General features: G+C 66.5%; 38 protein-coding genes and 3 pseudogenes. 14 read left to right on the top strand and 27 right to left on the bottom strand.

Annotation, left to right across the window (positions count from 1 at the left end; all coding sequences use genetic code 11):
- On the top strand, window positions 1-679 hold a 679-nt coding region (locus ACKAE7_RS10135; protein WP_408979082.1), incomplete at its 5' end, for a DUF808 family protein.
- A gap of 4 nt (window positions 680-683) precedes the next feature.
- Here the strand turns inward: ACKAE7_RS10135 and ACKAE7_RS10130 are convergent.
- The 6 genes from ACKAE7_RS10130 to ACKAE7_RS10105 form a co-directional block, all read right to left on the bottom strand.
- The gene (locus tag ACKAE7_RS10130; protein WP_408979081.1) at window positions 684-1391 is read right to left on the bottom strand and encodes a DUF1961 family protein; all 708 of its coding nucleotides are present in this window, start codon (window positions 1389-1391) and stop codon (window positions 684-686) included.
- A complete protein-coding gene (locus ACKAE7_RS10125; RefSeq protein ID WP_408979080.1) occupies window positions 1392-2096 on the bottom strand; it encodes a rhamnogalacturonan acetylesterase in 705 nt (234 codons plus the stop codon).
- Between the two features lie 26 nt (window positions 2097-2122).
- A complete protein-coding gene (locus ACKAE7_RS10120; RefSeq protein WP_190614682.1) occupies window positions 2123-2995 on the bottom strand; it encodes a carbohydrate ABC transporter permease in 873 nt (290 codons plus the stop codon).
- Entirely contained in the window at window positions 2995-4005 is a 1011-nt protein-coding gene (locus tag ACKAE7_RS10115; RefSeq protein ID WP_229666499.1) for a sugar ABC transporter permease, read from the bottom strand. Before ACKAE7_RS10115 ends, ACKAE7_RS10120 begins: the two co-directional genes overlap by 1 nt.
- 89 nt (window positions 4006-4094) lie before the next feature.
- Entirely contained in the window at window positions 4095-5624 is a 1530-nt protein-coding gene (locus ACKAE7_RS10110) for an extracellular solute-binding protein (protein ID WP_408979079.1), read from the bottom strand.
- Window positions 5625-5762: 138 nt separating this feature from the next.
- Window positions 5763-6446: a YesL family protein gene (locus ACKAE7_RS10105; RefSeq protein ID WP_408979078.1), complete on the bottom strand. Its 684-nt coding sequence runs from the start codon at window positions 6444-6446 to the stop codon at window positions 5763-5765.
- Window positions 6447-6686: 240 nt separating this feature from the next.
- On the opposite strand from ACKAE7_RS10105, the gene ACKAE7_RS10100 reads away from it, so the two are divergent.
- Both ACKAE7_RS10100 and ACKAE7_RS10095 read left to right on the top strand, forming a co-directional pair.
- Window positions 6687-7937, top strand: a complete 1251-nt coding sequence (locus ACKAE7_RS10100; RefSeq protein WP_408979077.1) for a Gfo/Idh/MocA family protein — start codon at window positions 6687-6689, stop codon at window positions 7935-7937.
- A complete protein-coding gene (locus ACKAE7_RS10095) occupies window positions 7937-11314 on the top strand; it encodes a family 78 glycoside hydrolase catalytic domain (RefSeq protein WP_408979084.1) in 3378 nt (1125 codons plus the stop codon). The genes ACKAE7_RS10100 and ACKAE7_RS10095 overlap by 1 nt, the downstream gene beginning before the upstream one ends.
- A gap of 10 nt (window positions 11315-11324) precedes the next feature.
- Here the strand turns inward: ACKAE7_RS10095 and ACKAE7_RS10090 are convergent, their stop codons facing one another.
- From ACKAE7_RS10090 to ACKAE7_RS10060, 7 genes and pseudogenes are all read right to left on the bottom strand, one after another.
- Complete coding sequence (locus ACKAE7_RS10090; protein WP_188812567.1) at window positions 11325-12614, bottom strand: ABC transporter substrate-binding protein; 1290 nt, start codon at window positions 12612-12614, stop codon at window positions 11325-11327.
- Between the two features lie 137 nt (window positions 12615-12751).
- The gene (locus ACKAE7_RS10085; protein WP_408979076.1) at window positions 12752-14020 is read right to left on the bottom strand and encodes an MFS transporter; all 1269 of its coding nucleotides are present in this window, start codon (window positions 14018-14020) and stop codon (window positions 12752-12754) included.
- Between the two features lie 5 nt (window positions 14021-14025).
- Window positions 14026-14655: a Poxvirus protein I5 gene (locus tag ACKAE7_RS10080; RefSeq protein ID WP_408979075.1), complete on the bottom strand. Its 630-nt coding sequence runs from the start codon at window positions 14653-14655 to the stop codon at window positions 14026-14028.
- A gap of 19 nt (window positions 14656-14674) precedes the next feature.
- On the bottom strand, window positions 14675-15592 hold the full coding sequence (locus ACKAE7_RS10075) for a carbohydrate ABC transporter permease (RefSeq protein WP_408979074.1): 918 nt from the start codon (window positions 15590-15592) through the stop codon (window positions 14675-14677).
- On the bottom strand, window positions 15589-16542 hold the full coding sequence (locus ACKAE7_RS10070) for an ABC transporter permease subunit (RefSeq protein WP_190614671.1): 954 nt from the start codon (window positions 16540-16542) through the stop codon (window positions 15589-15591). Before ACKAE7_RS10070 ends, ACKAE7_RS10075 begins: the two co-directional genes overlap by 4 nt.
- A gap of 47 nt (window positions 16543-16589) precedes the next feature.
- Window positions 16590-17258 (bottom strand): annotated as a pseudogene (locus ACKAE7_RS10065) (carbohydrate ABC transporter substrate-binding protein); the annotation flags it as partial.
- Window positions 17248-17724, bottom strand: a pseudogene (locus ACKAE7_RS10060) (carbohydrate ABC transporter permease); the annotation flags it as partial. The pseudogenes ACKAE7_RS10060 and ACKAE7_RS10065, both read right to left, overlap by 11 nt.
- A 369-nt stretch (window positions 17725-18093) precedes the next feature.
- Here ACKAE7_RS10060 and ACKAE7_RS10055 point away from each other — a divergent pair.
- The 4 genes from ACKAE7_RS10055 (at window position 18094) to ACKAE7_RS10040 (ending at window position 23758) form a co-directional block, all read left to right on the top strand.
- Window positions 18094-19362 carry an ABC transporter substrate-binding protein gene (locus tag ACKAE7_RS10055; RefSeq protein ID WP_188812551.1) on the top strand — a complete coding sequence of 423 codons (1269 nt, stop codon included), beginning with the start codon at window positions 18094-18096 and terminating at the stop codon, window positions 19360-19362.
- 87 nt (window positions 19363-19449) lie between these two features.
- Window positions 19450-20583 carry an acetylxylan esterase gene (locus ACKAE7_RS10050; protein WP_408979083.1) on the top strand — a complete coding sequence of 378 codons (1134 nt, stop codon included), beginning with the start codon at window positions 19450-19452 and terminating at the stop codon, window positions 20581-20583.
- Window positions 20583-22643 (top strand): DUF6807 family protein, encoded by a 2061-nt coding sequence (locus ACKAE7_RS10045; protein WP_408979073.1) that lies wholly within the window; start codon window positions 20583-20585, stop codon window positions 22641-22643. Before ACKAE7_RS10050 ends, ACKAE7_RS10045 begins: the two co-directional genes overlap by 1 nt.
- A complete protein-coding gene (locus tag ACKAE7_RS10040) occupies window positions 22640-23758 on the top strand; it encodes a M24 family metallopeptidase (RefSeq protein WP_408979072.1) in 1119 nt (372 codons plus the stop codon). The genes ACKAE7_RS10045 and ACKAE7_RS10040 overlap by 4 nt, the downstream gene beginning before the upstream one ends.
- Window positions 23759-23965: 207 nt before the next feature.
- Here ACKAE7_RS10040 and ACKAE7_RS10035 read toward each other — a convergent pair whose 3' ends face one another.
- From ACKAE7_RS10035 to ACKAE7_RS10010, 6 genes are all read right to left on the bottom strand, one after another.
- Entirely contained in the window at window positions 23966-24292 is a 327-nt protein-coding gene (locus tag ACKAE7_RS10035) for a helix-turn-helix domain-containing protein (RefSeq protein ID WP_408979071.1), read from the bottom strand.
- 366 nt (window positions 24293-24658) lie between these two features.
- The gene (locus tag ACKAE7_RS10030; RefSeq protein ID WP_408979070.1) at window positions 24659-26110 is read right to left on the bottom strand and encodes an aldehyde dehydrogenase (NADP(+)); all 1452 of its coding nucleotides are present in this window, start codon (window positions 26108-26110) and stop codon (window positions 24659-24661) included.
- Window positions 26111-26177: 67 nt separating this feature from the next.
- Window positions 26178-27281 carry a mandelate racemase/muconate lactonizing enzyme family protein gene (locus tag ACKAE7_RS10025; protein WP_408979069.1) on the bottom strand — a complete coding sequence of 368 codons (1104 nt, stop codon included), beginning with the start codon at window positions 27279-27281 and terminating at the stop codon, window positions 26178-26180.
- Entirely contained in the window at window positions 27281-28186 is a 906-nt protein-coding gene (locus ACKAE7_RS10020; RefSeq protein WP_408979068.1) for a 5-dehydro-4-deoxyglucarate dehydratase, read from the bottom strand. Before ACKAE7_RS10020 ends, ACKAE7_RS10025 begins: the two co-directional genes overlap by 1 nt.
- Window positions 28183-29148, bottom strand: a complete 966-nt coding sequence (locus ACKAE7_RS10015; RefSeq protein WP_408979067.1) for an NAD-dependent epimerase/dehydratase family protein — start codon at window positions 29146-29148, stop codon at window positions 28183-28185. The genes ACKAE7_RS10020 and ACKAE7_RS10015 overlap by 4 nt, the downstream gene beginning before the upstream one ends.
- A gap of 32 nt (window positions 29149-29180) precedes the next feature.
- Window positions 29181-30638 (bottom strand): Gfo/Idh/MocA family oxidoreductase, encoded by a 1458-nt coding sequence (locus tag ACKAE7_RS10010; protein ID WP_408979066.1) that lies wholly within the window; start codon window positions 30636-30638, stop codon window positions 29181-29183.
- Between the two features lie 376 nt (window positions 30639-31014).
- Between ACKAE7_RS10010 and ACKAE7_RS10005 the strand changes: the two genes are divergently transcribed.
- Window positions 31015-32049, top strand: a complete 1035-nt coding sequence (locus tag ACKAE7_RS10005) for a LacI family DNA-binding transcriptional regulator (protein WP_190614301.1) — start codon at window positions 31015-31017, stop codon at window positions 32047-32049.
- Window positions 32050-32062: 13 nt separating this feature from the next.
- Here ACKAE7_RS10005 and ACKAE7_RS10000 read toward each other — a convergent pair whose 3' ends face one another.
- Window positions 32063-32761, bottom strand: coding sequence for a FadR/GntR family transcriptional regulator (locus ACKAE7_RS10000; RefSeq protein WP_408979065.1), 699 nt, complete (start codon window positions 32759-32761; stop codon window positions 32063-32065).
- Between the two features lie 99 nt (window positions 32762-32860).
- Between ACKAE7_RS10000 and ACKAE7_RS09995 the strand changes: the two genes are divergently transcribed.
- A complete protein-coding gene (locus ACKAE7_RS09995) occupies window positions 32861-34204 on the top strand; it encodes an alpha-hydroxy acid oxidase (protein WP_308422250.1) in 1344 nt (447 codons plus the stop codon).
- Between the two features lie 56 nt (window positions 34205-34260).
- Here ACKAE7_RS09995 and ACKAE7_RS09990 read toward each other — a convergent pair whose 3' ends face one another.
- The gene (locus ACKAE7_RS09990; protein WP_190614305.1) at window positions 34261-34866 is read right to left on the bottom strand and encodes a metalloregulator ArsR/SmtB family transcription factor; all 606 of its coding nucleotides are present in this window, start codon (window positions 34864-34866) and stop codon (window positions 34261-34263) included.
- A gap of 153 nt (window positions 34867-35019) precedes the next feature.
- Here ACKAE7_RS09990 and ACKAE7_RS09985 point away from each other — a divergent pair, with 153 nt between their 5' ends.
- Window positions 35020-35523 carry a hypothetical protein gene (locus tag ACKAE7_RS09985; RefSeq protein ID WP_188812526.1) on the top strand — a complete coding sequence of 168 codons (504 nt, stop codon included), beginning with the start codon at window positions 35020-35022 and terminating at the stop codon, window positions 35521-35523.
- Window positions 35524-35533: 10 nt separating this feature from the next.
- On the opposite strand, the gene ACKAE7_RS09980 is transcribed toward ACKAE7_RS09985, so the two are convergent.
- The gene (locus ACKAE7_RS09980; protein ID WP_188726799.1) at window positions 35534-36745 is read right to left on the bottom strand and encodes an acetoin utilization protein AcuC; all 1212 of its coding nucleotides are present in this window, start codon (window positions 36743-36745) and stop codon (window positions 35534-35536) included.
- A gap of 104 nt (window positions 36746-36849) precedes the next feature.
- Here ACKAE7_RS09980 and ACKAE7_RS09975 point away from each other — a divergent pair, with 104 nt between their 5' ends.
- On the top strand, window positions 36850-38283 hold the full coding sequence (locus ACKAE7_RS09975) for a TrkH family potassium uptake protein (RefSeq protein WP_188812524.1): 1434 nt from the start codon (window positions 36850-36852) through the stop codon (window positions 38281-38283).
- Window positions 38276-38962, top strand: a complete 687-nt coding sequence (locus ACKAE7_RS09970) for a TrkA family potassium uptake protein (protein WP_188812522.1) — start codon at window positions 38276-38278, stop codon at window positions 38960-38962. Before ACKAE7_RS09975 ends, ACKAE7_RS09970 begins: the two co-directional genes overlap by 8 nt.
- A gap of 74 nt (window positions 38963-39036) precedes the next feature.
- On the opposite strand, the gene proC is transcribed toward ACKAE7_RS09970, so the two are convergent.
- The 5 genes from proC to ACKAE7_RS09945 form a co-directional block, all read right to left on the bottom strand.
- Window positions 39037-39870: a pyrroline-5-carboxylate reductase gene (proC, locus tag ACKAE7_RS09965; RefSeq protein WP_191036180.1), complete on the bottom strand. Its 834-nt coding sequence runs from the start codon at window positions 39868-39870 to the stop codon at window positions 39037-39039.
- 273 nt (window positions 39871-40143) lie between these two features.
- Complete coding sequence (locus ACKAE7_RS09960) at window positions 40144-41133, bottom strand: Ppx/GppA phosphatase family protein (protein WP_188726793.1); 990 nt, start codon at window positions 41131-41133, stop codon at window positions 40144-40146.
- Between the two features lie 7 nt (window positions 41134-41140).
- Window positions 41141-41560 (bottom strand): SseB family protein, encoded by a 420-nt coding sequence (locus ACKAE7_RS09955; protein WP_174177147.1) that lies wholly within the window; start codon window positions 41558-41560, stop codon window positions 41141-41143.
- Window positions 41561-41610: 50 nt separating this feature from the next.
- Entirely contained in the window at window positions 41611-44337 is a 2727-nt protein-coding gene (gene topA, locus ACKAE7_RS09950) for a type I DNA topoisomerase (protein WP_190614312.1), read from the bottom strand.
- Window positions 44338-44473: 136 nt separating this feature from the next.
- Entirely contained in the window at window positions 44474-46135 is a 1662-nt protein-coding gene (locus ACKAE7_RS09945) for a methyltransferase (RefSeq protein WP_408979064.1), read from the bottom strand.
- 63 nt (window positions 46136-46198) lie between these two features.
- On the opposite strand from ACKAE7_RS09945, the gene ACKAE7_RS09940 reads away from it, so the two are divergent.
- Both ACKAE7_RS09940 and ACKAE7_RS09935 read left to right on the top strand, forming a co-directional pair.
- Entirely contained in the window at window positions 46199-46675 is a 477-nt protein-coding gene (locus ACKAE7_RS09940) for a hypothetical protein (protein WP_408979063.1), read from the top strand.
- Window positions 46676-46725: 50 nt separating this feature from the next.
- Window positions 46726-47037 (top strand): annotated as a pseudogene (locus ACKAE7_RS09935) (hypothetical protein); the annotation flags it as partial.

The raw sequence follows: 47037 nt of genomic DNA, 5'->3' as shown, positions 1-47037 counted from the left end.
GCTCCGCCGGGACCACTCGGACGAAAAGGCGCCGGCAGTCGAGCGCGGTCCGGAGGCGGAAGCGAAGGTGGTCAAGGGCGCCATCACCACCGACTTCATCCTGTCCTGCGAGATCATGGTCATCTCGATGAACGAGGTTGCCGCGGAATCCATCTGGGCGCGGGCCGCCATCCTGGTGGTCGTGGCCCTCGCCATCACGGTGCTTGTGTACGGCGCCGTGGCACTGATCGTCAAGATGGACGACATTGGCCTGCACCTTGCCGCCAAGGAATCTGCGGGCTCGCAGCGCTTTGGTGAGATGCTCGTCAAGGGGATGCCCGGCGTGCTGGCCGCAATCACCCTGATCGGGACAGTCGCCATGCTGTGGGTTGGCGGACACATCATGCTCCAGGGGGCCTACGACCTCGGCTGGCACCTGCCGTATGACCTGGTCCACGCCCTCGAGGCCCCGGTTGCCGGAATCGCGGGGATTGGCGGCCTCCTGGCCTGGCTCGTGAACACCCTCTGCTCAGCCATCCTGGGACTCGCCTGGGGCCTCGCAGTGATGGCTGTCCTGCACCCGCTGCTGAAGGCCCTGCCGTTCGGCAAGGAGAAGGGCCAGCACGAGGAAGGTGACGTTCGCGCCGAACTCGCCGGCTACCGGCCGACGAAGAAGCACACGTCGGATCCCGCTCCCTAGCGGACTAAAGCTCCTCCACCACCAGGTTCCGGTACGCCGCCCGGAGCGGGGCCATCTGCCGGAAGCCCAGGTATCCGCCGCCCAGCACGGCCGCGGCAGGGGCAGGGGACGGGGACGGGGACGGGGACGGGGAAGAATCGTGCCACTCAAAAAGCGGCAGCCCGTTGATGGCGAAAGCCACCCGCGGCCCGTCCTTCACCACCTCCATCCGGTAGAAGTCCACCGCGTCCCCGGCCGGCGGCAGCGGATCGGCACCCTGCGCCACCAGGTCAAACCCGGCGCTCTTCCGGAGGTTGCAGGTCCGGAAAGCCCGCTCCGACTCGTATTTGTGCCGGAAATAGGAGACGTGGAGGGCATCGATGTCCCCGGAATGATACTGCGGGTAGTACCCAGTCCGCGGCGTTAGCGCACTGGAAAACAGGTCATGCCCGCCGTGCCCCCGGGCGGCGAAGAACAGCATGGCCAGGCCCGGTTCCTCCAGCGGCAGGAATTCCCAGCTGATCCGGATGCCGTCCGGGAGCTCCACCGGGCACCAGAACGTCCAGTGCGCATGGTCCCCGAATTCTGCGTCGTCCAGCGAACCTGACAGTTCCAGGGCGCCCTGGTGGGTCCCCAGGCTCAGCGGCCCTTCCGCCACCCAGTCCGCCACGTCCGCCGGGGACGTGAGGGCGTTGCTGTACAGCACCTTCGCCTCGGTGCCGGGCGTGCCCACCTAGCCGCGTCCCGCCGCAGTACGCACCAGGCTGCCGGGCACCAGGCCCAGCTTACCGAGCCGGGCGGCAACGTGCCCCGCCACCACTGCTGCTCCCTGCTGGGAGAAGTGGGTGTTGTCCGCCAGGCCGTCCGGCCAGTAGGCATGCGACCCCGGCTCGAAGTGGCAGAAGAGCGGCGCCGATTCCTCCCGCCCCAGCTGCAGGTACAGCCGGCGGGTCCACGCGTTCAGGTCAAGCACCGGAAGTCCCAGCTCGAGGGCGATCTCCCGCACCACCTCCGGATAGTCCTCCAGGCTCTGTTCCAGCCTTTGTTCCGCAGCAGCAGCGCCCGACGACGGCCGGTCCAGGAAGTGCCTGCGCTCCACCGGGGTGCACAGTACGGGGAGCGCCCCCAGGTTCTGCACCTCCCCCGCCATGGTGCGCAGGTTGGCGGCGTAGCCGGTCCGGGCCGCGAGGTGCTGCTTTTTCTGGTCGTTGTGGCCGAACTGGATCAGGACCAGGTCCCCCTCCCCGGCCTCCGCCAGCAGGCGGCCCCACAGCCCTTCCTCGCGGAAGGACTCCGTGCTGGCCCCGCCCTTGGCGAAGTTGTGCACCGCCGCCCAGGTATAGGAATGCGGGGCAAGCTGCGCTCCCCAGCCGCTCATGGGGTACTCGTGCGTGGGGCAGTTTGCCACCGTGGAATCTCCGGCGAGCAGGATTTTCATGCTGTGCTTTCTCTCGTGGTGCAGGCTCAGCCCTTGACGGAGCCGATGAGCATGCCTTTGGCGAAGTGCTTCTGCAGGAACGGGTAGAAGATGAGGATGGGCAGGGTGGCCACCACAATGACCGCGAACTTGATGCCCTGTTCGGGCGGGATGTAGTTCGGATCCACGTTGCCCGTGCCGAGCAGGTCCGACGACGCCGTGACCTGGCGGAGGTACATCTGCAGGGTCCACTTGGAGTTGTCAGAGAGGTAGAGCAGGGGCGACATGAAGTCGTTCCAGATGCCCACGGCGTAGAACAGGGCGAAGGTGGCCAGGACGGGTTTGGACAGGGGCAGCAGGATCCGCCACAGGATACCGATTTCGGTGGCGCCGTCCATCTTGGCCGATTCCTCAAGCTCCTGCGGGAGTTCCTGGAAGAAATTCTTGATGATGATCAGGCTGAACGGGTTGATGGCCGCCGGCAGGATCAGCGCCCAGTAGGAGTTGAGCAGGCCCAGGTCCTTGACCAGCAGGAAGGTGGGGATCATGCCGCCGGAGAACACCATGGCAAAGACCACCAGGGACAGGATGACCTGCCGTCCGCGGAGGGTCTTCTTGGCCAGCGGGTAGGCCATGGTCACGGTGAACGCGAGCTGGACCAGGGTGCCGACGGCGGTGACCAGGATGGTGGTCACCAGCGCCCTGGTGAATGCTGGGGTGGAGAAGATGTACTCGTAGGAGCCCAGCGTGAACTGTTCGGGCCAGACGAAGAACGCCCGCCGCGTGATTTCGGCCTCGTTGGCGAAGGACCCTGCGATCACGTAGATGAACGGCAGCAGGGTGATGATGCCGATCAGGGCCAGGAAGATGTAGTTCGCGGCGTCGAAAATCCGCCCGCCGGTGGTGTTGTGAATCTTCATTAGAACAGTCCGCTCTGGTTGAAGCGCTTGGCCAGGGCGTTGGTGCCGAAGATCAGCACGATGCCCACCAGGGATTTGAAGAGCCCGACCGCGGTGGAGTAGCTGTAGGCGCCCTGGGTGATGCCCACAAAGTACACGTAGGTGTCGAACACGTCAGCCACGGACCGGTTCAGGGCGTTGGTCATCAGGTAGATCTGTTCGAACCCGGTGTTGAGCATCTGCCCGATGGCCAGGATCAGCATCACGATGATGGTGGAGCGGATGCCCGGCAGGGTGATGTGCCAGACCCTGCGGAACCGGCCGGCGCCGTCGATGATGGCGGCCTCGTACTGGTCCTGGTCCACGGTGGCCAGCGCGGCAAGGAAGATGATGGTACCCCAGCCGGTGTTCTTCCAGATCTCCTGCAGCACGATCAGCGGCCGGAACCAGTTCGGATCGGACAGGAAATCGATGTTCGTGCCCATCACGTTGTTCAGGAACAGGAACAGCGGGCCGAAGTCCAGGGCGAACAGCAGGAAGCTCAGCGACGCCACGATGGTCCAGGACAGGAAGTGCGGAATATAGACGAGCGTCTGGACGGTGCGCTTGAGGATGGAGAGGCGGACCTCGTTCAGCAGCAGTGCCAGGACGATGGTCAGCGGAAAAGCGATGCCCAGGTTCAGGAACGCCAGGATCAGCGTGTTTCCGAGCAGCCGCGGGAAGTCCGGGTTGGAGAAGAAGTCCTGGAAGTGCTGGGTCCCCACCCAGGGGCTGCCGTTCACGCCCAGGAACGGGACATAGTCCTTGAACGCGATGGACACCCCGTACATCGGGGCATAGCGGAACACCGCGAAGTACACCACCCCCGGCACCAGCAGCAGGTAGAGCCACTTGTAGTGCGCAAAATGGACGGAGAATTTACCGCGGGGGACTTTTGGTGGCTTGCGCGGCTTGGAGCTCTTGCCCGCATCCGTCCCGGGGCCCTGGCCATGGCCGATGTTCGAGGCCAGCGCGTCTGTCAGCTGTGACATTCAGGGCCTCCTTTCTGGAAGTGGTGGTGGGTCCTGGACCGGCGGGCTCCATAGCGAAGGTGCGGAGCCCGCCGGTGCGGGCGGGACTGTTACTTGTTGTCCTGCCAGAGCTGGTTGATCTCTTCCGTGACCTTGTCGCCGCCGCTGGTGTTCCACAGCTTGATGGCGTCCTTCAGCCCCTGCTCGTCAATCTGGCCGGCAAGGTACTTGATCCTGGCGTCCGCCACGATGTTGTCCAGCTGGGCACCCTTGGAGACGTAGGTCGCGGACACGTACGGGGCGGCCGGGTTGTAGACGGCGCTCTTGAGGTCCTCTGCCATCACTTCCGTGCGCTTGTCGAAGACCTGCTGCTCGTATTCCGTGGGCTGCTTGACCGGGTAGAAAGTGTTGCCGCCAACGTTCATTCCAAGTTGGGCGTAGCTCTTGATGTCCGTAGTGACGGCCTTTGACTCCTCAGTCTCAGGCTTGATGCTGGCGGCCTTGCCGTCCTCCACGGTGAAGTTCACGCCCTCGATCCCGTTGTTGAGCAGGATGGCCACGTCCTTGCCGTTCATCGTGTTCAGGACTTCCAGCACCTTGGCCAGCTCGGCTTCGGTGCGGACGCTCGATTTGGGCACTGCCAGGAAGCCGGAGTAGCCGTCGGTGGGGTGGGCGTGCAGTTCGCCGTCGGGGCCTTCGAGGTTGCCCACGAAGCCCACCTTGTTCTCGTAGTTGTTGGGATCTGCCTGCTTGAACAGGTTGACCAGGACGCTGACGCGGGAGTCGACGTCCACGATGATGCCGCCCTTGCCGTTGAAGAACGGCTCATTCCACTTGGTGCCGTCAAAGGTGGCGAAGTCCGGGTTGATGAGCTTTTCGTCCACCATCTTCTTGACGAACCGGTTGGCCTCGAGGAACTCTTCTGTTTCGAAGCTGGGGATCAGTTTCCCGTCCTTCTCGGTCCAGCGGTTTCCGGCGCCATACCATTCCTCGATGAGGTCGTAGGGGCTGTTGCTGCCCAGCGCGCCCCACTTGGGGATGGTGATGCCCCAGGTGTCGTCCTGGCCGTTGCCGTCGGGGTCCTGCTCGGTGAAGGCCTTGGCCACCGTGTACAGGTCCTCGGTGGTCTTGGGCGCCTCGAGGCCCAGCTTGTCCAGCCAGTCCTGGCGGAACATCACGGCGGCGCGCATCGGGGCGCGGCCGCGGAACACGCCGTACACCTTGCCGTTGATGCTGGCGTTCTGCTGGATGTCCGGGAAGGTGGTCTTCAGGTTCGGGTAGTCATCAAGTTTGTCCGTCAGGTCCCAGAACGCTCCGGCTTCCGCGTTCTTGACGAAGCCCGGGGTCTTGCCCTGGATCACCATGATGTGCGGGATCTCGGAGGAGGCAAGCGTGATGTTGGTCTTGTCCTCGTAGGACGCGTTGGGGGTCCACGTGATGTTGATGTCCTTGCCGGTGAGCTCTTCCAGCTTCTTCTGGACGGCACCGTCCGCACTGGGCGGCTGGGCCTCAAGGAACGGCGCCATGATGGACACCGTGCTGAGGTCCGCCGCCGGGGCTTCGCCGCCGCTGCAGGCGGTGAGGGAGATGGCCGTGGCCGTTACCACCGCGGCCGCCAGGGAGATTTTTCTGCGCATCATGGGTTTCCTTTTCCACTTCTTCGGGGTTTTGTTTGGTCAAAAGTTTTTGATGGGGGTTTCGTTGATACGTTTCAAGCAAGGGAAGCAAGCACAGGGGGCCCGACGGCTCCTCCCGGGTGCCGCGCAGCCTTCCGGGCGTCAGGCCACGGAGGCCGACGGGATGGAGCCCTTCCCTGCAGGTATGTCCGCTCCGGCCGCCGGATTCCCGGCCACGGATTCATCATTGGCGGTGAAGAACCGGTCGCACAGCCAGCCCGTCACATACAGCCAGGCCCCGATACTGAAGAACGGGATCAGCCCCGGGACGGTGGTGCTGGCATAGAACGCGGCAGCGGAAAGAAACAGCAGGATGACCGTTCCGGCGAGGTGCCGGAACGCGAAGCGGGAAGACGTCAGCAGGTACTGCCCCAGGGGAAGCTCGTACCTCGCATACAGGGGGAAGAGGTAACAGGTTGCGCCGGCCAGGAAGATGGCCGCCACAAAAATGCCCGCCGCCATCAGCTGCGAGAACAGGTCCCCCGACGCTGAAAAGTAGTTCCAGTTCATGGACAGCGCACCTGCCGCCGCCATCACCGGCAGGGCGAGCACGTTGGCCCGGCCGAAGTTCCGGAAGTAATTCGCGCCGAAGCTGCGGAGCAGCGGCGCCGCGTCACCCCGTGCGCGCTTGCGCACGGCGATCTGGGCGGCCGCAGTGGCAGGGCCTGCGCCGAGGACGCCCAGGCCAAGCAGCGTAAAGAGGATCCACAGCAGGTTCAGGCAGGCGATCCACAGGAGGGTGTCAAAGACCGAGTAGGCCCGGGCACTGAACGATCCAGACAGCATGGCGCAGCTCCCTTCATTTCTCCATCGTTGCAGAGGCGAAGGCGGAAGTGTTCCGCGTCACGCCGGTAATCGGTTTCTCGAAAATCTAGACGCACGCAGGCAGCAAGGTCAAGCGAAATTTTGAATCGTTACATAGCTGGACTCCGGAGAGGCCCATGACGCACACTAAGGGTGGAAAGCGCTTGCTGGAGTTCGCGTGCGCCCACGCAACAGTGCCCTGCTGGGCGGAAATGGAGAATCATGGCAACGCCAACCGGCACCGACAGCCCGGACGCGCCCGCCCGGGCAGCGGCAGCAACGGCTGGCCGCGGCGCTGCCTCCGGAACCTCAGGCCCCAGGGCCGCCCGCGTGGCTTTGGTCGGCGTGCACGGCTTCGGCACCCACCACCTCCGCAACCTTGAACACCTTCAGGCGGCAGGCGCCGTCGAGCTCGTTGCCGTGGCTGATCCGCAACCGCCGGCAGCCGGCTCCGTTCCGGCCTCCGCCCGGGTCTTCCCGGGACTCGACGAACTGCTGTCCGCAACCACATCCCTGGACCTGGTCATCGTGGCAACCCCCATCCAGACCCACGCCCCGCTGGCGCTCGCTGCTTTGCGCACCGACGCGGACCTGTACCTGGAGAAGCCCCCGGTGGCTTCCCTGGCCGATTTCAACCGGCTCTGCGATGCCGCGGCGGCGTCCGGCAGGAGCGTGCAGATCGGCTTCCAGAGCCTCGGCTCGCACGCACTGCAGGAAATCGAAAACCTGGTGGCAGCCGGCACCCTCGGCACGCTCCAGGGCATCTCCGCCACGGGCCGCTGGGTCCGGGACCGGGCCTACTACAAGCGCTCCCGGTGGGCTGGAAAGCGCAGCATCAACGGCGTGGACGTGGTGGATGGCGTGGCCACCAATCCGCTGGCCCATGCAGTGGCAACAGCACTGAGGATTGCCGGGGCACGGACCACGGCCGACGTTGCATCGGTGGAGACCGAACTGTACCGCGCCAACGACATCGAGTCGGATGACACCTCGGTGATCCGCATCCGGACAGCCTCGGGCCTGCCCATCACCTGTGCCCTGACCATCTGCGCTTCCGAATCCGTGGAACCCTATGTCACGCTGCAGGGCTCCGCCGGGACTGCCGTGTTCCACTACACGGAGGACCGCCTCACCGTCACCACGGCGTCGGGCACCACCGAGGAGACGTACGGACGCGAGGACCTCACCGAGAACCTGCTGTCCCACCGCAATTCCGGATCCCCGCTGATCAGCCCCCTCCTGGACAGCGGTGCCTTCATGCTGGTCCTGGAAGCGGTCCGGACCGCTCCGCTGCCCGCGCTCATCGGCGATGCCCACGTCAGGTGGGAGGGCGACGGGGAAGCAGCGCACGCCGTCGTGATTGATATTGAGGCGGCCCTGGAACGTGCTGGCCGCGATCACGCCACGTTCAGCGAGCTGGGCCTGCCGTGGGCAACATCGGCCCCTTGCGCCTTCAGCGTGCCGGCTTCCTGATGCGCCCGCAGCCTGCAACGACCCCGGTACAGGCCACGGCGCAGGCCACGGCGCGGGGCCAGCTGCACGCCGCCAACCTGCTGACGGAGGGCATCGCCGAGTGCCTGACCGCATCACCCCGGCCCACCTTCAGCTGGCAGCTGGCCCAGCCGGACGGCTCCGATCCGGCGCGGGCCCTGCAGACCGGCTACGAGGTCACGGTGGAGGACTCGCAGGGGCTCAGGTTCTGGAGCTCCGGTCCGGTCCCCTCCCCCGCGCAGCACGGGGTCCAATATGACGGGCCTGCGCTCGACGGCGACACGGACTACGCGTGGCGGGTGCGGGTCCGCGATGCCGCAGGAATTCCCGGGGAATGGTCTACTCCGAAGATGTTCAGCACCGGCCTCCCGGACGCTTCCTGGCAGGCCGACTGGATCCGGCGCGCCCCCGGCGGCCGCGCCCCCCTGGAAATCCTGAACAACGCCCTACGCGTGGCGGGCTCACCCCACCTGCCGGTTCCCTGCCCGCCTGCCCGCACCATCCGCATCGAAGCCCGCGTCCGCCCGGTCATGGGGTGGGCCGGACTCATCCTTCGCAGCAGCGGCCCCGGCACCGGCCTGCTGCTGGAACTCAACACGGCCGGCGAGGTGGTCCTCCGCCATGCCCCGGTGTGGGAAATTCCAGCCCCGGCCGTCCCCGAAACCGCGGAGCTGGCCAGGGCCCGGGCGGACCGGAACCTGGAGGTCCGCCAGGAGCGGCTGCCCGGCAAGGACCTGGTGCCCGGCTCCTGGCGGGACCTCGTGGTCACCGACGACGGCCACACCATCACCGTTGCGCTGGATGGCGTGGACCTGCTGGAGGTGCAGGAGCCCGCCAATCACGGGTTCACAGGGAAGCTCGCCCTACACCAGGGTCCCCGCAGCCAGGCCGAGTATGCATCGCTGCGCATCACCAGCGGCGGCCAGGACGGTGCCGGCGCCGTCCTGCTGGAGCACCGCTTCGACGCCAGCGGGGACCACGCCCGCGCCTGCCTGGCGCAGTGGGCCGCCACCACGGCGCACCGCCAGCCGGACGAATGGACAGTATTCCGCAGCACCCTGCAGCTCACGGGCCCGGTGCGTCGGGCACGGCTCTTCGTGGCGGCCCACCACCACGCGCAGATCTCCCTGGCCGGTGTCCCCTGCCTGGCAACAACCTCTTTCGGCTATCCGGGCGAAGGCTATTACGACGCCGCGGACGTCACCGGACTGCTCGCAGCCCAGCCTCCGGGCGCAGCCGTTCCCCTGACGGCAGTGCTGCACTGGTACGGCCCGGGCCAGGGACGTGCCGCCGGACTCCCCGGCCTGCTGGTGCGCATCAGCGTGCAGTACACGGACGGCCGCCGCGAAGCCTTCTGTTCCGGGCCGGAGTGGTCAGCCGGGGAGGCGCCGTACCGGCAGTCCGGCTACCGCAATGACGAGGGCGACCCCGTGGAACACCTGGACGGGCAGGCCGCACGGGCCCTGGCCGCCGCGCCGTCCTCCCCGTCCCCATCTTCCCCGGACCTGCCGCCAGCCATCAGCTGCGGCCGCCACCCTTCAGCGGAGTCCCCCGGGCTGCACCCGCGCCGGACCTTCCTGGCCGGCGGGTTTGTTGCTCCCGCGGCTTTCCTGACGGCCGACGACGGCACCATGGTGGCGGACTTCGGCCAGGTTCTTCCCGGGCGCCCGGAAGTGGACTTCCTGGACGGAGTTCCCGGCCGCACCGTGATGATGCGGGCCGGCTACGCCCTCCGGCCCGACGGACGGGTGGACGCGGGAAAGACCGCAAGCCAGAACACAGACATGTCCTTCCCGTATACGCAGGCGGCCGGGCCCCAGCAGTTCAGCGCCACGGTGCACCTGGGTTTCCGCTACCTTGAGCTTCCCGGCGTGGAGGCCGCCGAGGTGTCCCGCGTCGGGGCCGTGCTGGTCCACGGGCACCACCCGGCTGAGGGAAGTTTCAGCAGCTCGGATCCCATGCTGGACCGCGTTTTCACGCTGCTGCGCGACTCGGCCCTGCACGGCGTCCAGGAACAGTTCGTGGACACACCCACCCGGGAGAAGGGCCAGTTCCTGGCGGACGCGGTGAACATTTCGTATGCCACCATGGCCCTCTTCGGGGAGCATGCCTATACGGCGCAGGCGCTGCGGGAGTTCGCCTGGTCCGCCGCCCGCTACTGGTCCGAGGGGCAGGACCGCGGCCGCTACAACGCCGTGTACCCCAACGGCGACGGCAAGCGGGACATTCCTGATTTTTCCCTCATGGTCCCTGAGTGGGCCGAGGAGTACCACCTGCGCACCGGGGACCTTGGCCTGGTCCGGGAACTGCTGCCGCACCTGCGCAACACCGCAGACTACGCGTTGCGGTACGTTCCGGCGGAAGGGCCGACGGCGGGACTGGTCACCCGGCTGGGCGGCGGCTCCGGCCCCTACCTTCACGGCATCGTGGACTGGCCTGAACCCGGGCGGTTCGGTTACGACATGGAGTGCGCCGCGAAGACCACCGTCAACGCCCAGGCCTACTCTGCGCTGGTGTCCACGGCCCGGCTCTGCAGCGTGGCAGGCGAGCATGATGCCGCCGTCCGTTACGCATCCTCCGCCCGCCGGCTGGCCGACGCAATCCGCACCCGCCTGCGGGTGGACGGGGTGATGGTGGACGGCCTGCACGCCGATGGCACACCCAGCCCGCATGCCTCCCAGCATGCCGCGTCCTTCCCGCTCTCCCTGGGCATCACCGCTGCGGAGTTCGCCACCGCCGATGCGGTGCGGATCGCTTCGATGGGGATGAAGCAGGGGCCGCTGACGGTCCACCGGCTGGTCCGCGCGCTGCTCTCCCAGGGCATGACGGACGCCGTGCTGGATCTCCTGACGGACAGGGACCAGCCCGGCTGGGCCAACCTGCTGGAGCGCGGCGCCACCTTCACGTGGGAGGCCTGGGACCTGGTGGAGGGAACGGACTACAGCCAGTCCCACGCCTGGTCCGCGTCAGTGGTCAAGGAGATCCTGGACCACCTGCTCGGCGTCCGGTTCAGCTCCCCCGGAGGCGCGGAGCTGCTGATCGAGCCTCCGCTGTGCCGGCTGGACCACGCCCGCGGCGCGGTGCCCGTCAGCAATGGCTACGTGGAAGCGAGCTGGACCCGGGAGGGTGGACAGATACGGCTGGAATGCACGGTCCCTGCCGGGACGGCGGCAGTTGTCCGGCTGCCCGCGGGCAAGTACACGGTCGCGTCCGGAGATAAAGGAACGACGGCGGAGGCCGCCGTCGGGCCTTCCTCTGCGGAAGGCGGGGCTGCTGCTGCCGCGAACGTCCCGGCCGCGCACGCGACGCGGGATTTCAGGGTGCACGCCGGGACGTGGAGCTTCACGCCCCGGGCGTAGCCACCACCGGTCAGAGAAGGGCGCTCTTTGCCTCCTCCATTGCCTTCTTTGCCGCGTCCTGCGGCGACAGGCGGCTGAAGTGGACCTCCAGCGAGTAGCGGCCCAGGACCTCCACCACTGCGGCGGACCCGGCGGGCGGCACCGGCACGGCCTCTCCGAGTTCGTCCGAGATTTCATCGATGAACTCTGCAGTCTTTGCGTCAGCAGGGCTCAGCTTGGCGGCTATGGCCTCCCGGATGTCCGAGTTGGCCGGGATGCCGCGGTCCGCAAGTCCGATCTCGCCGGCTACGGGGTTGTTGGTGACGAAGTCGATGAACTTTTGCGCTTCCACCGGGTGCTTTGTCCGGGAGCTGGCGGACCAGAACATGGACGATTTGTAGAACTGCCGGGCTTCGGATGCCTTGCCCTCCAGGCTCGGCGGGCGCCGGATCTCCAGGTCCTGCCCGGAGGCTTTGCTCAGGGCGCCCAGCTGGTTGGACCAGTACATGTTCATGGCAAACCTGTTGGTGGACAAGCCCTGCTGGTCGATGGACGCGCTGGCGTCCTCGGTGATCACCGACGCCGGAGGCACTGCCTTGGAGTCGCGCATCTTCGCCTGGTACCCGTACCACTCGGCCAGGGCTGCCTCATCAAATCCCAGCTCCCCGTCCGGGGTGAACAGCGACTTCCCGTGCTGCCGGAACCACAGGTTGGCCGCGGCATCGCTGTTCACCTGGCCCGTCCCGTACACGCCGTCCGGGCTGGCTGCCGTGATGGCCGCGGCGGTGTCATTGAGGTCCTCCCAGGTCCACGCCTCATCGTCCGGGAGGGTCACTCCGCTGGCCGAAACCAGCGAGGGGTTGGCCAGGACAACCATGGCGTTCACGCCACTGGTCACGGCATATTGCTTGCCGTCCACTTTCCCGGAGTCCGCCACGGGCTGGTCGAACTTTGACAGGTCAACATCCTTCAGCTCGAGCAGGGCGCCGCGCTCGGAATACTCACCCAGGTAAGCCGCGTCCATCTGGATGATGTCCGGGGCATCCTGCGAGGCCACCTGGGTGGCCAGCTTGTCCCAGTAACCGGACCAGTCGCCGTACTCCCCTTCGACGTTGATGTTGGGATTCTCGGCCTCGAAGGCTTCAATCAGCTTCTCCGTCATCTTGTGCCGCACGTCGGAGCCCCACCAGCTGAACCGCAGGGTCACCGGTCCTTCCGACGCGGCTTCCGGCGAGCTGCCGCACCCGGTGAGGACCAGGGAGAGGGCGGCCGCTGCGGCGGCAGCTTTGGGCAACAGGGATTTCTGGGCGCGAAACATCATTGTTTGTCCTTTGGCGCGGGTTGCTGGGACCTGAAAGAAACCGGTTTCCCACAGCCTAGGTGTGAGCTGGCGCACGCGTCAAGGCTTCGGAGGACCCCAGTGGCGGGAGGCAGATATGGGTCTGGGAAGGCCAACGCTCAGGCCTGCCTGGCACCCGCCCTGCGCCCTTGCCGCCACAGCAACAGCCCAATTACAAGGGCGGAAAGCATGCCCAGCCCGCCGGTGGCCACCAGTCCGGTACGCACTCCGAACTGCTCCGTGAGCCAGCCCGCCAGGAGGCCTCCCAGCGCGTGCCCGCCCAGCAGGAGGGGAAGGTAGAGGGCCATCACGCGGCCGCGGATCTCCGGCCCGGCCTCGAGCTGGACGGCGGTGGCCGCGCCGGTCAGGAACAGGAGGGTCATGAGCCCCACCACCACCAGCATCACCATGAACAGGGTAAGGGTGGGCATCAGGGCCGCCACCAGCTGGGACAGGCCGAATAGCCCTGCAGCGGCGACGATCCCTCTCCGGCCCAGGCTCCGCAGCCGGGCGGCCAGCAGCGCACCGGCCAGGGCGCCGACGGCGCTGACGGTGTTGAACAGGCCGAAGCCTTCAACGCCGTTGTGCCACACCCGTTCGGCAAAGGCGGCCAGCACCACAGGTCCGTTCATGCCGAACATTCCCAGGAGTCCGGCCAGGGCGATGACCAACAGCAGGGACGGCCGTTCCCGGACGTACCGGAACCCGGCCAGGAGCTGCCCGCGCCCCCGCGCCGCCCGGGTGCTGGGATGCAGCTCGGCGGGGCGGATGGCGGCGATGAGGCAGAGCACCAGCAGGCACAGCACGGAGTTCGCCGCGAACGCAGCAGCCGATCCTGCCTGGGCGATGACCACACCGCCCACGGCCGGACCCGCCATCGCTCCCAGCTGGCCGATGGCGTTGTTGAGGCCGATGGCCGGCCGGAGGTTGGCGTCGCCCACCACTTCGTTGACGAAGACCTGGACCGCCGGCTGGTTGATGGCCGACGTGACGCCCAGCGCCACACAGCTGGCGTATACGGCCCAAACGGTAATGGTTCCGCTCGCGGCCCACGCCGCGAGGCCAAGGGCCAGGATGGCGATCACCGACTGGCAGCACAGCATGATCCGGCGCTTGGGAAACATGTCCACCAGCAGGCCGCTCAGGGGTCCCACCACCAGCATCGGGAGGAACTGCAGGGCAACGGCCACCCCCACCGCGGCGGGGCTGCCGGTCAACTGCAGCACGAGCCAGTCCTGCGCGAGCCGCTGCATCCACACGCCCACGCTGCCGGTGAACACCAGTGCCAGGAAGAGGCGGTAGTTGCGCTGCGTCAGGGGCTGGTACCAGGCCGGCTGGTTTGTGCCGGCGCGGAGGGACTGCTTGGAGCGCTGGCGGTTGAAAGGCACGTGCTTCAGGCGCGGGTGGAACGCAGTTTGACGGCCGCAGCCGCCAGGATCAGGGTGCCGGGAACCACCACGAAGAGGGCGGCCAGCATCCAGACGAACACTACGGTTCCGAAGAGCGCGGCAGCGAGCAGGAGGGACCCGCTCCAGTCCTTGAGGGACAGCGCCTGGCCGGCCTCGAGCGCTGAGCGCCAGGCGGTGCGGGCATCCGTGTGGGCGCCGGCGGCATCAGACCACGCTGCGGTGGTGCGCAGGAGCAGGATTGCCCCGGCGGCCGCGAGGAGCAGGGTGGCGGGCAGGACCACTTCCCGGCCCGGGAGCTGCCCCACCCAAGCGAGCAAAAGGTTAAGGATAATCACGACGGCGGCTGCCGCCGTCGTGATTCCAAGCTTCCAGCTGCCTGGCAGGGCAGCCTGGAAGGTGCCCCAGAGGCCGCGGACGGAATCGTCCCTGCCCGAGAGGTGGCGCTCCAGATGGGCGATCCCAGCCGCATAGGCGGCGGGGATCGTCACCAGCGGAAGGGACAGCACCAGCACCAGCACCCCTGCCAGCAGGGTCTCGGAGAACAGCGCGAAGCGGTTGACCGGGACGGGTTCGTGGTGGTTGGGGGCGGGTGTGGTGCTGTCCATGACGCTCATTCTCTGTCTCGTTTTTCCGTCAGCCCTTGAGGCCCTGGGTGGAGACGCCTTCAACAATGTACCGCTGGAACACCAGGAAGAAGATCAGCACCGGCAGCAGGGCCAGGACGGACATGGCGATCATGGCGCCGTAGTCCGAGGACTGGGTCTGGTCCACGAAGAGTCGCAGGGCCAGCGGCAGCGGGTACTTGTCCGGGGTGTTCAGGTAGAGCAGCGGGCCCAGGAAGTCGTTCCAGCTCCAGATGAAGGAGAAGATCGACGTCGAAATCAGGGCCGGCTTCATCAGCGGGAGCATGATGGAGGTGAAGATCCGGACGTGGCCGGCGCCGTCGATGCGTGCTGCTTCGTCCAGTTCGGCAGGGAGGTTGCGCATGAACTGGACCATGAGGAACACGAAAAACGCGTCGGCGGCGAGGAACTTGCCGATCAGCAGCGGCACGTAGGTGTCCACCAGGCCAAGCTGCTGGAACACGATGTACTGCGGGATGATCACCACGTGGAAGGGCAGGAGCAGCGTGGCGATCATCATGCCGAAGAAGATGCTGCGGCCGGGGAACTTGATCCTGGCGAACGCGTACGCTGACACGGACGCGGAGAGGATGGTTCCCACCACAGCGCCGATGGCCAGGATGAGCGAGTTGGTGAAGAACTGCAGGGTGGACACCCCGCCGATGCCGTCCATGGCCGTGACGAAGTTGTCGAAGCTGAAGTTGTTGGACCACAGCGAGGTGTTGGAGCCACCGATTTCAGAGTTGGGCTTGAACGCGGAGGCGATCATCCACAGCCCCGGGTACAGGACTATGGCCGTGAGGGCGAGGGCCACCAGGTGGAAGACGGTGCTTTTGATGCGCTTGGTCCCGGCCGATTCGGACTTGGGGTTGTAGTGCGCCAGTTCTGCGTCCGGGAGGGACTGGGTGGGGGTTGCCGTGCTTGTCATTTTGCATCACCGCTGTAGTGGACCCAGGACTTGGAGGTCTTGAAGAAGATCAGCGTGATGATGCCGACGACGATCACCAGGAGCCAGGCCATGGCCGAGGCGTAGCCCATCCGGAAGTCGCTGAAACCACGCAGGTAGAGGTAGAGGGTGTAGAAGAGGGTGGATCCGGCGGGGCCGCCTTCACCGTTGGAGATGATGTACGCAGAGGCGAAGATCTGGAACGCGTGGATGGTTTCCATCAGCAGGTTGAAGAAGATCACCGGGGAGAGCATGGGCCAAGTGATGTTGAGGAACTTCCGCACCGGGCCGGCACCGTCCATGGACGCCGCTTCGTAGAGGTCCGCCGGGATCTGCTTGAGGCCGGCGAGGAAGATCACCATCGGGGCGCCGAACTGCCACACGGTCAGCAGGATGAACATGGGCATGGTCATGGCCGGGTTGCCCACCCAGCCGCCCAGGTTGATCCCAAAGAAGGAGAGGCCCTGGTCCACCGGACCGGCATCGCCGAACATGGCTTTCCAGACGATCGCGATGGAGACTGACGCGCCGATCAGGGACGGGGCGTAGAACGCGGAGCGGTAGAAACCCTGGCCGCGGCGCTTACTGTTCAGCAGCATGGCCACCGCCAGTGCGGCCGCGAGCTTGAGCGGGGTACCGAAGACCACGTAGGAGACCGTCACGCCCACCGACTGCAGGAAGCGTTCGTCCTGGAAGAGGGTGGTGTAGTTGTCCAGGCCAATCCACTTGGGGGGCTCGAACAGGTTGTAGTTGGTGAAGGAGAGGTAGAGCGAGGAAATCATGGGCCCAACAGTGAGGGCGATGAATCCCAGCAGCCAGGGCAGCAGGAAGGTGTAGCCGGCGCGGGCATCCGCCCCCCGCTGCCGCGACTTGCGCGGCAGCGAGGGGGCGGACGACGACGAGCGCCTGCTCAGTGTTGGGCTTTGAGTCACAAGTTCATTCCGTCAGTCATGAAAGCTTTCACAGGCAAGGTGCCTGATCAGGCGTTCTGCTTGATGAGGTCTTCGGCTTCCTTGAACCATGCGTCGGCGGCGCCGTCGATGGTGAGCTTGCCGTAGTTGAGGTCCGAGGCAACACGCTTGAAGGACGCCTCGAGCGTGCCGAAACCGACGATCGGCGGCTCCGGTGCGTCCTTGAGGTACTGCTCGATGGACTTCTCGTAGTCCACCACGAGCTTGTCCGTACCTTCGAAGGTGGTCCCGTCCCGCTGGGTCTTCGAGGCCGGAACACCGCGGGAGGTCTTGAAGATCTGGCCCACCTCGGGGTCGTTGACCATGAAGTCGATGAAGCGGGCAGCAGCGTCCTTGTACTTGGTCTTGGCGCTGGCCACCATCAGCATGGAGGGCTTCAGGAACAGGCCCAGGTTGTCCGGGTCATCCGAGGGGACCGGAGCAAGCTTGAGTTCCGTGGCGCCGCTGTCCGCAAGGTAGCCTGCCATGAAGTTGTCCCAGGTGACCTCGGTGGCGGTTACGTTGGAGCCGAACGGGGACTTGGGGGCGAGCTGGGTGACGCGCTCTTCGGAAACGATGGCCGGGGTGCCGCGCAGGGCAGCAGTCTGGTTCCACCACTTCTTCATATCGTCCTTGGTGAAGCCGAGCTTGCCGTCCTCGGTGAAGGCCTCGATATTGTTCTGGCGCAGCCAGATGTTGGTTCACCAGGCCCGTGGTGCCGAAGATCTGCTTCCAGAGGATGGCGACTGCCACCGAACCGCCCAGGAGGGACGGCAGGTAAAACACCGAGCGGTAGAACGGCAGGCCGCGCAGGCCCTTGTCCAGGACCAGGGCGATCAGGAGCGCTACGGCAAGCTGGAGCGGCACACCGACGAACACGTAGGTGAAGGTCACGCCGAGCGAGTTGTGCAGGCGTGCATCATCGAGCATCCGGGTAAAGTTCTCCAGCCCTACCCATTCCGGAGGCTGGAGCAGGTTGTAGTCCGTGAAGGACAGGTACAAGGACATGATCATGGGGCCGAAGGTGATGGCGACGAGGCCCACCAGCCACGGCAGCAGGAAGATATACGCTGCCTTGTTGTCCCGGCCGTTGGCCTTCTTCTCTGCGGCGGTGAGTTTGCCCTTCCGCCGGGTGATGGAGCTGAGTTCGCTGATGGCGCTCACTGTTGCCGTCCCGTTCGTATCATCAGGCCCGCTGCTGCCGGCATTCCAGCCGGGCGCAGCGCCCTGGGTATGTGCTTAGCGGCCATGTGGTCTCCTTTGGTCATCGTGGCCTCCACGTTCTTGGTATCGCCTGGGCGATAGGTGCGCTCCCGTGGCCGAGGGGGTGGCCGCCGGAGTCTCGGCGGGTTCCCACCGTTGCGGGAGGTGCGGATTGAAAAAGCGGCTCCGTACCAAAGTAAACGGTTTCTTGACTCCTGTATAGCCCTTTGTTAGTTTTTGAGAAAACGCTTTCTGTTATACACGTCACTACGAATAGAACCACAACATATAAGGGGCAGGACAATGCGGTTACGTCTCAGGAAATCAGTCATGGGGGTTGCGGGCGCAACAGCTGCCCTCGCCATGGTACTTACGGGTTGCGGCAGCAACGCAGAGGCCGGGAAAGTCGGGACGGTCGAGGATCCCGTCACCATCCGTTTCGCCTGGTGGGGCAACGATTCCCGCGCCAAGACCACCCTGGAGGTCATCAAGGACTTCGAGGCCGCGAACCCCACCATCAAGGTGCAGGGCGAGAACACCGAGTTCAGCTCCTACTGGGACAAAATGGCCACCCAGATCGCCGGCGGCACCACCCCGGACGTCTTCGCCATGAGCGGCGCCTACCCCAGCGAATACGCCAGCCGGGGCGTGCTGCTGGACCTGGACGAGGTCAAGGACCAGATCGACACCTCCAAGTTCGCCGAAGGCACGGTGGACCTGGGCAAGATCGACGGCAAGCAGTACACGCTCACCGCAGGCGTGAACTCCATGTCCATGGTGATCGACCCCAAGGTCTTCGAGGCAGCAGGCGTGGAGCTTCCGGACGACGAAACCTGGACCTGGGACGATTACGCGCAGATCGCCGCTGACATCACCAAGAACTCCCCGGCGGGAACCTTCGGCACCACCCCCATGTCCAACGACTCCTTCCTGGCGGTATGGGCACGCCAGAGCGGCGAGGAGCTCTACACCGACGACGGCAAGAAGCTGGGCATCAGCGAGGACACTGCCGCCGAGTGGTTCGAGCTCAACAAGAAGCTCATGGACACCGGCGGCGCCCCGTCCGCTTCGCAGACCGTGGAGGACGGCTCTGCGCAGCCCGAAATGACGCTCATGGGCCAGGGTAAACAGGGCATGAAGATCTCCTGGAGCAACCAGATGAACTCCTACTCCGGCTCACCGCTGGTGATGATGAAGATGCCGGGCGAAAGCAAGACGCCCGGCGCGTGGCTGCGCTCCTCCATGGAGTACGCCATCTCCTCCAAGTCCGCGCACCCCAAGGAAGCCGCCCTCTTCATCAATTACCTGGTGAACAACGTGGACGCTGCCACCAAGATCAAGAGTGACCGCGGCATGCCGGCCAACACCGAGCTCAAGGCGGCCATCACTCCCCTCCTGAAGGAATCCCAGCAGAAGGAAGCGGAGTACCTGGACCGCATTGCGGAGATGGACATCGAGCCGCCGCTGCCGTTCCCCGCAGGTTCCTCGGCCACCATGGAGGTCCTGAACAGGTTCAATACGGATGTCCTGTTCGGCAAGATCTCACCACGGGACGCGGCCAAGGGCTTCATCCAGGAAGTCAACTCGAACCTGGGCTGACCGCCGGCTGGTTCAGCCATCACAACAACATCCCGAACAGGAGGCAGGCCAGTGACTGAAAGCACCGTGCCCGTCAGGCCCAGCGCCATGGCCGGCTACGAGGACTGGCCTGCCTACGTCCAGCACCACCCCCGCCACCAGGCAGCCACGCCGGCTGCGCAGGAGCTCGCGGACGCCCTGGGCGTCCCGGGAGCGCAGCAGCAGCCTGACGTGGCGGTCCAGTGGGAGGAGACGCACGACGGCGTCACCACCTCCCAGCTCAGCTGGCAGTTGGGCTTCGGCCCCCGGACTACCGGCTGGCTGGTCCGTCCGGCCGGCAGTTCCGGGCCCCTGCCCGGTGTCCTTGCGCTGCACTGCCACGGCGGCAACAAATTCGGCGGGGCGGACCGGCTGGTGGAACTCCCGGAGCAGCATCCGTCGGCGGAGGCCGCCCAGGCCGGCCACTACGACGGCCGCGCCCTTGCCACGGACGTGGCACGGAGGGGCTTCGCAGTCCTGGCCCATGACGCCTTCGCCTGGGGCAGCCGCCGCTTCGACCTTTCCGTCCCGCCTTGGCGGACGGCGTCGGCACTGGAGGCGAGGCAGGCACAGTGGCGGGAGGACGGCGTCGTGCCTTCCGATGCCGACGTCTACAACGCCGCCGCAGGTTTCCACGAAGAGACCGTGGCCAAGACGGCCGGCCTACTGGGCACCAGCCTGGCAGGCATGGTGGCCCACGACGACCTGGCCGCCCTGGGGGTCCTCGCGGGGCTGCCGGATGTGGACCAGGACCGGCTGGGCTGCATCGGATTCTCCGGCGGCGGCGGCCGTTCCCTGGCCCTCGCGGCGCTGAGTCCCCGCATCAAAACCTACGTCGTGACCTGCATGATGACCACGTTCCAGTCACTGCTGCCCTCCTACCTGGACGCCCACTCGTGGCTGCTGCAGACCCCCGGCCTCTGGAAGCTGGATGACTGGCCGGAGCTCACAGCCAGGTCCGGAGCGGACAGGCTGCTGGTGCAGTATGCCCTGGCGGACCAGCTCTTCCCCGAAGCCGGGATGCGTGACGCCCACCGGGTCCTTGAGTCACTCCACAGCCCCGGGACCTACACCGGAAGCTTCTGGCCGGGCGGCCACGTGTTTACCGCCGGCATGCAACAGGAAGCGCTCGGCTTCCTGTCCGCCTCGCTCGGCGCCGATGAACCCCAAACCCTTCCCCTCAGCTACCAAGGACCCTCCTGATGATTGATCAATCCGCCACCGCGGAACGCGAAAGCCACTCCGGGGGAAGCGCCGTCCCGGCAGCCGTTCCGCGCATCGCCCTGGTGGGCGTGCACGGCTTCGGTGAACGGCACCTTGCCAACCTCGCCAGGCTCGAAGCAGCCGGCACCCTGGAACTGGTCGCCGTCGCGGATCCCAATCCCCCGGCTCCGGGACGCCTGGCAGAATCCGTAGCCGTCTTCGGCGACCTTGCCCAGCTGCTGGCAGGGGACCCGGGCGTCGACGTCGTCATCCTCGCCACGCCCATCCAAACGCACGCTCCGCTGGCCCTTGCGGCGCTGGCCGCGGGCAAGGATGTGTATGTGGAGAAACCGCCGGTGGCCTCGCTCGGGCAGTTCCGGGAGGTACTCGCTGCTGCCGAGGCCACCGGACGGCTGCTCCAGGTGGGATTCCAAAGCCTGGGCTCGCAGGCGCTGCCAGCTATCCGGACCCTTGTGGAAGCCGGCGGCATCGGCGACGTGCTGGGCCTAAGCGCCACTGGGCAGTGGGTGCGGAACAGGGCCTACTTCAAGCGCTCACGCTGGGCCGGAAAGCGCAGCCTGGACGGCATCGACGTAGTGGACGGCGTGGCAACCAACGCCCTTGCCCATGCGGTAGCCACGGGCCTCCACCTGGCCGGCGCCCACACAATGGCCGACGTCGAATCAGTGGAGACGGACCTGTACCGGGCGCATGACACCGAAAGTGACGACACCTCCATCATCCGCGTCCGCACCACAGGCGGCTCCACGCTGCTGTGCGGACTGACGCTGTGCGCGCCGGAACAGCAGCGGCCTTCCGTGACGGTGCACGGCACCCGCGGTGAGATCACGCTCTTCTACACTGAGGACGAGGTGGTCATCAGCACCCCTGACGGCGAGCGCCGCGAGACATTCGGCCGGACCGACCTGCTGGAGAACCTGCTGGATGCCCGCTCCAGCGGGGCACCGCTGCTGTGCGCCCTGCCGGATACCGGCGCCTTCACCACGGTGCTGGAAGCCATCCGGACAGCGCCCGCGCCACAATCCATCAACCCGGGCCACATCACCTGGGAGGGCGAAGGCGACGACGCCCATCCGGTGGTCCAGGACATCGCGGCCGTGATCGCAAGGGCAGCCAAAGCCCAGGCCACCTTCGCGGAACTCGGTGTGCCGTGGGCCCGGAAACTGCCGCCGGTCCGCACCCTCACCCTGGACGGCAAGGCTGTTGCGGAGTACCAGGACGGCAGCCGGATCCGGGCAGTGTCCTCGCCGCGGCCGTACCTGCACCCCGTCCGGACCCTCGCGGGCACCGTGGTGACGGACCACCAGCCGCTGGACCATGTGTGGCACCTCGGGGCGGGCGTGGCCCTCCAGGACGTGGACGGCACCAACTTCTGGGGCGGCCGCACCTACACGCGCGAAGCCGGCCAGTACGTCTGGCGCCCGGACCACGGCAGCATCACGCCCGCGGACACCCAGGTTGAAGACACGGCTGCGCAGGCCGGCGGCACCGCAGGCCGGCTGCAGGAGACCCTGAGCTGGAACGGGCCGGACGGCGTGCCGGTCCTTCACGAGGACCGCACCTGGGAATGGTCCGGCGTTGGCTCCTCCGCCTGGCGCCTGTCCCTGGATTTTGCCCTCTCCCCCGCCGGTGACCGGCCGGTCAGCCTGGGCAGCCCCGGTTCCAACGGCCGGTTTGAAGGCGGCTACGGCGGGTTCTTCTGGCGCCTGCCCGCCTGTGCGGACGCCACCGTATGGACGCCATCCGGTGCCGGCGAACCAGGGGTGCACGGTTCAGTCACGCCGTGGCTGGCCTGGGCGGGCACGTTCGACGGCGGCAGCGCCACCCTCGTGTTCGTGGCCTCGGAGGGGTCCACGGACCCCTGGTTCGTCCGGGTGGACGGCTACCCGGGAGTGGGCCAGTCCCTAGCCTGGGATACCCCGGTCATCGCCGAACCGGGAACCCCCGTTCAACGCAGCATCACCGTTTTTGTGGCCGACGGCATCCTGGGCACAACCGACATCGAAGCACTCATCAACCAGCAAGGGAACCGTTCATGACCCAGACAACAGCCGACGCTTCCTTGCTTTCGGGCAGGGCGGCCCCCGCCTCCGCGGAGGACCGTGCCATCAAGCGCCAGCGGGTGCTGGAGATCCTTGACGCAAAGGGCCAGGATTCCCTGCTGCTGACCACCAACACCGCCCTGACGTGGTACCTGGACGGCAGCCGGGTGCACATCAGCCTGGCCGGTGATCCCATCGCAGCTGTCCTGGTGGACCGCGGGGGCGACCACCTGGTCACGTTCAACAACGAGGCCGGACGTATCGCCGCCGAGGAGCTGCCGTCCGGCGTCACCCTGCACTCTGTGCCTTGGTACGACAACCTGCACGAGGCCGCCGCCGCCGTCGGCCGTCCCGGGACGAACACCGTGCCGGTGGCCGAAGCGGACGTCGCCGCCGAGCTGCGCGCGGCCCGCCAACAGCTGCTCCCCAGCGAGAGCACGCGGTACGCCAGCCTCAGCGCCGAGGTTGCAGCCCTGATGACGGACGTGCTGTCCACGGCCCGGCCGGAAACCACCGAGTTTGAGCTGGTCTCCGCCCTCGCTGCGCGGGTGGTCGCAGCCGGTGCGGAGCCGCTGGTCCTGCTATGCAACGGGAGCAGCCGGAGCGAATTCCGGCACCCGCTGGCCACCCACTCGCGCCTGGGACGCCGCGCCATGGCCGTGGTGTGCGCCCGCAGGGACGGCATGGTGGCCAACATCACCCGCTGGGTAAGGTTCGACGCCGGCACAGCAGAAGAGCGCGACGCCGAGGCACGCATTGCCGCGGTGGAGGCGGACATCTTCGACGCCACCGTCCCGGGCGCCCGGTTGGATCGCATTTTTGCCGAGATCAAGGCTGCGTACGCCCGCCATGGCTTCGGCGCAGACCAGTGGGAGCAGCACCACCAGGGCGGGCCGGCCGGCTACGCGGGCCGGGATCCCCGCGTCACTGCCGCCGCCACCGACACCGTGGTCCTGGGCCAGGCCTTCACCTGGAATCCGTCCGGGCCCGGCGTCAAGATCGAGGACACCGTCCAGCTCACCGCGTCCGGCCTGCAGGTCCTCACCGTCGACCCCCGCTGGCCTTCCACCACAGTGAACGGCCTCCAGCGCCCGGCCACCCTCCAGCTCTAGGCCAAACGCTCTCTCAGATCCTGCAGCAAAACCAGAAACGCTCTCTCAGATCCTGCAGCAAAACCATAAACGCTCTCTCAGTTGGCGCCGTACTTCCGGCACCAACTGGGAGAGCGTTTCGGGTAAAGCAACATCAAGAACTGGTCCCCGATAGTTGGACTGGCTTAATGGGATTCTAGGGCGCGAGGGAAACGACGGCCTGGACCTTCAGCGTCGTCCCTGATCCCTCAAGGCTCGCAGTTTTCCCAAGTACGCCACCTCCGCGCGGAGCCGCTCATTCTCCCGGCGTAACCGTTCCAGTTCAGTTAACTCCGCCGGTGGAGGTGGAGCCGAGGACTTCGCAGGCCTGCCTTTGGCCTTGGGACGTAATGCTTCAGCTCCGTCACGGCGATACGCCTGGACCCACTTTTGCAGCAACTGACGCGAGGACAAGCCGGCCTCTACAGCCAGGTCCGGGCCGGTCTCGCCCGCGAGGAACCGTTCAACTAACGCCAGCTTGAACTCAAACGAGTACGACTTCGCCGGTTCGCTCACCAGCACTCCTTGACCATGAATCCTCCACCGCCCATACAGTGCCCTGACCGGCACCCAAGGCGTCTCAAGCAAACGAGCCACAGCCCGGTACCCAACGCCCTTCTCAAACCACGCTACCGCCGCCTCGCGCTGGACCGCAGACAAAGAACAAATAGCACGCATAAAACTGCTCCCCGGAAGTCGAAACTGAATTTCTCAGTCCAACTTCCGGGGAGCAGTTCACAAGTGAGAGGGCGTTTCGGCTAAAGCAACATCAACTGAGAGAGCGTTTGGGTTAAAGCGACATCAACTGAGAGGGCGTTTCGGCTAAAGCAACATCAACTGAGAGAGCGTTTGGGTTAAAGCGACATCAACTGAGAGGGCGTGTCAGGGGAGGCGGAGTTCCCCGTCCACCCGGCGCGGGATGCCCAAGGGGTTGCTTTCATGCAGGGCCGGGTGCAGGACCGTCTCTGGCGCATCCTGGTAAGCAACCGGACGCTGGAAGCGGCGGACCGCCGTCGCGCCTACCGAGGTGAACAGGGACGTGGTGGCCGGGTACGGGCCGCCGTGCTGCTGGGCCCAGTTGACGGCCACACCGGTGGGCCAGCCGTCGAAGAGGACGCGGCCGGCCAGCTCGGAAAGCTGGTCCACAAGGACGGACACGTCCTCGCCAGGCTGTGCGTGCACGGTGGCGGTGAGGCTGCCCGGCACCTTGGCCAGGACCGCGGACAGCTCCTCCTGGCCCGAGTACTCGATCAGCATGGTGGTGGGGCCGAAGCATTCTTCCAGCAGTTCCTCGGGGCGCTCCAGAACCTTTGCGGCGGAAGTGGAAAAGACCACGGGGGCGGCGCCGTCGGACACTGCGTCCTGGTCCACGGTGCCGCTGACCACATCCACGCCGTCCACCGACGCGAAGCTGCGCAGGCCGTCCGGGTAGGCCTCTGCAATCCGGCTGGTGAGCATGCCCAGGGCAGGCTTGTCCTTGCTGGCAGCCGCCACTTTCGCGGCAAAGTCCGTTCCAGCGGGGATGAAGACGAGTCCGGGCTTGGTGCAGAACTGTCCGGCGCCCAGGGTGAAGGATCCCGCCAGGCCTTCCGCGAGCTGCCCGGCACGCTCTGCCAGGGCGGCCCCGGTCACCACCACCGGGTTCAGGCTGCCCAGTTCGCCGTAGAACGGGATGGGGTCCGGACGGGACGTCGCAAGGTCAAAGAGGGCGCGGCCGCCGGGGATGGACCCGGTGAAGCCCACCGCCTTGATGGCCGGATCCTGGACCAGCGCGGTTCCCACCTCGCGGCCGCTCACCAGGGCGAACAGGCCTTCCGGAGCACCGGCTGCGCGGAGTGCTTCGGTGACGATTTCCGCCGTCCGCTCAGAAAGGCGGAGGTGGCCCGAGTGGGCTTTGACAATGACGGAGCAGCCCACGGCCAGCGCCGAGGCAGTGTCGCCGCCGGCCACGGAGAAAGCGAACGGGAAGTTGGAGGCGGAGAAGACCGCAACCGGTCCGATGGGCCGCAGGATGCGCCGGAGGTCCGGCTTGGGCGGCGTGGAGGCGGGGTCCGCGTGGTCGATCACGGCTTCCAGGTAGGAGCCCTCGGTGATGACGCGCGCGAACAGGCGCAGCTGGCCGGTTGTCCGGGCCACTTCGCCAGTGAGGCGGGCTGCGCCAAGGCTGGTCTCGGAATCGGCAATCTCCACCAGTTCGGCGGCGTTCGCGTCCAGGGCGTCCGCCACGGCCGTGAGCCAGGCCGCGCGGTCAGCATCCGATGAAGCTGCAGAAATTTTGGCGGCCTGGGTGGCGGCAGCCGTGAGCTCGGACAGGGAAAGGGTCGCAGTTGTCACTTGGGGTACCTGTTCTGTGGGTCTGGATTCATCGTGTCAGGAGTCATCAGGTCTGGGTGGCCCTGCTCTAGCGCGCGTCGGCGAAGCGGAAGCCGAGTCCGGGCTGGTTGGTGAGGGTCACCCGGCTGTTGCTGAACCGTACCGGCGAAGGTCCTGCCAGGATCCCCAGCTGCTCAAAGGATGCCTCCTCCACGTCTTCCACCAGGGTGGGCTCCGCAAGCGTCAGCGCCAGCTGGCCGGACAGCTCCGGCAGCAGGTGCGGCATGACCTTGATGCTGTTGGTCCGGGCAAGTTCAACGATGCGCCTAAAGGGGGTGATGCCGCCCACCCGGATGATGTTCGGCTGGATGATGTCCACTGCTTCCGCCTCTATGAAATCGCGGAAGCGGTAGATGGTGTGCAGGTTTTCGCCGAGGGCGATCGGCACGGGCGAGTGCTTCCGGAGCCTGCGGTAGGCCCAGAGGTCGTCAGCCCGGATGGGTTCCTCAAGCCACTCCAGCCCGAAGCCGGCCAGCACGTCCAGGGCTTTGAGGGTGGTGGGGAGGTCCCAGCGCTGGTTGGCGTCGATCATCAGCTTCCGGTCCGGCCCCAACACGGACCGGACAGCGGCAACCCGTTCGGCGTCCTCCCGGATGTCCGGCTTGCCCACCTTGATCTTGACCGCCTGATGCCCGGCGGCAACCCAGCGCTCAGTCTGCGCCACCAGTTCTTCGAGCGAGTAGTGCAGGTTCACCCCGGAGCCGTAAACCTCCGCGGATTCCTGGCGCTGCCCCAAGAGTCCGGTCACGGAGGTCTGGGCCCGCGATGCCTGGAGGTCCCACAGGGCCAGGTCCACGCCGGCCATGGCGATGGTGGTCAGTCCCCCGCCGCCGGCCTCATGCAGCCGCTTCCACAGCGCATCCCACACCGTCTCCGGGTGGGCGGGCAGCCCGGTGACGAAAGGGGCGATGTCGTAGTCCAGCAGGGCCTTGACCGCCTGCGGACCAATGGTGGGGGTCCAGGAGAAACCGTGCCCCGCACCGCCGTCGTCCGTATGGATCTCTGTGACGATCACGTGGTTTTCAGGTGCCTCCACGCCCCAGCTGCGGCGCAGCGGAACCGTGATGAGCCGGGTGGTGAGGCCCGTGATGCGCAGCTCCGTGCGGACGGCAACAGCCGCGGGGGCGCTCATCAGCGGCCAGCCAGCTCGTAGCCCTTGGCGAGGATGGCCTTCAGCTGCACCAACTGCTCCTCGGTGGGATCCACCAGCGGCGGGCGCACGGAGCCGACGGGAAGTCCGCCCAGCCGCAGGCCTGCCTTGATCAGCGAAACACCGAAACCGGGCGTCTGGTCGCGAAGGCGTACCAGCGGTGCGTAGAAGCCTTCCAACAGGGCGTTGCGGCGGTCCTCATCGCCGGCTTCGTAGGCGTCGTAATAGGCCTTGGCGATCTCCGGGGCCATGGCGAATGCCGCGGAAGAGTACAACGGGATGCCCAGTCCGCGGTAGGCGCCCTGGGTCAGTTCGGCGGTCAGCAGGCCGTTGAAGAGGGCGAAGTCCTGGCGTCCGGTGGCACGCACCGCAGAGACGATTTCCTGGGCCAGGCCAACGTCTCCCAGCCCGTCCTTGAAGCCGACGACCTTGGGATTGCCAGCCAGCCGGGCCATCGAAGCGGCGGTGAACTTTGCGTTGCCGCGGTGGTAGACAATCACCGGCAGGCTGCTGGCATTGGCCACGGCCTCGATGTAGGCCACAAGCCCGTCGGTGGGGCCGGTGACCAAATACGGCGGGAGCACCAGGAGGGCGTCGGCGCCTGCTTCTTCCGCGGCGCGGGCGGCGGCAATCGCATGGCCCAGCGGCCCTCCGGCGCCGGCGACTACCGGGACCTGTCCGGCAACGACCTCGACGGCGGCCGTCACCACGGTGCGGACCTCCTCGATGCTGAGGGCGTGGAATTCGCCGGTGCCGCAGGCGGGGAACACGCCGCCGGGCCCGAACGGAAGCCGGGAGCTGATGTGTTCCTTCAGCAGCTCAACGTCAACAGTGCCTTCGAGCGTGAACGGGGTGACGGGGAAGAACAGTACGCCGTCGAATTTCATGGTGTCTCCTTGGCTCCACTGCCGGCGCTGACCAGCGCGGAGCTCTCGTCGTTGAGTGGGGTGTTGGACTTGAGTTCGGTGCGCCAGCTGCGCGTGGGGTGCCAGCCCAGGAGTTCCTGGGCTTTGGCGATGGAGAAGGCCGGGCTGGTTCCGGTGAGACCCGCGCTGAGGGCTTCGCTTCCGGGCAGGAATTTCGGCATCAGTTCGGCCAGCGGTGCTGTGGCAAGGGCGTCCGCGGCTCCTACAAAGAAGGTTTCCCCGTTGGGGATGGACGGCATCTTCTCCAGCAGCAGGTCCAGGAAGTCCGCCACGTCCCGGGCATCCACGTAGTTGAACAGCGCGGGCGCGGACAGAGCGGGATCGGCCAGCCGCTCAGCAAGGGTGTGGCCCTGCTGCGTCGGTGCGCCCTCCCATTCCTCCGGCGAGATCACATAGCAGGGGCGGAACGCCGCGTAACGGATCTTCTCGCCCTGTGCTGCAGCGAAGGTCTGGACGGTCTGCTCCGCGATGAGTTTGGACAGCGCGTAGGCGTTCCACGGCCGCGGCGGCGTCCGCTCATCCAGCGGGAACGACGGCGGCAGCCAGCCCGCCGGCGAACCGTATCCCAGCACGGTGGGACTGCTGGCCGTGACAATCTTCTGCACGCCCACTTCGGTGGCCGCGCTGATCACGGCGAACGCGAGCCGCGTGTTCGTGGCGAAGATGACGTCCTCGGGCGCGCTGAACGGTACGGCTATGGCGGCAAGGTGGATGACGGCGTCGGGCGTGGTGTCCCGGAGCAGGCGCAGCGCCTCGCCCGGGGCCAGGAGGTCGGCCGTTTCCTGCACGACGCCGGCGGGCAGCTGGTCCGCCGGAACGGCGTCGCGGTCCACCGAGATGACGTGATGGCCCTTTGCGGCGAGCCCCGCCACAACACTGCGGCCCAGGCGGCCGGCGCCGCCCGTGACAAAGATCCTGCTCATGGTTATTCCTTCGGTTGGTTCCCGGGCAGGATTCAGTTGCCGCGGCGGAGGTCGACGCCGAGGTCCAGGTCCTCGATGCGTACGGGCAGGGAGGACTCGAGGGAGCGGTTGCCGGCGATGCCGACGGAGACGGAGCGCAGCCCGTCCAGGTAGCCCGAGGGGCGTCCCAGCGGGTCCTCGCCCGGACCGTTGAAGAGGTCCGAAAGCAGGAGCTCGTCACCGCCGCCGTGGCCGCCTTCGCCGTTGACGATCGGCACCTCGTAGGCGGCTTCCCAGTGGCGCTGAACCACCAGGCGTTCGCCGTTGCGGCGGATGGCGTCATCCTCTTCGATGGGGGTGGCGCTGGGGTCCACCACGGTCTTCTTGTCCGTGCTGGACGTGACGGCGGCGCGTTCCACCACTTCGAGCTCGGCGCGGCCTTCGGTGCCATTGACCGCTACCCGGTAGCCCTCCCAGGGGCTGTGGGCGTTCAGCGAGTAGCTGAGGCGGGGCCCGCCCTGGTATTCCACCACGAGCGCGAGGGTGTCCTCGATAGTGATGCCGCCGGTGAAGACGTCCTGATCGCGGCGGTATCCGTCGTAGTGCTCGTTGTCCAGGAAGAGGGCTTTGAGGCGCTCGTCCTCCCGCAGGTCAAGGGTGAAGGGGTCCTTCTCCGCGCCGGCGGGGGCATCGGCGCTGGGCGTGCCGCGCTCGGGGCGGGGACCCAGGCCGCGCTCGGCGGCGTTTTTGTCGCCGTAGAACTTCAGGCCGCCGGAGGCGAAGACGCGCTCGGGAACGTCGTCGATCCACCAGTTGACCAGGTCGAAGTGGTGCGAGGCCTTGTGGATCAGCAGGCCCCCGGAGTTCTTCTTTTCCCGGTGCCAGCGGCGGAAGTAGTCGGCGCCGTGGACGGTGTCCAGGACCCAGCTGAAATCGATGGACGTGACCTTGCCGATCACGCCGCTCTGGATGATTTCCTTGAGGGCGCTGTTGCGCGGCGAATAGCGGTAGTTGAAGGTGACCACCACGTTGCGGCCGGTCTCGTGCACGGCCTGGGTGATGCGGCGGCAGCCTTCGGCGTCGATGGTGAGGGGCTTTTCGACGACGACGTCGGCGCCTGCGCGCAGTGCCTCCACGATGTAGTCCGCATGGGTGTAGTCAGGGGTGGTCACCACGACGCGGTCGATGGAGTTGGCCTGGATGAAGGCGGTGAGGTCGGCGGGATCGAACGACGCGACCGGACCCGGCGCACCCAGTTCCTGGATGAGCTTCTGGTAGAACTCCACACGGCCGGGGTTCACGTCCGAGAAGGCCACCAGCTCGGCGGTGTCCGCGTGCTTGCCGAAAATGGCACGGATGTACATCTCGGAGCGCCCGCCGGTGCCGATCAGCGCAATGCGGGCTTTGCCGCCATGGCGGGCGGGTGCACCGGCGGCGGCAGCAGCTTGGGTGCCGTCCGCTGGTTCGGACCGGGCCTCTGGGGCGGAAGTCGACTCGGCTGTGTTGACCATGAAGGGTCCCTTTCGAAGACGCAAGATCCGGCCGGATGGGCCGCTGTTCAGTGACGATGTGGTGCTTCTTTGTACCTTGCCTCAGAAAGCGTTTTCTCAGGCTGCTATATGAGTTGTATCAATCCGATCGCTCATCCGTCAAGCATTGGCAGGGTTGCAAGAAAGCGTTTTCTGCCAGATCCGGGTTCAAGTCCGGGAAAGAATGGGAAATTTGGCGGGAAAAAGTGGGAAAAGAAGAGAAATCGCTTTCCCGTCCCGTTATATGCTGTCACTCACTACATGCTTTGACGAGTACGCCGCCAGTCGGTTCGGATCCTGCCCTGCAATGGAACGGCGCCGCCACCTGCCGGCCGCGGCGCGAAGGAAGGGACCACGCATGGTCAGGAAATCGGCATCGGGCAGGATCGGTATCGCGGATGTTGCCGTGAAGGCGGGCGTCTCCCACGCGACGGTTTCGCGCGTCATGAATGGCAACTTCACGGTGGACCCCGAGATCGCTGCCCGGGTCCGGGCGGCCGCGGTCGAACTGAAGTACCAGCCCAACCCCGTAGGCCGAAGCCTGGCCCTGGGCAAGACAGACACCATCGGCATTGTGGTTCCGGACCTGGCCAACCCCACCTTCCAGGCCATCCTCCGTGGCTTGAGCCGGGCCGCCGCCCAGGACGGGTACCGCGTGCTCATCGCCGATTCCTTTGAGGTCTCCAGCGAGGAAACCATCTTGGCGGGCGAGGCACGCCGGCGGTGCGACGGACTGGTCCTCTGCGCGCCCCGCATGAGCGACGCCGAACTGGAGGAGATTGCGCCGTCCCTCCGGCCGCTGGTCCTCATCAACCGCACCACGGCCGCTGCAAACGTCCCCAGCCTGGTGGTGGACTATGGCCAGGGCGTGCAGGATATCGCCGAACACCTGGTGGACCTGGGCCATACCCGCCTCGCCTTCCTGGCAGGTCCTCCGCGCAGCGCGTCCAACAACCTCCGGCTCCAGGGCCTGGAGGCCTTCAAGGCGGCCCATCCGCAGGTGGAGGTCACCATGCTGGAGGGCGGCTCAGACTTCGATACCGGCCACGGTGCGGTGGATGCGGTGCTGGAGAGCGGCGCCACGGGGATCCTTGCCTTCAACGATTTGGTGGCGATGGGCCTGATGAGCGGGCTGCATGAACGTGGCCTGGACGTCCCCGGCGACATCTCGGTCACCGGCTTCGACGACATTCCCTTCGCAAAGTACACGACGCCGACGCTCACCACAGCGGCTGTTCCCATTACCGAGCTGGGCGAGCAGGCCTGGCACCAGCTGCGTGCCCTCATCCGCAACGAGGAAAGCGACGCTCCCGGCAGCCGCTACCAGCCTAAGCTCGAGGTACGCGCCAGCACCGGTCCGGCAAAGGCTGCCCGTACGGCAGTCCACGGCTGAGCGCCAGCCTCGTTCAGGAGCTGATGGACAGGCCCAGCCCCGCTTCCCGGTAATACCCCTCGATGTGCGCTGCCACCAGCTGTGCCGCGTGGTCGCCGGCGTCATTCCTGATGGCGGCAAGGATCTCTCGGTGCTCCGCCTTCAGCCGCGAGGCTGTGGCCTCCCAATCCGGCAGGTTGGACGTCAGCTGCGCGGCGTAGCGCTGGATGGATTCGCGCAACGACCCCATCATTGCGCTGACCACGGCGTTTCCCGCGGCATCCGCGAGGGCCAGGTGGAACCGGACGTCCAGCGCCAGGAATTCGTCAACGTCCAATCCCTCAGCGGCCATCTCGTCCAGCAGTCTGCCGGCCGCCTCCAGCTCCGGGGCCTGCGGGCTTGCCTTTGATGCCGCCCAGGACTCCAGGAGGACCCGGGTTTCAACAATGTCCGCCACCGGAAGGTGCTGCGTGGCAACGTGCAGCCGCAGTGCTGAGCCAAGTGCCGCCGTCGGATCCGAAATGACCACCGTCCCGGCATCCGGGCCCGAGCCAACCCCGGCCCGGACCACCCCCATGGCTTCGAGGATCCGGATCGCTTCCCGTACGGACGTGCGTGAAACCTTCAGCTGCTCGGCCAGCGTGCGCTCGGCAGGAAGACGGCCGCCGACCGTCAGCCGGCCCTCGGAAAGCTCGTTTTCGATCCACGACAAAACAAGCTGGTGCGTACGCATAGGGCCATGGTACTTGATGTGGTCCAACCACATGGCCTACAGTGTGGTTAGACCACAGGCGGTTCCGGATGCGGACCTGCCGGCCCAATGGAGGACGCCATGACCCACACCATCCAGCCCAACAATCCCGAGGCAACGCCTGCACCCGATGCCACTGACATCCCGGCGGCAGCACAACCCAAGCCCTCCCCCGCACCCGCCGCTTCCGGCGTGCCGGCAGCCCTGAAGCGCCGGATCCCCAAGTACTCGGACCTGGCCCCGCTGATGCAGTTCAAGAAGCCCGAGTTCAGCAAGGAAGCCCGGCTCAAGCGGGCCAGCACCATCTGGGAACTCCGCGACATCGCCAAGCGCCGCACCCCGCAGGCACCGTTCGACTACACCGACGGCGCCGCCGAAGGGGAAATCACCCTCCGCCGCGCAAGGGAGGCATTCCTGGACATCGAGTTCCGGCCCGGCATCCTGCGCAACGTGTCAAAGATCGACCTGAGCACCGAGATCCTGGGCAAGCCCTCCCGGCTGCCCGTGGGCATCGCCCCCACCGGCTTCACCCGGATGATGCAGTCCGAAGGCGAGTACGCCGGATCCCAGGCCGCGGAAGCCGCCGGAATCCCCTACACCCTTTCCACCATGGGCACTGCGTCCATCGAGGATGTGGCGGCCGCAGCGCCGAACGGCCGCAACTGGTTCCAGCTGTACCTCTGGACGGACCGCGACCGCTCGCTGGAGCTGATTGAGCGGGCCGCCAAGGCCGGCAACGACACCCTCATGGTCACCGTGGACACCGCCGTGGCCGGCGCCCGCCTCCGCGATGTCCGTAACGGCATGACCATCCCGCCCGCGCTGACCGTCAAAACCGTCCTGGACGCCTCCTACCGGCCCGCCTGGTGGTTCAACTTCCTCACGCACGAGCCGCTCACGTTCGCGTCGCTGTCCCGCTACACCGGGACCGTGGCCGACCTCATCAACTCCATGTTCGATCCCACGCTGACCTTCGAGGACCTGGACTGGCTGCGCGAAACCTGGAAGGGCAAGCTGGTGGTCAAGGGCATCCAGACCGTCGAGGATGCCCGCCGCGTCGTCGACCATGGCGCCGACGGCGTGGTCCTCTCCAACCACGGCGGCCGCCAGCTGGACCGGGCACCCATCCCGTTCCACCTCCTCCCCGAGGTCAAGCAGGCCTTCACCGCAGACAACAGCGACGCCGCGATTATGCTGGACACCGGCATCATGAGCGGCGCGGACATCGTGGCTGCCCTCGCGCTGGGTGCCGACTTCACGCTGATCGGCCGCGCCTACCTGTACGGCCTGATGGCCGGGGGCCGGGCAGGCGTTGACCGCACGCTGCAGATCCTCGAGAAGGACATGGCCCGCACCATGGCCCTGCTGGGCGTCAGCAGCATCTCCGAACTGACCCCGGAGCACGTGCGCCTGCTCAACAAATAGACCCCCAACCAGGTAGCAGTAAGTGTCGTTTTGAGCGCTCAGAACGACACTTGCTGCTACTTACTTTTGCGGCCGAACTTCGGCAGGGTGGGGAGGTTCGCCAGGAGGTCGGCGGCCTTGGTGGCGGCACGCCCCACGGTCCTGCCGATCTGCTGGGGCACGCTGTCATCGCTCAGGGGCGCCGTGGTTCCGCCGGGAATGACGACGGCGGGACTCAGCTCGGCGCCGTCGCGCGCCAGGACACCGGCGGACACAGCCTCGGCCGCCACAGCGCCGGCAGTGGCGGCCTTCTGGTGCGCGGGTGCCTCCTCGGTGGTGGTGGGGGAAGCCTGTTCCTGGCTGCTTTCAGCAGCAGCGGCGTGCACGGGCGCCCGGCCGGCTGCTTCCGCTGGCGCCGCCGCGCCGACGTCGAGGGTTTCAAGCCAGGTGGCGATGCCCTCCAGCGGTTTGCGGTTGAGTGCGTAGTAGCGCTTCTGGCCCTGAGCCCTCATACTCACTAGCTGGGCTTCGCGAAGGACTTTGAGGTGCTTGGAAATGGTGGGCTGGCTCGCCGCCAGTTCCTCCACCAGTTCGCCCACGGCCTTGTCTCCGGAGCGGAGGGAAACCAAAATGTCACGCCGGGTCGATTCCGCTATGACGGCAAATACGTCGTCTGTCACCATGCCTCAACCCTAGCGACATATACGCCGAAAGGCATCAACTATTTCGGCCCGTATCCGAACGCCATTGTCCAGGTTCTTCCGCGGTGCTAGAACGGTTCCAGGGTTGCCCCGGGTTCCCGGTCAGCAGCCAGAGTGACCTGAGGAGTGGGTGGCATGGATGTCCTCCGCCAGCAACTGTTCAACATCATCGCGTTCGTTTTCCTGGGCCTCTTCGTCGCCGTGTGGGGCTCCGTGCTGCTGCGTGTGGGGTTCTGGGTGCCTGACGGCAGGACTGTGGCGCCGCCCCTCAATGGAGCCCTGGTCACCGCGGCCGGCGTCCTGGCCACATCCTTGAGTTCCCTTACGGCATCTGCGCTGGGTTTTACCATCGCCGAGGTCCGCCGTGACGAGTCTGAACAGGATGCCCGCCGGACATCAGGGCCCGGGGCGCCGGGAAGCTCCACTGCGGTCAACCCGTCGGACGTCACCGCCAGGCTGTCGGGGAGGATCGTCGCAGCCATCATCGTTTACCTCGCCGTGGGCCTGGCCGTCCTGCTGCTCTGGCTCGCCAAGGGAACCGCGTCCACGGACCTGATCGGGGCCTTCGCGTTATCGCTGCTGGGATGGCTCATCGGCGCGGCGGGCGTGGTGTTCCAGACGGAGAAGCGGAACACCTGAAGGCAACGCGTCAGTCGAACCAGGGGTCGAGTCCGTGGAGCGGGAACACGGATTTCCGGGTTGCCATCACCGTCCGGTCCACGGCGTCATTGGGATCGAATCCGACCTCCCACGACCGCCACCAGAGCTCCACATCGTCACTCATCAGCTCCGGCGCGGAGGATCCGAACTTCTCCTGGACGTAGTCACGCCAGTCCTGCGGGACCGGCGTGCGCAGCGGCACGGGCCGTCCGGCCGCGATGGCAATCAGGTGGCTCCAGGACCGCGGGACCACCTGGAGGACGTTGTAGCCGCCGCCTCCCGTGGCGATCCAGCGGTTGTCGCAGTGACGGGCTGCAAGGTTCCCGACGGCGGAAGCGGCCTCCCGCTGCCCGTCAACGCTGAGGTTGAGGTGCGTGAGGGGATCCAGGCGGTGGGAGTCGCAGCCGTGCTGGCTGACAATCACCTCCGGCTGGAAGGCGGCCACCAGCTGCGGGACCACGGCATAGAAGGCGCGCAGCCAGCCGGCGTCCCCCGTTCCCGAGGGCAGTGCGACGTTCACGGCCGTCCCCTCCGCCTGCGGACCGCCGATCTCGTTCGCGAACCCGGTGCCCGGGAACAGCGTCAGCCCGCTCTCGTGCAGCGAAACCGTGAGGACGCGGGGGTCGTCCCAGAAAATACTTTCCGTTCCGTCCCCGTGGTGCGCATCGACGTCGATATACGCCACCCTGCGGATGCCGCCGTCGAGCAGCTTCTGAACGGCAAGTGCAGCGTCGTTATAAATGCAGAACCCGCTGGCCCGCTCGCGGGAGGCGTGGTGCATGCCCCCGCCGAAATTGATGGCGCGCAGGGCTGAACCGTCCAGGATCCGGGAGGCGGACAGCAGCGAAGCTCCGGCCAGGCGGGCCGCTGCCTCGTGCATTCCGGCAAAAGCGGGGTCGTCCTCGGTGCCCAGGCCACGGGCCTCGTCAGGCTGGCCGGGATGTGCGCTGACCTTTTTTACCGCCGCTACAAACTCGGGGGAATGCACGGACTCAAGGTCGGCGTCGTCCGCCACTCCCGGCGCCTCCACCGCAACATGCTCCAGGTCAAACAACCCAAGGGTGGCCGCCAACCGGGCTGTCAGGTCCATGCGCTCCGGCGCCATGGGGTGGCCCGGGCCGAAATTGTAGGCGGTCATGTCAGAACTCCACGCCACCACCGTTGGGGGCGCGGGCAAGGTGAGGCCCGGCAGGTATGTCATCAATCACAGGCTACCTGAGCGCGGCACCCCTCCTGCCCAGTCATGACGCATGCATTAGTGGTTTACTACTGGGGGAAGCAGTTTCTACCGAGGAAAAGCCACACATGACGCAAAGCCAGTCGAGGCCCCGTACCCCGGCCAACTGGCATCCCGCAGGGCAGGAGCGGGAAGGCCTCTGGATCCTTACGCGGCTGCGGGACTTCGTCGACGACATTGCGAATACCTCGCCGGCCCGGCTTGCCCTGACGGTGTTCGCCGCCGTCTGCCTGCTCTTCACGTTTCTCCTCTCGCTGCCGGCCTCATCAGCGGACGGTAACGTCACTCCCCTCCACCAGGCCATGTTCACAGCGGTGTCCGCCGTCTGCGTTACGGGCCTCACGGTGGTTACCACTGCCGTTCATTGGTCCTTCTTCGGCCAGCTGGTTATCCTCATCGCGATCTTCATTGGAGGCCTTGGCACCCTGACACTCGCGTCACTGCTGGCGCTGATGGTGAGCAAGCGGCTGGGCGTCCGCGGAAAGATCATTGCGGCAGAGTCCATGAACAACGCCGGGCGGCTGGGCGAAGTGGGAACACTCCTGCGGATCGTCATCACCACATCGGTGGTGATCGAGGCCGTCCTGGCGCTTGTCCTCATCCCCCGGTTCCTGGTACTCGGTGAGAGCTTCTGGGGCGCTGTCTGGCACGGCTTTTTCTACGCGATATCCTCGTTCAACAACGCAGGCTTTACTGCGCACGCGGACGGAATCGTTCCATTCGCGAGCGACCTGTGGATTCTAATTCCCATCATGTCTGGTGTGTTCCTTGGCAGCCTGGGGTTTCCGGTTGTTATGGTCCTGCTCCAGAACGGGCTCAACTGGAAAAAGTGGAACCTGCACACCAAGCTGACAATCGAAGTGTCCCTGATCCTCTTCGCGGCGGGCAGCGTCCTTTGGGCGCTGATGGAATGGGACAACCAGCGCACCATCGGCACCATGGGCATCGGTGACAAGGTCCTGCACTCGGTCTTCGCTTCCGTCCAGATCCGTTCCGGCGGCTTCAACCTCGTGGATCAGAACCAGATGGAATCCACCACCATGTTGCTGACCGACGCCCTGATGTTTGCCGGCGGAGGCTCCGCGTCGACGGCCGGCGGCATCAAAGTGACAACCATCGCCATCATGTTCCTGGCAATCGTGGCGGAGGCCCGGGGCGATGCCGATGTGAAGGTCCACGGCCGTACGATCCCGCAGGGTGCCATGCGGGTGGCAATTTCGGTGATCGTAGCCGGCGCCACCCTGGTCTCGGTAGGCTCGTTCCTCCTGCTGAACATCAGCGGGGCGCCCCTTGACCGCGTGCTGTTCGAAGCGATTTCCGCTTTTGCTACCTGCGGTCTAAGTACGAACCTCAGCGCCGAGGTGCCGCCGGCAGGAGCATACGTCCTGACTGCCCTGATGTTCATGGGGCGTGTTGGTACAGTAACCCTCGCCGCCGCCCTCGCCCTGCGGCAACGCAGGCAGCTGTATCACTACCCGGAAGAGAGGCCCATCATTGGCTAGTTCCCCAGATGCCCCGCGGCGCCCAGCACACAACGCGCCAGTCCTGGTCGTTGGGCTTGGCCGGTTCGGATCGGCAACGGCCGAACAACTGGTGAAGCAGGGCCGCGAAGTACTGGCCATCGAGCGCGACCGGAGCCTCGTCCAAAAGTGGGCCGCTACCCTGACCCACGTGGTGGAGGCCGACGCCACCAACATCGACGCACTCCGCCAGCTGGGCGCCCAGGAGTTCAGCTCGGCCGTGGTGGGGGTGGGCACGTCCATCGAATCCTCGGTGCTGATCACAGTCAACCTCGTGGACCTTGGCATCGAGCACCTCTGGGTCAAGGCCATTACGCCCTCCCACGGCAAAATCCTCACCCGCATCGGAGCCAACCACGTGATCTACCCGGAGGCCGACGCCGGTGTCCGGGCCGCGCACCTGGTCTCCGGCCGGATGCTGGACTTCATCGAGTTCGACGACGACTTCGCCATTGTGAAGATGTATCCCCCGCGCGAAACGGTGGGATTCACGCTGGACGAGTCCAAGGTCCGGTCCAAGTACGGCGTGACGATCGTCGGCGTGAAGTCGCCGGGTGAGGACTTCACCTACGCCCGCCCGGAGACCAAGGTTTCCTCCCGGGACATGCTGATCGTGTCCGGCCACGTGGACCTGCTGGAACGGTTTGCAGCCCGGCCCTAGTTTCCGAGTTTTTGTCCAGATATGCAGGCTTGAACGATGGTTAAGTCCGCATATCTGGACAAAAACTCCGTGAGTCAGCCGAGCTGCCTGGTGATCTCGGCTGCCCGCTCCGCGGCGGCGCGGGCGCCGGCGGCAATAATGGCGGGCAGGCCGCGCTCGTCGAACGTGGCGATGGCCCTCTCGGTGGTGCCGTTCGGGCTGGTTACGGCTTTGCGCAGTGCGCTCGGATCGGCGCCGGGTTCGGCCAGCATAAAGCCGGCTCCGGCCACTGTTTCCCGGGCGAGGAGAAGCGACAGATCCGGGTCCAGGCCAAGCTCACGGCCTGCTGCGGCCATCGCTTCAGCCAGGTAAAAGGCGTAGGCCGGTCCGGAGCCGCTGATCGCCGACAGCGCGTCCACCTGTTCCTCGGGGACCTCCACCACCGTTCCCGCGCCGTGCAGGACGTCCTTGACCCTCTGGAGCTGGCCCGCGGTGCAGTTGGTGCCCGGCGAGACCGACACCACGCCGCGGCCCAGCTTGGCCGGTGTATTGGGCATGGACCGGATGACCGGCTGCCCAGCCGGCAGTGCCGCCTCAAGCTGCGCAATGGATACCGCCGCGGCCACGCTGACCACCACCGTGGTGGGCGCGAGCGAGCTGCTGATCTCCCGTGCAAGTTCCGTAATGCCAACAGGCTTGACGCCAAGGATCACGACGCCGGATCCCTTGGTTGCCTGCTTGTTGTTGTCCGGCTCCTCTTCCCCCGCGATTGCGGTCACCCCGTGGTGCCGTTCTGCCAGCTCGGCGGCGCGCTCTGCCCTCCGGACGGTAGCGACGACGTCCGCCGGATCCGTTCCGGATTCCAGCAGGCCACTCAGAATTGCTTCGTTCATGGATCCACAGCCAAGGAATGCGATTCGGTTGCTCATGGCTCCATCATTACAGTTCGGCCGGGCAGGCGCAGAAAACCATGACCCGGGACGGACACGAAAATGGTGGGAACTCCCCGAAATCCATTCACAGGTGGCTCCCATGTTGGGTGCAGGTGCCTCACAACTTGGCGCCCTAACGTAGTTATTACCTCATTGAGGGTGCGAGTGATGCGGCAGGGATGGGGATCCCTGCCAGGATACCGGCGTTTGGCAACAGGTTTTCCCCCATTTTCCTGTTGCCGGCGCCGGTATTTCCGCTTTAAGGGGTTTTTAGACTGCGGCTTCGACAGCCTGCGGCGGCGCCAGGTGGGGGGCCAGCTCCAGCGGCCCGGAAAATACCAGCTGGTCCAGCCGGCGAAGGATCAGGCCTTCGCGCAAGGCCCACGGGCAGATTCTCAGCTTCTTGAATTTGAAGAGTTCCAGAGCTGCCTCCGCCACGAGCGCTCCGGCCAGCAGCTGGTGGGCGCGGGCTTCCGAGACGCCCGGCAGGTGCAACCGGTCCTCGACCTTCATGGCCGAGATGCGCTGCGCCCAGACCCCCAGGTCCGAGGCCTGCAGCTCGCGCTTGACGTAGGGGCCGGCCGCGCTGGGGGCGGCCCCGGCGATCCGCGCCAGGGAACGGAAGGTCTTTGACGTTCCCGCCACCACGTTGGCCCGGCCCAGCCCGTCGAACTCCCGGACCGCAGGCTTGAGGGTAGCCCGGATGTACCGCCGCAGCTCCTTGACGCTTTTGGCCGACGGCGGATCTTCGGACAGCCAGTCCCGCGTGAGCCGGCTGGCACCCAGCGGAACGGAAGTGGCCACCTCCGGAAGCTCGTCCTGGCCGAAGGCCATCTCAAAGGAGCCGCCGCCGATGTCCAGGTTCAGGATGGGACCGGCGCCCCACCCATGCCAGCGCCTGACGGCGAAGAAGGTCATGGATGCTTCTTCGCTGCCGGTGAGTTCCTGCAGGGTGACGGTGGTTTCGTGCTTGACGCGGGCCAGGACCTCGGGGCCGTTGGTTGCCTCGCGGATGGCTGACGTACAGAAGGCCAGGAGGTCCTCGGCCTTGTGCCTGGCCGCAAATTCCCAGGCTTCAAGGACGAACTCGGTGAGCTCGTGCTGGCCTGCGTCGTTGATGCTGCCGTCCGGCTCCAGGTACTGGACCAGGGACAGCGGCCGTTTGTGCGAGGCGAAGGGTACCGGGCGCGCGCCGGGGTGGGCATCCACCAGGAGGAGATGGACAGTATTGGACCCGATATCGAGGACGCCTAGCCGCATGGTGCCATTATTGCTCGTCAGCCCGCTTGAAGTCGCGCTTGATGTTGGCCACGCCTTCGGGGTTGATCTCGAAACCGTAGGCTGCGCCCGGGTTGATGACCATTCCCAGTTCGTCGCCGATGTTGGCGATGATGGCCGCGCCCTGGGTTCCCAGCACGTTGGGAGCAGCTTCGAGGTACTGCTGGTCCACGCGGCTGGGGTGCGAGAAGACGGCGAGGACGGGATCGCCGTCGGCGTTGCCCAGGACCAGGGGCTCCACCTGGGAGTCCTCGCCCTCGATACCGTCCGAACTGATGATGTAGACCTCACTGTTCAGGAAGGACAGGATGACGTCTACCGGGCTGGCGTCAGGCTGCCCGCCCTTGGCGAGCTTTTCCTCGAGGTCGTTGAGGGGCTGGAGATCCGTGTGCGCTGGCTGTTCAGTCATCCCACTACCCGATCACGATCCAGTGCCCCATGCAAACCCCGTAACAGCCGCTACTTCTTCGCGGTGGCCTTCTTCTTGGCCGGAGCCTTGCGGGTGGACGTACGCTTCACCGGACCCTTGGCACGCTTCTCCGCCAGCAGTTCCACGGCCTGTTCGCGGGTCAGCTCCTCCAGTGAGGTTGCCCGCGGAACGGTGATGTTGGTGATCCCGTCCGTGATGTAGGGGCCGAAGCGGCCTTCCTTCACCACGATGTTCTTCTCCGACACCGGGTCCGGGCCGAACTCAGCCAGTGGCGGGACGGCGGCCCGGGCACCGCGCTGCTTAGGCTGGGAGTAGATCTCCAGCGCCTGGTCCAGGGTGATGGTGAAGATCTCTTCCTCGGAGCCGATGGACCGGGAGTCGGTCCCCTTCTTGAGGTAAGGACCAAACCGGCCGTTCTGCACCGTGATGAGGTTGCCTTCGCCGTCCTCGCCCAGGGCGCGGGGCAGGCTCATGAGCTGCAGCGCCTCGTCCAGGGTGACCGACTCCACGGTCATGGACTTGAACAGCGAGCCGGTGCGGGGCTTGGCCTTGACCGGCTTCTTCGGCGGCTTGGGCTTGCCGTTCTTGTAGTACTCCACCGGCTGGGCGGCGATCTGTTCCTCGGTCATCTCCGGGATGACCTCGGTGACGTAGGCGCCGTAGCGGCCGTTCTTGGCAACCACCGTGTGCCCGGTGTGCGGATCGGTGCCCAGCACCCGTTCCTCGGGGGCTGCGGTTTCCATCAGCTCAATGGCCTTGGCAGCGGTCAGTTCGTCCGGAGCCAGGTCCTCGGGCACGTTGGCGCGGGGCGACTCCACAATCTCCCCGGTCTTCGGGTCAACAGTGGCGGCCGAGCTTTCCAGGTACGGGCCGAATTTGCCAACCCGGAGCGTGATCTCATCGGTGATGGGGATGGAGTTGATTTCGCGGGCGTCGATCTCGCCCAGGTTGTTCACGATGCTCAGCAGGCCCGGGTCCGAGTCTTCACCGAAGTAGAAGTGGCGGAGCCAGGAGGCGCCCACGGCCTGGCCGTTGGCGATCTTGTCCAGGTCGCCTTCCATGTCCGCGGTGAACTCGTAGTCAACATAGTCGCTGAAGTGCTGCTCCAGCAGGCGGATCACCGAGAAGGCGATCCAGCTGGGGACCAGCGCAGAACCCTGTTTCCGGACGTATCCGCGGTCCTGGATGGTGGAGATGGTGGAGGCGTAGGTGGACGGGCGGCCGATGCCCCTCTTCTCCAGCTCAGCCGTCAGTGACGCTTCGGTGTAGCGCGGCGGCGGTGAGGTTTCGTGGCCCACTGCCAGGATCTCGGAGGCCTTGAGGGCATCACCCTTGGCCACGTTGGGCAGCCGGCGGGCGTCGTCGGAGTCGTCGTCTCCGCGGGTCTCGTCCTTGCCTTCCTCGTAGGCGGCGAGGAAGCCGGGGAACGTGATCACGGTGCCGGAGGCCGAGAACTCGGCATCCCGGCCGTCCGCAGCGACGGCACCCAGCCGGATGGTCGCCGTCGAGCCCTTCGCATCGGCCATCTGGGACGCGACGGTGCGCTTCCAGATGAGTTCGTACAGGCGGAATTCGTCGCCCGAGAGCTGCTTGGCCACCTGGGCCGGGGTGCGGAACGAGTCGCCGGCTGGGCGGATGGCCTCGTGCGCCTCCTGCGCGTTGGCTGCCTTGCCGGTGTACACGCGCGGTGATTGCGGGATGTACTCCGGGCCGTACAGCTCGGACGCCTGGCGCCGCGCGGCGGTGAGGGCTTCGTCGCTCAGCGCGGAGGAGTCCGTACGCATATAGGTGATGTAGCCGTTTTCGTACAGCCGCTGGGCCACCTGCATGGTGCTCTTGGAGGAGAAGCGCAGCTTGCGTCCCGCCTCCTGCTGCAGCGTGGACGTGGTGAAGGGCGCAGCCGGGCGCCGGGTGTACGGCTTGGTGTCCACGGACCGGACAGTGAACGACGCGTCCTGCAGCCCTGCCGCCAGGGACGCAGCCAGTTCCTCGTTCAGGTGGGCAACGTTCTTCGACGTCAGGACGCCGTCGTCGTTGAAGTCCCGGCCGCTGGCAACCTTGGCACCGTCCACGGCGGCGAGCTTGGCTTTGAAGGAGCCGGCGTCGGCGCCGAACTGGCCCGTGAGGTCCCAGTAGGAGGCGGCCTTGAAGGCCATCCGCTCGCGTTCGCGGTCCACCACCATGCGGGTCACCACGGACTGCACGCGGCCGGCGGACAGGCCGCGGGCCACCTTGCGCCACAGCACCGGGGAAATTTCGTAGCCGTACAGGCGGTCCAGGACGCGGCGGGTCTCCTGGGCGTCCACCAAGGCTGTGTCCACGTCGCGCAGGTTGCCCATGGCGCGCTGGATGGCTTCCTTGGTGATTTCGCCGAACGTCATCCGGTATACCGGGACCTTGGGCTTGAGCACTTCCAGCAGGTGCCACGCGATGGCCTCGCCCTCGCGGTCCCCATCGGTTGCGAGATAGAGTTCGTCGGCGTCCTTGAGCGCGGCCTTGAGCTCAGTCACCTTTTTCTTCTTGTCCGCGGACACCACGTAGTAGGGCTTGAAGTCGTGGTCAATGTCGACGGCGAACTTGCCCACCGACGTTTTCTTCAGCTCGGCGGGGAGTTCGGACGGCTGCGGCAGGTCCCGGATGTGACCGATGGAGGCCTCTACGATGAAGCCCTCGCCGAGGTACTTGGCGATGGTCTTGCTCTTGGCCGGAGACTCCACAATCACGAGTTTCTTGCCGGTTTTGGCCTTGCTTGGCACGGTGCTCCTACAGAAAAAGGTTGCTCGGGCAGATGCGCCCATACTGGCCTAGTTCACCATATTTTGCAGAAATGTGCGCATCCATGTGGAAAAGAAGGGGGTTCTGCCGGGCGCCGTCGGCGCCTTGCTCCGTGCCTTATCCGGCGGCGGGGATCAGGAAGCCGTCCCGCACCAAGTTGGCCACATCGGTGAGCAGCCCGCCCCGGAAGGAACCGGCGTCGAACCCGTCCGCCCCCACCATCCCGCCGCCGAGCAGCGCCTCCAAAGCACCGGCAATCTGCCCGGCGGAAAGGTCACCGTCGCAGGCCGACACGAAGCCTGCCAGCTCGGTACTCAGCAGGTTTGTCCGGCGCAGGCCTGCGCCCTGCCGGAGCAGGATCACGCCAGGGTGCTCCGCCCCCGGGCGCTGGTGGCGCTCCTCCGTGACGTCCTCCGCCACCAGCAGGTGCGCGTCCTCCAGGCGGTGCGCGGCCAGCCAGTCGATGCGTTCGACGGCGGCGCCCAGGTGGGGGCCGATGGGCTGCTCGATGGGGTAGGTGATTTCCTCGAACCGGGTGAACGTTGCCTGCCCGGGTGCCGCCGGCCGCCGGAGCCAGACCATGCCGAAGCCGATGCCCTCCACGTTCCTCGATTCGAAGTCCGCCAGGTAGGCGGCGTAGGCGTCCCGGTAGTGCTGCCGGTCCCGGCCCTCGGAGGCGTCCTGCAGCCACGTTTCCGCGTACTGCTCCGGCCCCACCTGCTCGCGCTGGATGAACCAGGCATCAACGCCCGAACCAGCCCAGCTTTGCGGCCGTTCCTGCCATGACGTTCCCGCCATGACCTCCCAGTTGCCTAAAAGCTGGGCTGTTCCGGAAGGGGCGAGGACGGACGGCAGGGCCCTGACGAGCGAGGAGACAATTTCATCGCCCGGCAGTCCGCCGTCGCGGTAGGTGAACTGGTCCGCGGCGTCCTCGCCTGCGCTTCGTGGTGTGATCACGAACGGCGGGTTGGACACCACCAGCCCGAATTCCTCGCCTGCCACGGGGTCCAGGAGTGAGCCCAGACGCAGGCTCACCCTGTCCTCCAGCCGGGACGGGTCAACGGACAGGGCCGCGGCGTTGAGCAGGATGTTGAAGCGCGTGAACGCAAGCGCCCGTTCGGAGATGTCCGTTGCCGTGACGTGCTCGCAGTGGTGGAGCAGGTGGAAGGTCTGGATGCCGCATCCGGTGCCGAGATCCAGGGCGCGTTCCGTATGGCGGCGGACGGTGGTCTGCACCAGGGTGGTGGACGCCTGGCCGATGCCGAGCACATGGTCGTGCCGCAGCACCCCCGCCTGCTGGTGCGCGGCCAGATCGCTGGCCACCCAGAGCTCCGCACCCCCGCTGCCGCTGTCGCTCTGACCTTCGTTCCCCTCCCACCCGTACGGCCGCAAGTCAGCTTTGGCAGCCAACAGACCCGCGCCGGGAACGGGCTCAACAAGCCCCAGCGTGAGGAGGCCGTCGGCACCGATGACCGGAAGGGCGGCGTCGAGCGTTTCCTTCGCCTGGGGCTCGGCCAGGAGCCACAGGCGGACGACGGCGGCGAGCGCCGCGTTGCCTTCGTCCTGGCGCAGTGCCCGGTCCACTGCCAGCAGGGCCGGAATGACCTGGTCCCGGTTCAGGGCAGCGGAGGCTGCGGCGCCCAGGAGCCGGGCGACGCCGTCGGGAGTGTAGTCCAGGCGCCTCAGGTCGGCGGCGAGGGCCGTGAGCAGTTCCGGGAGGTCGCTGCGGGGTGCGTCCGGGGTGTTGCCGGCGGTGAACTCGTATGGGGATTTAGGCACTGCCCAAGTTTAGTCCGGCGGGCGCCGGAGCCCGGGGCCGCCCGCACCGGGTAGCGTTGAGGCATGCCTTCGCGTCTTTCCGTCCCTCCGCGCGCCCGGTTCCGGCCCGCGCGGAGCGCCCGCCTGATGCCGTGGTCCGCCGTGTCCGCGGGTGCGGCGGCCCTTGTCCTGGCCGGGTGCTCCCCCGTTGTTTCCATCGAGAACGCGGACGTTCCGCAGTGGCAGGCCACCGCGCTGCCCCCGGTTCCGGGAGCGGTCCTTGAGGACGCCGGTAAAATCCTCAACCCGGACCGCATCATCAGGGAAGCCGTTGATGTCCCGGCGGGGCGCTACACCCTCACCGCCACGTGCGAGGGTGGCGGGAAGGCCTTCTTCGCCGTATCGCTGGACGGGAAGAAGCTGGCGGACGCCGGAGCAGCCTGCAACGGAAGCCGGGAAATGACAAAAATCACCCTGCCGGACGCCGGCACACTGGACATCAGCACATACAGCGTGGACGCACCCCTCATTTACGCCTACCGGCTGGCGCCCGCGGAATAACCGCCCTCCGTGCTCTGGCCCGCCGTCGCCTGCGGGCATACAGTCGGACTATGCCCAGTGTGCGGACAGCCTCCGCGCCATCCACCGTCCCCACGGCCCCCGATGGGGACGCACGGGTGCGGCCTGCGCGGAAGCCGGCCGCCGCCGTCGTCATTGCTGCCATGGCCGCCGGCATGGTGCTGGGCGGGTGTGAATATACGTACGACGACGGGCGGAACCTGCCAGGGCCCGTCGAGGCGGAAGGGACGCGTCTTCCCGGGCCGGTATTCACCCGCGACCCCCTGCAGAACGACCCCGTCAGCGAGGAGGACGTTGGCGCGTGGGCGGCCCGCACGCTGCCCGACACCGGGCAGCCCGTGGCC

The sequence above is a fragment of the Pseudarthrobacter sp. NKDBFgelt genome, assembly GCF_046097905.1.
In the GTDB taxonomy this organism is placed as follows: domain Bacteria; phylum Actinomycetota; class Actinomycetes; order Actinomycetales; family Micrococcaceae; genus Arthrobacter; species Arthrobacter polychromogenes.
The sequence above is the reverse complement of the archived record's forward strand: the minus strand, read 5'-3'. Positions and strand labels throughout refer to the sequence as shown.

Coding starts and splice junctions, on each gene's coding strand:
- ACKAE7_RS10125 (WP_408979080.1), bottom strand. CDS start 2,096: ATGAAAATCCTGCTCGCCGGAGATTCCACGGTGGCAAACTGCCCCACG.
- ACKAE7_RS10120 (WP_190614682.1), bottom strand. CDS start 2,995: ATGAAGATTCACAACACCACCGGCGGGCGGATTTTCGACGCCGCGAAC.
- ACKAE7_RS10115 (WP_229666499.1), bottom strand. CDS start 4,005: ATGTCACAGCTGACAGACGCGCTGGCCTCGAACATCGGCCATGGCCAG.
- ACKAE7_RS10110 (WP_408979079.1), bottom strand. CDS start 5,624: ATGATGCGCAGAAAAATCTCCCTGGCGGCCGCGGTGGTAACGGCCACG.
- ACKAE7_RS10105 (WP_408979078.1), bottom strand. CDS start 6,446: ATGCTGTCTGGATCGTTCAGTGCCCGGGCCTACTCGGTCTTTGACACC.
- ACKAE7_RS10100 (WP_408979077.1), top strand. CDS start 6,687: ATGGCAACGCCAACCGGCACCGACAGCCCGGACGCGCCCGCCCGGGCA.
- ACKAE7_RS10095 (WP_408979084.1), top strand. CDS start 7,937: ATGCGCCCGCAGCCTGCAACGACCCCGGTACAGGCCACGGCGCAGGCC.
- ACKAE7_RS10090 (WP_188812567.1), bottom strand. CDS start 12,614: ATGATGTTTCGCGCCCAGAAATCCCTGTTGCCCAAAGCTGCCGCCGCA.
- ACKAE7_RS10080 (WP_408979075.1), bottom strand. CDS start 14,655: ATGAGCGTCATGGACAGCACCACACCCGCCCCCAACCACCACGAACCC.
- ACKAE7_RS10075 (WP_408979074.1), bottom strand. CDS start 15,592: ATGACAAGCACGGCAACCCCCACCCAGTCCCTCCCGGACGCAGAACTG.
- ACKAE7_RS10055 (WP_188812551.1), top strand. CDS start 18,094: ATGGGGGTTGCGGGCGCAACAGCTGCCCTCGCCATGGTACTTACGGGT.
- ACKAE7_RS10050 (WP_408979083.1), top strand. CDS start 19,450: ATGGCCGGCTACGAGGACTGGCCTGCCTACGTCCAGCACCACCCCCGC.
- ACKAE7_RS10045 (WP_408979073.1), top strand. CDS start 20,583: ATGATTGATCAATCCGCCACCGCGGAACGCGAAAGCCACTCCGGGGGA.
- ACKAE7_RS10040 (WP_408979072.1), top strand. CDS start 22,640: ATGACCCAGACAACAGCCGACGCTTCCTTGCTTTCGGGCAGGGCGGCC.
- ACKAE7_RS10025 (WP_408979069.1), bottom strand. CDS start 27,281: ATGAGCGCCCCCGCGGCTGTTGCCGTCCGCACGGAGCTGCGCATCACG.
- ACKAE7_RS10020 (WP_408979068.1), bottom strand. CDS start 28,186: ATGAAATTCGACGGCGTACTGTTCTTCCCCGTCACCCCGTTCACGCTC.
- ACKAE7_RS10015 (WP_408979067.1), bottom strand. CDS start 29,148: ATGAGCAGGATCTTTGTCACGGGCGGCGCCGGCCGCCTGGGCCGCAGT.
- ACKAE7_RS10010 (WP_408979066.1), bottom strand. CDS start 30,638: ATGGTCAACACAGCCGAGTCGACTTCCGCCCCAGAGGCCCGGTCCGAA.
- ACKAE7_RS10005 (WP_190614301.1), top strand. CDS start 31,015: ATGGTCAGGAAATCGGCATCGGGCAGGATCGGTATCGCGGATGTTGCC.
- ACKAE7_RS10000 (WP_408979065.1), bottom strand. CDS start 32,761: ATGCGTACGCACCAGCTTGTTTTGTCGTGGATCGAAAACGAGCTTTCC.
- ACKAE7_RS09995 (WP_308422250.1), top strand. CDS start 32,861: ATGACCCACACCATCCAGCCCAACAATCCCGAGGCAACGCCTGCACCC.
- ACKAE7_RS09990 (WP_190614305.1), bottom strand. CDS start 34,866: ATGGTGACAGACGACGTATTTGCCGTCATAGCGGAATCGACCCGGCGT.
- ACKAE7_RS09985 (WP_188812526.1), top strand. CDS start 35,020: ATGGATGTCCTCCGCCAGCAACTGTTCAACATCATCGCGTTCGTTTTC.
- ACKAE7_RS09980 (WP_188726799.1), bottom strand. CDS start 36,745: ATGACATACCTGCCGGGCCTCACCTTGCCCGCGCCCCCAACGGTGGTG.
- ACKAE7_RS09975 (WP_188812524.1), top strand. CDS start 36,850: ATGACGCAAAGCCAGTCGAGGCCCCGTACCCCGGCCAACTGGCATCCC.
- proC (WP_191036180.1), bottom strand. CDS start 39,870: ATGAGCAACCGAATCGCATTCCTTGGCTGTGGATCCATGAACGAAGCA.
- ACKAE7_RS09960 (WP_188726793.1), bottom strand. CDS start 41,133: ATGCGGCTAGGCGTCCTCGATATCGGGTCCAATACTGTCCATCTCCTC.
- ACKAE7_RS09955 (WP_174177147.1), bottom strand. CDS start 41,560: ATGACTGAACAGCCAGCGCACACGGATCTCCAGCCCCTCAACGACCTC.
- ACKAE7_RS09940 (WP_408979063.1), top strand. CDS start 46,199: ATGCCTTCGCGTCTTTCCGTCCCTCCGCGCGCCCGGTTCCGGCCCGCG.